This is a genomic window from Amycolatopsis sp. NPDC114478 (genome assembly GCF_055633805.1).
Genome location: NZ_JBVKDO010000004.1, coordinates 51955 through 105065, shown reverse-complemented (window position 1 = coordinate 105065; position 53111 = coordinate 51955). Strand labels below are relative to the sequence as shown.

Annotated in this window: 68 protein-coding genes and 2 riboswitches (1 of these 70 running past the window's edge); of the genes, 44 read left to right on the top strand and 24 right to left on the bottom strand. The window is 71.2% G+C overall.

Translation table 11 applies throughout. From position 1 onward, the window contains the following. Nucleotides 1-479: 479 nt before the first annotated feature. Nucleotides 480-1298: an SGNH/GDSL hydrolase family protein gene (locus ACZ7OH_RS13110; RefSeq protein ID WP_470281012.1), complete on the bottom strand. Its 819-nt coding sequence runs from the start codon at nucleotides 1296-1298 to the stop codon at nucleotides 480-482. Nucleotides 1299-1579: 281 nt separating this feature from the next. Here ACZ7OH_RS13110 and ACZ7OH_RS13105 point away from each other — a divergent pair, with 281 nt between their 5' ends. Further along, on the top strand, nucleotides 1580-2215 hold the full coding sequence (locus tag ACZ7OH_RS13105; RefSeq protein WP_470281440.1) for a DUF3159 domain-containing protein: 636 nt from the start codon (nucleotides 1580-1582) through the stop codon (nucleotides 2213-2215). Nucleotides 2216-2260: 45 nt separating this feature from the next. Here the strand turns inward: ACZ7OH_RS13105 and ACZ7OH_RS13100 are convergent, their stop codons facing one another. After that, complete coding sequence (locus ACZ7OH_RS13100; protein ID WP_470281011.1) at nucleotides 2261-3280, bottom strand: N-acetylglucosamine kinase; 1020 nt, start codon at nucleotides 3278-3280, stop codon at nucleotides 2261-2263. Beyond that, nucleotides 3277-4323, bottom strand: coding sequence for an SIS domain-containing protein (locus ACZ7OH_RS13095; protein WP_470281010.1), 1047 nt, complete (start codon nucleotides 4321-4323; stop codon nucleotides 3277-3279). The genes ACZ7OH_RS13100 and ACZ7OH_RS13095 overlap by 4 nt, the downstream gene beginning before the upstream one ends. A gap of 148 nt (nucleotides 4324-4471) precedes the next feature. On the opposite strand from ACZ7OH_RS13095, the gene ACZ7OH_RS13090 reads away from it, so the two are divergent. Both ACZ7OH_RS13090 and ACZ7OH_RS13085 read left to right on the top strand, forming a co-directional pair. Next, the gene (locus tag ACZ7OH_RS13090) at nucleotides 4472-5227 is read left to right on the top strand and encodes a GntR family transcriptional regulator (protein ID WP_086678867.1); all 756 of its coding nucleotides are present in this window, start codon (nucleotides 4472-4474) and stop codon (nucleotides 5225-5227) included. After that, on the top strand, nucleotides 5224-6753 hold the full coding sequence (locus tag ACZ7OH_RS13085; protein WP_470281009.1) for an MFS transporter: 1530 nt from the start codon (nucleotides 5224-5226) through the stop codon (nucleotides 6751-6753). The genes ACZ7OH_RS13090 and ACZ7OH_RS13085 overlap by 4 nt, the downstream gene beginning before the upstream one ends. Here ACZ7OH_RS13085 and ACZ7OH_RS13080 read toward each other — a convergent pair. Continuing rightward, nucleotides 6750-7700: a threonine ammonia-lyase gene (locus tag ACZ7OH_RS13080; protein WP_470281008.1), complete on the bottom strand. Its 951-nt coding sequence runs from the start codon at nucleotides 7698-7700 to the stop codon at nucleotides 6750-6752. The genes ACZ7OH_RS13085 and ACZ7OH_RS13080 overlap by 4 nt on opposite strands. A gap of 147 nt (nucleotides 7701-7847) precedes the next feature. Between ACZ7OH_RS13080 and ACZ7OH_RS13075 the strand changes: the two genes are divergently transcribed. After that, nucleotides 7848-8582: a hypothetical protein gene (locus ACZ7OH_RS13075; RefSeq protein WP_470281007.1), complete on the top strand. Its 735-nt coding sequence runs from the start codon at nucleotides 7848-7850 to the stop codon at nucleotides 8580-8582. 7 nt (nucleotides 8583-8589) lie between these two features. Here the strand turns inward: ACZ7OH_RS13075 and thiE are convergent, their stop codons facing one another. Further along, a complete protein-coding gene (gene thiE, locus ACZ7OH_RS13070) occupies nucleotides 8590-9249 on the bottom strand; it encodes a thiamine phosphate synthase (RefSeq protein WP_470281006.1) in 660 nt (219 codons plus the stop codon). Nucleotides 9250-9280: 31 nt separating this feature from the next. Next, nucleotides 9281-9386, top strand: a riboswitch (TPP riboswitch). Here thiE and thiO point away from each other — a divergent pair. The 4 genes from thiO (at nucleotide 9380) to ACZ7OH_RS13050 (ending at nucleotide 11939) form a co-directional block, all read left to right on the top strand. Further along, nucleotides 9380-10453, top strand: a complete 1074-nt coding sequence (gene thiO, locus ACZ7OH_RS13065) for a glycine oxidase ThiO (RefSeq protein ID WP_470281005.1) — start codon at nucleotides 9380-9382, stop codon at nucleotides 10451-10453. (Overlaps the previous riboswitch by 7 nt.) Beyond that, nucleotides 10453-10653 carry a sulfur carrier protein ThiS gene (thiS, locus tag ACZ7OH_RS13060; RefSeq protein ID WP_400895877.1) on the top strand — a complete coding sequence of 67 codons (201 nt, stop codon included), beginning with the start codon at nucleotides 10453-10455 and terminating at the stop codon, nucleotides 10651-10653. Before thiO ends, thiS begins: the two co-directional genes overlap by 1 nt. Before the next feature lies 1 nt (nucleotide 10654). Continuing rightward, nucleotides 10655-11413 (top strand): thiazole synthase, encoded by a 759-nt coding sequence (thiG, locus tag ACZ7OH_RS13055; RefSeq protein ID WP_470281004.1) that lies wholly within the window; start codon nucleotides 10655-10657, stop codon nucleotides 11411-11413. A 97-nt stretch (nucleotides 11414-11510) separates the two neighbouring features. Then, nucleotides 11511-11939: a MarR family winged helix-turn-helix transcriptional regulator gene (locus ACZ7OH_RS13050; RefSeq protein WP_364452288.1), complete on the top strand. Its 429-nt coding sequence runs from the start codon at nucleotides 11511-11513 to the stop codon at nucleotides 11937-11939. Between the two features lie 417 nt (nucleotides 11940-12356). On the opposite strand, the gene ACZ7OH_RS13045 is transcribed toward ACZ7OH_RS13050, so the two are convergent. Both ACZ7OH_RS13045 and thiD (ACZ7OH_RS13040) read right to left on the bottom strand, forming a co-directional pair. Next, nucleotides 12357-13160, bottom strand: a complete 804-nt coding sequence (locus ACZ7OH_RS13045; RefSeq protein ID WP_470281003.1) for an ion transporter — start codon at nucleotides 13158-13160, stop codon at nucleotides 12357-12359. Between the two features lie 59 nt (nucleotides 13161-13219). Beyond that, entirely contained in the window at nucleotides 13220-14038 is an 819-nt protein-coding gene (gene thiD / locus ACZ7OH_RS13040) for a bifunctional hydroxymethylpyrimidine kinase/phosphomethylpyrimidine kinase (protein ID WP_470281002.1), read from the bottom strand. 103 nt (nucleotides 14039-14141) lie between these two features. On the opposite strand from thiD (ACZ7OH_RS13040), the gene ACZ7OH_RS13035 reads away from it, so the two are divergent. Beyond that, the gene (locus ACZ7OH_RS13035) at nucleotides 14142-15152 is read left to right on the top strand and encodes a phosphatidylinositol-specific phospholipase C domain-containing protein (protein WP_470281001.1); all 1011 of its coding nucleotides are present in this window, start codon (nucleotides 14142-14144) and stop codon (nucleotides 15150-15152) included. A gap of 125 nt (nucleotides 15153-15277) precedes the next feature. Here ACZ7OH_RS13035 and ACZ7OH_RS13030 read toward each other — a convergent pair whose 3' ends face one another. The 4 genes from ACZ7OH_RS13030 to ACZ7OH_RS13015 form a co-directional block, all read right to left on the bottom strand. After that, complete coding sequence (locus tag ACZ7OH_RS13030; RefSeq protein WP_470281000.1) at nucleotides 15278-15490, bottom strand: hypothetical protein; 213 nt, start codon at nucleotides 15488-15490, stop codon at nucleotides 15278-15280. A gap of 40 nt (nucleotides 15491-15530) precedes the next feature. After that, complete coding sequence (thiD, locus tag ACZ7OH_RS13025) at nucleotides 15531-16331, bottom strand: bifunctional hydroxymethylpyrimidine kinase/phosphomethylpyrimidine kinase (RefSeq protein ID WP_470280999.1); 801 nt, start codon at nucleotides 16329-16331, stop codon at nucleotides 15531-15533. Beyond that, nucleotides 16328-17962: a phosphomethylpyrimidine synthase ThiC gene (thiC, locus tag ACZ7OH_RS13020; RefSeq protein WP_470280998.1), complete on the bottom strand. Its 1635-nt coding sequence runs from the start codon at nucleotides 17960-17962 to the stop codon at nucleotides 16328-16330. The genes thiD (ACZ7OH_RS13025) and thiC overlap by 4 nt, the downstream gene beginning before the upstream one ends. Continuing rightward, a riboswitch (TPP riboswitch) is annotated at nucleotides 17956-18077 on the bottom strand. Its footprint overlaps the gene before it by 7 nt. Before the next feature lie 38 nt (nucleotides 18078-18115). After that, nucleotides 18116-19027, bottom strand: coding sequence for a S1C family serine protease (locus ACZ7OH_RS13015; protein WP_470280997.1), 912 nt, complete (start codon nucleotides 19025-19027; stop codon nucleotides 18116-18118). Between the two features lie 202 nt (nucleotides 19028-19229). Here ACZ7OH_RS13015 and ACZ7OH_RS13010 point away from each other — a divergent pair, with 202 nt between their 5' ends. Continuing rightward, on the top strand, nucleotides 19230-21395 hold the full coding sequence (locus ACZ7OH_RS13010; protein WP_470280996.1) for a glycoside hydrolase family 15 protein: 2166 nt from the start codon (nucleotides 19230-19232) through the stop codon (nucleotides 21393-21395). Nucleotides 21396-21447: 52 nt separating this feature from the next. On the opposite strand, the gene ACZ7OH_RS13005 is transcribed toward ACZ7OH_RS13010, so the two are convergent. Beyond that, nucleotides 21448-22026, bottom strand: a complete 579-nt coding sequence (locus ACZ7OH_RS13005) for a peptide deformylase (protein ID WP_470280995.1) — start codon at nucleotides 22024-22026, stop codon at nucleotides 21448-21450. Between the two features lie 155 nt (nucleotides 22027-22181). Between ACZ7OH_RS13005 and ACZ7OH_RS13000 the strand changes: the two genes are divergently transcribed. Then, nucleotides 22182-22490, top strand: a complete 309-nt coding sequence (locus ACZ7OH_RS13000; RefSeq protein WP_155544154.1) for a DUF3263 domain-containing protein — start codon at nucleotides 22182-22184, stop codon at nucleotides 22488-22490. Continuing rightward, nucleotides 22487-23116 (top strand): LytR C-terminal domain-containing protein, encoded by a 630-nt coding sequence (locus ACZ7OH_RS12995; RefSeq protein WP_470280994.1) that lies wholly within the window; start codon nucleotides 22487-22489, stop codon nucleotides 23114-23116. The genes ACZ7OH_RS13000 and ACZ7OH_RS12995 overlap by 4 nt, the downstream gene beginning before the upstream one ends. A 25-nt stretch (nucleotides 23117-23141) precedes the next feature. Here ACZ7OH_RS12995 and ACZ7OH_RS12990 read toward each other — a convergent pair whose 3' ends face one another. Next, on the bottom strand, nucleotides 23142-25412 hold the full coding sequence (locus ACZ7OH_RS12990) for an AAA family ATPase (RefSeq protein ID WP_470280993.1): 2271 nt from the start codon (nucleotides 25410-25412) through the stop codon (nucleotides 23142-23144). A gap of 5 nt (nucleotides 25413-25417) precedes the next feature. Next, nucleotides 25418-25684, bottom strand: a complete 267-nt coding sequence (locus ACZ7OH_RS12985) for a hypothetical protein (protein ID WP_470280992.1) — start codon at nucleotides 25682-25684, stop codon at nucleotides 25418-25420. A 39-nt stretch (nucleotides 25685-25723) separates the two neighbouring features. On the opposite strand from ACZ7OH_RS12985, the gene ACZ7OH_RS12980 reads away from it, so the two are divergent. Beyond that, the gene (locus tag ACZ7OH_RS12980; RefSeq protein ID WP_470280991.1) at nucleotides 25724-26293 is read left to right on the top strand and encodes a TetR/AcrR family transcriptional regulator C-terminal domain-containing protein; all 570 of its coding nucleotides are present in this window, start codon (nucleotides 25724-25726) and stop codon (nucleotides 26291-26293) included. Here ACZ7OH_RS12980 and pssA read toward each other — a convergent pair. Both pssA and ACZ7OH_RS12970 read right to left on the bottom strand, forming a co-directional pair. Then, complete coding sequence (pssA, locus tag ACZ7OH_RS12975) at nucleotides 26261-27217, bottom strand: CDP-diacylglycerol--serine O-phosphatidyltransferase (protein ID WP_470280990.1); 957 nt, start codon at nucleotides 27215-27217, stop codon at nucleotides 26261-26263. The two genes, ACZ7OH_RS12980 and pssA, sit on opposite strands and share 33 nt — an antisense overlap. 3 nt (nucleotides 27218-27220) lie before the next feature. Next, nucleotides 27221-27946 (bottom strand): phosphatidylserine decarboxylase, encoded by a 726-nt coding sequence (locus ACZ7OH_RS12970; protein WP_400895832.1) that lies wholly within the window; start codon nucleotides 27944-27946, stop codon nucleotides 27221-27223. Nucleotides 27947-28205: 259 nt separating this feature from the next. Here ACZ7OH_RS12970 and ACZ7OH_RS12965 point away from each other — a divergent pair, with 259 nt between their 5' ends. After that, nucleotides 28206-28424, top strand: coding sequence for a hypothetical protein (locus ACZ7OH_RS12965; protein WP_470280989.1), 219 nt, complete (start codon nucleotides 28206-28208; stop codon nucleotides 28422-28424). Between the two features lie 40 nt (nucleotides 28425-28464). On the opposite strand, the gene ACZ7OH_RS12960 is transcribed toward ACZ7OH_RS12965, so the two are convergent. Continuing rightward, nucleotides 28465-28749 carry a GlsB/YeaQ/YmgE family stress response membrane protein gene (locus ACZ7OH_RS12960; protein WP_470280988.1) on the bottom strand — a complete coding sequence of 95 codons (285 nt, stop codon included), beginning with the start codon at nucleotides 28747-28749 and terminating at the stop codon, nucleotides 28465-28467. A 72-nt stretch (nucleotides 28750-28821) separates the two neighbouring features. Between ACZ7OH_RS12960 and ACZ7OH_RS12955 the strand changes: the two genes are divergently transcribed. Beyond that, a complete protein-coding gene (locus ACZ7OH_RS12955) occupies nucleotides 28822-29382 on the top strand; it encodes an ArsR/SmtB family transcription factor (RefSeq protein ID WP_470280987.1) in 561 nt (186 codons plus the stop codon). Then, nucleotides 29379-30632: an MFS transporter gene (locus ACZ7OH_RS12950; RefSeq protein WP_470280986.1), complete on the top strand. Its 1254-nt coding sequence runs from the start codon at nucleotides 29379-29381 to the stop codon at nucleotides 30630-30632. The genes ACZ7OH_RS12955 and ACZ7OH_RS12950 overlap by 4 nt, the downstream gene beginning before the upstream one ends. Here the strand turns inward: ACZ7OH_RS12950 and moeA are convergent. Continuing rightward, entirely contained in the window at nucleotides 30586-31779 is a 1194-nt protein-coding gene (moeA, locus tag ACZ7OH_RS12945; protein ID WP_470280985.1) for a molybdopterin molybdotransferase MoeA, read from the bottom strand. The two genes, ACZ7OH_RS12950 and moeA, sit on opposite strands and share 47 nt — an antisense overlap. A 73-nt stretch (nucleotides 31780-31852) precedes the next feature. Between moeA and ACZ7OH_RS12940 the strand changes: the two genes are divergently transcribed. The 5 genes from ACZ7OH_RS12940 to groL all read left to right on the top strand — a co-directional run bounded on the left by ACZ7OH_RS12940 (nucleotide 31853) and on the right by groL (nucleotide 36995). Further along, nucleotides 31853-32530, top strand: coding sequence for a TIGR00266 family protein (locus tag ACZ7OH_RS12940; RefSeq protein ID WP_400895818.1), 678 nt, complete (start codon nucleotides 31853-31855; stop codon nucleotides 32528-32530). Further along, nucleotides 32530-33153 (top strand): AIM24 family protein, encoded by a 624-nt coding sequence (locus ACZ7OH_RS12935; RefSeq protein WP_470280984.1) that lies wholly within the window; start codon nucleotides 32530-32532, stop codon nucleotides 33151-33153. Before ACZ7OH_RS12940 ends, ACZ7OH_RS12935 begins: the two co-directional genes overlap by 1 nt. 112 nt (nucleotides 33154-33265) lie before the next feature. Beyond that, entirely contained in the window at nucleotides 33266-33472 is a 207-nt protein-coding gene (locus ACZ7OH_RS12930) for a cold-shock protein (protein ID WP_086678989.1), read from the top strand. A gap of 66 nt (nucleotides 33473-33538) precedes the next feature. Continuing rightward, a complete protein-coding gene (locus ACZ7OH_RS12925) occupies nucleotides 33539-35002 on the top strand; it encodes a serine/threonine-protein kinase (protein ID WP_470280983.1) in 1464 nt (487 codons plus the stop codon). A 364-nt stretch (nucleotides 35003-35366) separates the two neighbouring features. Beyond that, nucleotides 35367-36995, top strand: coding sequence for a chaperonin GroEL (gene groL / locus ACZ7OH_RS12920; RefSeq protein WP_155540626.1), 1629 nt, complete (start codon nucleotides 35367-35369; stop codon nucleotides 36993-36995). Nucleotides 36996-37047: 52 nt separating this feature from the next. On the opposite strand, the gene ACZ7OH_RS12915 is transcribed toward groL, so the two are convergent. Together ACZ7OH_RS12915 and ACZ7OH_RS12910 are read right to left on the bottom strand one after the other, a co-directional pair. Continuing rightward, nucleotides 37048-37365: a hypothetical protein gene (locus ACZ7OH_RS12915; RefSeq protein ID WP_470280982.1), complete on the bottom strand. Its 318-nt coding sequence runs from the start codon at nucleotides 37363-37365 to the stop codon at nucleotides 37048-37050. 208 nt (nucleotides 37366-37573) lie between these two features. Beyond that, nucleotides 37574-37792: a PspC domain-containing protein gene (locus ACZ7OH_RS12910; RefSeq protein ID WP_470280981.1), complete on the bottom strand. Its 219-nt coding sequence runs from the start codon at nucleotides 37790-37792 to the stop codon at nucleotides 37574-37576. A 560-nt stretch (nucleotides 37793-38352) separates the two neighbouring features. Between ACZ7OH_RS12910 and ACZ7OH_RS12905 the strand changes: the two genes are divergently transcribed. After that, nucleotides 38353-39126, top strand: a complete 774-nt coding sequence (locus tag ACZ7OH_RS12905) for a nucleotidyltransferase domain-containing protein (RefSeq protein ID WP_470280980.1) — start codon at nucleotides 38353-38355, stop codon at nucleotides 39124-39126. 28 nt (nucleotides 39127-39154) lie between these two features. On the opposite strand, the gene ACZ7OH_RS12900 is transcribed toward ACZ7OH_RS12905, so the two are convergent. Further along, nucleotides 39155-40084, bottom strand: a complete 930-nt coding sequence (locus ACZ7OH_RS12900) for an o-succinylbenzoate synthase (protein ID WP_470280979.1) — start codon at nucleotides 40082-40084, stop codon at nucleotides 39155-39157. A gap of 72 nt (nucleotides 40085-40156) precedes the next feature. Between ACZ7OH_RS12900 and ACZ7OH_RS12895 the strand changes: the two genes are divergently transcribed. Beyond that, nucleotides 40157-41128 (top strand): AfsR/SARP family transcriptional regulator, encoded by a 972-nt coding sequence (locus ACZ7OH_RS12895; protein ID WP_470280978.1) that lies wholly within the window; start codon nucleotides 40157-40159, stop codon nucleotides 41126-41128. Between the two features lie 493 nt (nucleotides 41129-41621). On the opposite strand, the gene ACZ7OH_RS12890 is transcribed toward ACZ7OH_RS12895, so the two are convergent. Next, complete coding sequence (locus ACZ7OH_RS12890) at nucleotides 41622-41774, bottom strand: hypothetical protein (protein WP_470280977.1); 153 nt, start codon at nucleotides 41772-41774, stop codon at nucleotides 41622-41624. Here ACZ7OH_RS12890 and ACZ7OH_RS12885 point away from each other — a divergent pair. The 18 genes from ACZ7OH_RS12885 (at nucleotide 41769) to ACZ7OH_RS12800 (ending at nucleotide 50217) form a co-directional block, all read left to right on the top strand. Continuing rightward, nucleotides 41769-41981: a hypothetical protein gene (locus ACZ7OH_RS12885; RefSeq protein ID WP_470280976.1), complete on the top strand. Its 213-nt coding sequence runs from the start codon at nucleotides 41769-41771 to the stop codon at nucleotides 41979-41981. The genes ACZ7OH_RS12890 and ACZ7OH_RS12885 overlap by 6 nt on opposite strands. Continuing rightward, nucleotides 41978-42169 carry a hypothetical protein gene (locus ACZ7OH_RS12880; protein WP_470280975.1) on the top strand — a complete coding sequence of 64 codons (192 nt, stop codon included), beginning with the start codon at nucleotides 41978-41980 and terminating at the stop codon, nucleotides 42167-42169. Before ACZ7OH_RS12885 ends, ACZ7OH_RS12880 begins: the two co-directional genes overlap by 4 nt. Next, nucleotides 42170-42664, top strand: a complete 495-nt coding sequence (locus ACZ7OH_RS12875) for a hypothetical protein (protein ID WP_470280974.1) — start codon at nucleotides 42170-42172, stop codon at nucleotides 42662-42664. Continuing rightward, nucleotides 42661-43248: a hypothetical protein gene (locus ACZ7OH_RS12870; protein ID WP_470280973.1), complete on the top strand. Its 588-nt coding sequence runs from the start codon at nucleotides 42661-42663 to the stop codon at nucleotides 43246-43248. The genes ACZ7OH_RS12875 and ACZ7OH_RS12870 overlap by 4 nt, the downstream gene beginning before the upstream one ends. 512 nt (nucleotides 43249-43760) lie before the next feature. Next, a complete protein-coding gene (locus ACZ7OH_RS12865) occupies nucleotides 43761-44012 on the top strand; it encodes a helix-turn-helix domain-containing protein (protein ID WP_158264154.1) in 252 nt (83 codons plus the stop codon). Continuing rightward, nucleotides 44009-44254 (top strand): hypothetical protein, encoded by a 246-nt coding sequence (locus tag ACZ7OH_RS12860; protein WP_470280972.1) that lies wholly within the window; start codon nucleotides 44009-44011, stop codon nucleotides 44252-44254. Before ACZ7OH_RS12865 ends, ACZ7OH_RS12860 begins: the two co-directional genes overlap by 4 nt. Nucleotides 44255-44641: 387 nt before the next feature. Next, complete coding sequence (locus ACZ7OH_RS12855) at nucleotides 44642-44998, top strand: hypothetical protein (protein ID WP_470280971.1); 357 nt, start codon at nucleotides 44642-44644, stop codon at nucleotides 44996-44998. After that, nucleotides 44998-45174 (top strand): hypothetical protein, encoded by a 177-nt coding sequence (locus ACZ7OH_RS12850; protein ID WP_470280970.1) that lies wholly within the window; start codon nucleotides 44998-45000, stop codon nucleotides 45172-45174. Before ACZ7OH_RS12855 ends, ACZ7OH_RS12850 begins: the two co-directional genes overlap by 1 nt. Beyond that, the gene (locus tag ACZ7OH_RS12845; RefSeq protein ID WP_470280969.1) at nucleotides 45171-45563 is read left to right on the top strand and encodes a C2H2-type zinc finger protein; all 393 of its coding nucleotides are present in this window, start codon (nucleotides 45171-45173) and stop codon (nucleotides 45561-45563) included. The genes ACZ7OH_RS12850 and ACZ7OH_RS12845 overlap by 4 nt, the downstream gene beginning before the upstream one ends. Further along, the gene (locus ACZ7OH_RS12840; protein WP_470280968.1) at nucleotides 45560-45952 is read left to right on the top strand and encodes a hypothetical protein; all 393 of its coding nucleotides are present in this window, start codon (nucleotides 45560-45562) and stop codon (nucleotides 45950-45952) included. Before ACZ7OH_RS12845 ends, ACZ7OH_RS12840 begins: the two co-directional genes overlap by 4 nt. Next, on the top strand, nucleotides 45949-46728 hold the full coding sequence (locus ACZ7OH_RS12835) for a hypothetical protein (RefSeq protein ID WP_470280967.1): 780 nt from the start codon (nucleotides 45949-45951) through the stop codon (nucleotides 46726-46728). The genes ACZ7OH_RS12840 and ACZ7OH_RS12835 overlap by 4 nt, the downstream gene beginning before the upstream one ends. Before the next feature lie 86 nt (nucleotides 46729-46814). Next, complete coding sequence (locus tag ACZ7OH_RS12830) at nucleotides 46815-47861, top strand: hypothetical protein (RefSeq protein ID WP_470280966.1); 1047 nt, start codon at nucleotides 46815-46817, stop codon at nucleotides 47859-47861. A gap of 138 nt (nucleotides 47862-47999) precedes the next feature. After that, nucleotides 48000-48746 (top strand): hypothetical protein, encoded by a 747-nt coding sequence (locus ACZ7OH_RS12825; protein WP_470280965.1) that lies wholly within the window; start codon nucleotides 48000-48002, stop codon nucleotides 48744-48746. Beyond that, a complete protein-coding gene (locus ACZ7OH_RS12820; RefSeq protein WP_470280964.1) occupies nucleotides 48743-49018 on the top strand; it encodes a hypothetical protein in 276 nt (91 codons plus the stop codon). Before ACZ7OH_RS12825 ends, ACZ7OH_RS12820 begins: the two co-directional genes overlap by 4 nt. Further along, entirely contained in the window at nucleotides 49015-49314 is a 300-nt protein-coding gene (locus tag ACZ7OH_RS12815) for a hypothetical protein (protein WP_470280963.1), read from the top strand. Before ACZ7OH_RS12820 ends, ACZ7OH_RS12815 begins: the two co-directional genes overlap by 4 nt. Then, a complete protein-coding gene (locus tag ACZ7OH_RS12810) occupies nucleotides 49311-49511 on the top strand; it encodes a hypothetical protein (RefSeq protein ID WP_470280962.1) in 201 nt (66 codons plus the stop codon). Before ACZ7OH_RS12815 ends, ACZ7OH_RS12810 begins: the two co-directional genes overlap by 4 nt. Then, nucleotides 49508-49711: a hypothetical protein gene (locus tag ACZ7OH_RS12805; RefSeq protein ID WP_470280961.1), complete on the top strand. Its 204-nt coding sequence runs from the start codon at nucleotides 49508-49510 to the stop codon at nucleotides 49709-49711. The genes ACZ7OH_RS12810 and ACZ7OH_RS12805 overlap by 4 nt, the downstream gene beginning before the upstream one ends. Next, a complete protein-coding gene (locus ACZ7OH_RS12800) occupies nucleotides 49708-50217 on the top strand; it encodes a hypothetical protein (protein ID WP_470280960.1) in 510 nt (169 codons plus the stop codon). Before ACZ7OH_RS12805 ends, ACZ7OH_RS12800 begins: the two co-directional genes overlap by 4 nt. A 1-nt stretch (nucleotide 50218) precedes the next feature. Here ACZ7OH_RS12800 and ACZ7OH_RS12795 read toward each other — a convergent pair whose 3' ends face one another. Beyond that, on the bottom strand, nucleotides 50219-50389 hold the full coding sequence (locus tag ACZ7OH_RS12795; RefSeq protein ID WP_470280959.1) for a hypothetical protein: 171 nt from the start codon (nucleotides 50387-50389) through the stop codon (nucleotides 50219-50221). A gap of 114 nt (nucleotides 50390-50503) precedes the next feature. Between ACZ7OH_RS12795 and ACZ7OH_RS12790 the strand changes: the two genes are divergently transcribed. Genes ACZ7OH_RS12790 through ACZ7OH_RS12780 form a run of 3 tightly spaced genes read left to right on the top strand, consistent with a single transcriptional unit; the run spans nucleotide 50504 to nucleotide 51815 of the window. Then, the gene (locus ACZ7OH_RS12790; protein WP_470280958.1) at nucleotides 50504-51232 is read left to right on the top strand and encodes a hypothetical protein; all 729 of its coding nucleotides are present in this window, start codon (nucleotides 50504-50506) and stop codon (nucleotides 51230-51232) included. Then, nucleotides 51229-51429, top strand: a complete 201-nt coding sequence (locus ACZ7OH_RS12785) for a hypothetical protein (protein WP_470280957.1) — start codon at nucleotides 51229-51231, stop codon at nucleotides 51427-51429. Before ACZ7OH_RS12790 ends, ACZ7OH_RS12785 begins: the two co-directional genes overlap by 4 nt. After that, on the top strand, nucleotides 51426-51815 hold the full coding sequence (locus tag ACZ7OH_RS12780; RefSeq protein ID WP_470280956.1) for a helix-turn-helix domain-containing protein: 390 nt from the start codon (nucleotides 51426-51428) through the stop codon (nucleotides 51813-51815). The genes ACZ7OH_RS12785 and ACZ7OH_RS12780 overlap by 4 nt, the downstream gene beginning before the upstream one ends. A 653-nt stretch (nucleotides 51816-52468) precedes the next feature. Here the strand turns inward: ACZ7OH_RS12780 and ACZ7OH_RS12775 are convergent. Beyond that, nucleotides 52469-53111: the 3' portion of a hypothetical protein gene (locus ACZ7OH_RS12775; RefSeq protein ID WP_470280955.1), read on the bottom strand. Its footprint extends 77 nt past the window's final position; 643 of the gene's 720 nt are visible here — the last part of the coding sequence; the start codon falls outside the window, past its right edge — the gene reads right to left on this strand; it ends in the stop codon at nucleotides 52469-52471.

The window sequence follows — 53111 nt, the reverse complement described above, 5'->3', positions numbered from 1 at the left end:
ACGCCCCCCTGGGGAGTGGCGGGGGATGTCTGTGGGTCTCGGGGGTGGGTCGGCCGCTGCGCAGTGAGTCGGCGCGGCGTTCAGGAAGTGCGGCCGCGCGGCTGGCTTCGGCTTGGCGGTCAAGACACGCGAGGAAGCCGCCCGCGTACCCGGCCATGCCCTCGCCGAGCGCTCACGCTGCTGGCCACCCCACTCCGCCGGCCACGACGCTGCTGGCCACCCACTCCGCCGGCCGCCACGCCACGGCCAACCTGCGCCGCTGGCCAACCCATTACCGGCCAACCTGCGCCGTCGGCCAATCTGCGCCGTCGGCCAATCTGCGCCGTCGGCCAATCTGCGCCGTCGGCCAATCTGCGCCGTCGGCCAATCTGCGCCGCCGGTCAATCTGCGCCGCCGACCAACCTGCGCCGCCGACCAACCCGCGCCGCCGGCCAACCCGCCACCGGCCGCCCCGCGCCGCTCGGCTGGAAAAGAACTCCTCAGCTGGCCTGCTGCCGCGGCTGGGCGCTGTCCGGCACCTCGAGCACCTCCAACGGCAGCAACGGCGCCAGCTGCGGCCGCTTCGGGGACAACCCGTCCCCCATCGACTGACCGCGCAACTGCCGCCGGATCCACGGCAGCAAGTGCACCTTCGTCCACGTCAAATCCGACCGCCGGGAGTCGATCCAGCGCGATGGCGTCGCCTCCAACGGCCACGGCTCGCGCCAGTCGCCCTCGACCGGGATCCCCAGGACCTCTGCCGACTTCAACGCGATCCGGCGGTGCGCTTCCGGCGAGAAGTGCAGCCGGTCGTCGCTCCACGCCCTTCGGTCGTGCAGGGGTGCCATCGCCCACAGGTCGACCATGCGGGCTCCGTGGCGTTCGGCGATCGCCCACAGGTGGGTGTTGTAGATCGCCACCTTGCCGCGCAGGACCGACATCACCGACAGGACCTTCGTGTCCGGGCCGTTGAAGATCAGCACCGGGATGCCCGCCGAGCGCAGCTTCGCCACGCCCTCCTCCAAGCGGGCCGCCACCGCGTCCACGTCCGCCCCCGGGACGATGATGTCGTTGCCGCCCGCGCACAGCGTGACCAGGTCGGGCTTCAGCTCCAGCGCGATCGGGAGCTGCTCGTCCAGGATCTCGTCGATCATCTTGCCGCGCAGGGCGAGGTTCGCGTACTGGAAGCCGGACCGCCCCGCCGCCAGGATCTCCGCGAGCCGGTCGGCCCAGCCGCGGAACGAACCGTCCGGCAGCCCGTCGTTGAGCCCTTCGGTGAAGCTGTCCCCGATCGCCACATAGCTGTCGAATCCGTACACGGTGGGTCCCCTTCCCGTCCTGCAACCGACACCCCGGCATGTAGTTGTACACCACAACTAACCATCCGGGGTCCGCCCCGCGTTCAGCCTGCGGTAACAGTGTCTTATCTTGTCGGCCTTCTCCGCTCCCCTATTACGCAGTCTTCACCTTCCGCATGCCGTGAGACAGCACACTCGAAGGCCATTACCACATCCGGTGTGGCGAAAATCTCCCTGCTTGGAGCCTCCGTGACGCGATCCGGCACGCTGGAGGGGTGTCCGCAGAACCCCGTGAGCCGCTCATGCAGATCCTCGGTGGCCGCCGCGGCGCGCTCGACGCCAGCATCCCGCCCGTCGGCTTCGTCGTCGGCTGGCTCGCGGCCGGGCAGTCCATCGCCTGGGGTGCCGGCGCCGCCATCCTGGTCGCCGTCGCGCTCGGTGCCTACCGGCTCGCGCGCGGCGGGAAGGTGCGCGCGGTGGTCGTCAGCCTGGCCGCCGTCATCGCGGCCGCACTGATCGCCCTGCACACCGGCCGCGCGCAGGACTTCTTCCTGCTGCAGCTGATGTCCAATGTGGCCAGCGCGCTGCTCTGGGCGGCCAGCATCGTGGTCCGCTGGCCGCTGCTCGGCGTCGTCGTCGGCCTGGTGCTCGGCCAGAAGACGCGCTGGCGCCGCGACCCCGTGCTGCTGAAGGCGTACTCGCGCGCCAGCTGGGTGTGGGTGTTCGGCCAGTACACGCTGCGCGTGGTCGTCTACGGCCTGCTGTGGTGGTCCGGCCAGGTGATCGCGCTCGGCGTGGCCCGCACGGTGCTGTCGTGGCCCCTGGTCGCGCTGACCGTCGCGGTGAGCGGCTGGGTGCTCTACCGGGCTCTGCCGCCGGAGCACCCGGGGCTGCGCTTGGCCCCCGAAACCGGCCCGGACGACGTACCCCGGACATAAGGCGGCCCCCGGCGAGGGGGGAGGGTCCGGGGGCCGCTGACTACGTTACCCGGAAAACCCGGGTTCAGTCGACGTTTTGACGTGTTCCTGGCAAGGGATTTGCCCAGTCTGGGGAAATACTGGTCTAACCACCCCTTCGCCGAAAGCGTCCACGGCGGCGAGCCAGGCCGCCCCCAGCACCCCGTCGGAGCTGGTCAGCACCTCGAGCCCGGACAGACCGCGGCGGACGAGCTCCCCGATCGGGCTTTGTCCGGTGAGCACCGAACCCACGAGCACGACCGGCGTCGACTCGCCGGGCTCGCGCGCGGCGAGCGCGTTGGCGACCAGTAGTTCGGCCGCTCGGGTGACGATCGCGCGCGCGGCGGGCTCGCCCGCGTCGTGCGCCGCGCTCACCAACGGGGCGAACCGGGCGAGCCGGACCGGCGCCTCGGCGTTGGCCGCCGTGATCAACGCGCGCGACGCCGCGAGCCGGCCGGTGTCCGTCCGGACGTCCAAACCGGACGGTCCGAGCGCGGCGGCGAGCACCGCCGAGGGCAGCCCGTCGAGGGGGAGCCCGCGCCCGAGAGCCTCCAAAGTGGATCGGACGGCTTCGCGGCCGAGCCAGAACGCGGAGCCTTCGTCGCCGAGCAGCCAGCCGTAGCCGCCCGCCGTGCCGGCCAGCCGCCGCTTGCGGATCCGGCCGGCGATGGAACCGGTCCCGGCGACGAGCACGGTCCCGTCCGGCGCCGACGTCGCGGACGCGTACGCCACTTCCGCGTCGGCGACCACCCGGACGTTCGTGAGCCCGATTCGCGTCCAGGCCGCGTCGAACACCGCCGCCACGCGCACGTCGCTGAGCTTGCTGACGCCCGCCATGCCGACGACGCAGGCGCGCACGTCGCCGGGGTCGCGGGCGCCCAGCGCCGCGGTGATCGCGTCGGCGATCCGGCCCGCGGCGACCTCGGGCGCGTGCGAGTTGGGGTTGGCGCCGTCGCCGCGTCCGGTGCCCAGCACGACGCCGGTGGCGTCGACCAGTGCGGCCCTGGTCGACGTTCCGCCGGCGTCGACGCCGATCGCGAAGCTCACCTCGTCTTGGTCACCTTCAGCAGGCCGCGCGGGCTGTCCGGGTCGCCGCCGCGGGCGAGCGACAGGCCGAGCGCGATCCGCTGGATCGGCAGGATCTCCAGGATCGGCGCGAGCTCTTCGACCGTCGGCGCGACGTCGATGCGCAGCGCCGCCGGCATCTCCGAGGCGGCCGAGCCGACCGCGAGCACGTCCGCGCCGCGCTTGCCGACGGCGTCGAGGACCTCGTGCATCGCCTGCCCGCCCTGGCCGCGGCTGGTCACCGCGAGGACGGCGGTCTCGCCGTCGACCGCCGCGACCGGGCCGTGCAGCAGGTCCGCGCCGCTGTACGCGCGGGCGGCGAGGTAGCTGGTCTCGGCCAGCTTGAGCGAACCTTCGAGCGCCGTGGCGTAGGAGTAGCCGCGGCCGGTGGTGAGGACCCGGTCCACGAAGCGGTACCGGTCGACCGCGCGCTGGACACCCTCGGCGGCGCCGTCCAGGGTCTGCTGGGCCAGCTCGCCGATCTTCTCGGCGTCGGCCGCCTTGCCGCCGCGGACGGCGTCGATGAGCAGGTAGAGCGCCATCAGCGTCGCCGAGTACGTCTTGGTCGCGGCGACGGCCTTCTCGAGGCCGGCGCCGATGTCGACGCCGAGCTCGGACGCCGCGCGCAGCGGCGAGTCCGGCGTGTTGGTGACGGACACGGTCAGCGCGCCCTGGCGCCGCGCCGACTCGGTGACCTCGATCAGGTCGGGCGAACCACCGCTCTGGCTGACCGTGACGAACAGCACGTCCCGCAAGTCGGGCCGCGCGCCGTAGAGGGTCGCCGTGGACGGGGAGACAAGACCAGCCGGAAGGCCGAGAAGTACCTCGATCAGGTACTTCGCATACAACGCTGCGTGGTCGCTCGATCCACGCGCGGCGAGCAAAGCGAAGCGCGGAGGCCTCTGTGAGATCTTTTCCGCCACCTCCGCGATTTCCGCCTGACGCTCCACCAGTCCCGCCAGTACCTCCGGCTGCTGGGCGATCTCCGCGGCCATGTGCTCGCCGGGCCGTTGTTCGGTCATCATTTTCCTCTCCACCTCCGGCATTATGTACCGGACTCAGGCGGCGTCGGTCAGGTCTAGACCAATGTTAGTGGGGCGGCGCGTTTGGGGAAAAGGGTACGTTTCTTACGGGGACGTGGCGTGCGATGAGGGAAGACATAGGGAGTCGGGCATGTTGGAGACCACCACCACGGGCGAGGCGAGCGCCGTCGCCGGGATGCGCGGGCAGCGCGAGCCCAAGTACTGGGCGCTGAAACAGCACCTCCTCGACCTCCTGGACGTGCTGCCGCCCGGGTCGCCGATCCCGACCGAACGCGCGCTCGCCGGGGAGTTCACGGTCTCCCGCACCACCGTGCGCCAGGCGCTGGCCGACCTCACCGCCGAAGGCCGGCTGCACCGCGTGCAGGGCAAAGGCACCTTCGCGGCCGAGCCGAAGCTGGCCCAGCGGCTGCAGTTGTCGTCCTACACCGAGGACATGCGCCGGCAGGGCCTGAAGCCGTCGTCGAAGCTGCTCGAACTCGAGGAGCTGCCGGCTGAGGGCGACCTCGCGAAACTGCTCGGAATCCGTACTGGTGCGAAAATTCTTCGCCTTCGACGGCTTCGACTGGCGGACTCGCAGCCGATGGCGCTGGAGACCTCGCACCTGCCCGCCGGCCGATTCCGCGGGCTGCGCAAGCACGTCTCGGCGGGCGGTTCGTTGTACGCCGTTCTACGCGAGCACTACGGCGTCGAACTGGAACGCGCCGAGGAATCGATCGAGACGTCGCTCGCCGGTCCGGAAGAGGCGGAGATGCTCGGCGCCGACGTCGGCATGCCGGTGCTGCGGCTGACCCGGCACTCGTTCGCCACGGACGGCAAGCCCGTCGAGTACGCCCGCTCGGTCTACCGCGGCGACCGGTACAAGTTCGTCACGACGCTGATGCCGTGACCGCCACGGAAGACACCGGGATCCGCTGGGGGACGCACGCCGCCCGGGGCGTGCTCGCCACCACCATCCTCGGTTCGGGCATGGCGATGCTCGACGGCACCATCGTCAACGTCGCCCTGCCCCGCATCGGTGTCGAGCTGAACGCCTCCGTCGCGGGGCTGCAGTGGATCCTCGACGGCTACCTGCTGGCGCTCGCCGCGCTCATCCTGGTCGCCGGCTCCCTCGGCGACCGGTACGGCCGGCGCCGCATGTACCTGATCGGCGTCGTCTGGTTCGGCGTCGCCTCCGGGCTGTGTGCCGCCGCCGTGTCCACCGAGATGCTGGTCGCGATGCGGATCCTGCAGGGCATCGGCGGCGCGCTGCTGACGCCCGGGTCGCTCGCGATCCTCCAGTCCTCCTTCGCGCACGACGCGCGCGCCCGCGCGATCGGCGCCTGGTCCGGCCTCGGCGGCATCGCCGCGGCCGCCGGGCCGCTACTCGGCGGCTTCCTCGTCCAGGTGTGGTCGTGGCGGCTCGCGTTCCTGATCAACGTCCCGATCGCGCTGGTCGTCGTGCTGATGGCCCGCAAGTTCGTCCCCGAGTCCCGCGACCCGGAGGCGACCGGGCACCCCGACTTCGGCGCCGCGGCGCTGGGCGCGATCGGCCTGGCCGGCGTCACCGGCGCGCTGGTGGAAGCGCCCGGCCGCGGCATCGGCGACCCGATCGTGCTGGTCGCGGGCCTGCTGGGGATCGCGGGACTGACCGCGTTCGTCGTCGTCCAGCACCGCGCGCGCGAGCCGCTGGTGCCGCCGTCGCTGTTCCGCGACCGGACGTTCACCCTGGCCAACGCGCTGACCTTCGCCATGTACGCGGCGCTCGGCGGCGTGATGATGCTGCTGGTCATGCAGCTGCAGGTGTCGCTGCACTACTCGCCGACGGCGTCCGGCCTGGCCGGGCTGCCGCTGACGGTGATCATGCTGCTGCTGTCCGGCCGGTCGGGGGCGCTGGCCCAGCGCATCGGGCCGCGGACGCAGCTGGTGGTCGGCCCGATCGTCGTCGGCGCCGGGATGCTGCTGATGCTGCGCATCGCACCCGGCGCGTCCTACCTCGGCGCGGTGCTGCCCGCGGTGGTCGTGTTCGGCCTCGGCCTGGCGACGGTCGTGGCCCCGGTGACCGCGACGGTGCTCGCGGCGGCGCCGGACCGCTACGCCGGTGTCGCGTCCGGCGTCAACAACGCGATCGCGCGGTCGGGCGGCCTCCTGGCGGTCGCGGTCCTGCCGGCGGCGGCCGGCCTGACGGGCGAGGCGTACGCGGACCCGGTGGCGCTCACCGCGGGCTGGCGGATGGCGCTGGTCATCTGCGCGGCGCTGGCGGTCGTGGGGGGCCTGATCGCGCTGGGCATCCACAACGGCGTCCTGGCGCCGCCGTCGACGCCGGCCGCCGGGAAACCGGACGACGAGTCCCCCCACCTGGGCGAGTGCTACCACTGCGGCGTCGAGGGGCCGCCGACGCACGTCCGCGGCGGGGCCCCGGTCGCCGGTTCCTAGCCCGCGAGGATCTCCGCGAGCAGCGCCGGGTCGGCGTTGCCGCCGGAGACGATCGCGACCGTCTTCCCGGCCGGCAGCTCGGCCGCGTGGAACAGGTACGCCGCCGTAGCCACCGCGCCGCTGGGCTCGGCCACCAGCCGGGCCTTGCGGGCGAGGGTGCGCACGGCCTCGCGGATCTCGTCCTCGGAGACCGTGACCATGGCGTCGACGACCGCCCGCAGGTGCGCGAACGTCAGCTCGGACGGCTGCGCGCGCAGGCCGTCGGCGATCGTGCGGGCGCGGTCGGCCTGCGGCCAGTCGACCCGGCGGCCCAGGCGGTGTCCCTCGGTCGCGTCGCCGGCCAGCGCCGGCTCGACGCCGATGACCGTCGCGTGCGGGGCGCGCGCCTTGATCGCGGTGCCGACGCCGGCGGCCAGCCCGCCGCCGCTGACCGGCACCAGCACGACGTCGACCTCGGGGAGGTCTTCGGCGATCTCGAGGCCCACCGTGCCCTGCCCGGCGATGACGGCCGCGTCGTCGAAGGGCGGGACGAGGGTCAGCCCGCGTTCGGCGGCCAGTTCGTGCGCTTTCCCCTCGTGCTCGCCGATCGGCACCTCGACCACGTCGGCGCCGTACCCGCGGGTGGCCTCGACCTTGATCCGCGGCGCGATGTCCGGCACGACGATCACCGCGGGCACGCCGAACCGCTGCGCGGCGTACGCGACCGCTTGCGCGTGGTTGCCGCTGGAGTAGGCGATGACACCCCGGGTACGCCGTTCTTCGTCGAGGGTGGCGATCGCGTTGAACGCGCCGCGCACCTTGAACGCGCCGACCGGCTGGAGGTTTTCGGGTTTGAGCCACAGGGTTTCGCGGGGATCCCACGTTTGGAGCAACAGGGGCGTTCGCACGGCGACATCCCGGACGCGCTTCGCCGCGGCCTCGATGTCGGAGATCGTCACCAGTTCCATGTGCCGAGTATGTCAAGAAAGTGTTCGACGTGGAGTGTCTATTGTGGACAGTCGGAGTGGTGCTCCTCACGCTCCGGCAACGCGGGGAGTTCCTCGCGCGCCTTACACGTTGAGAACGGGGAGAAGACTTTCTAGCGGATCGGGATCATGAGCAAGGAGAACGCAGCGGCTTCCGAGGTGGACACGGCGAAGGAAGAAAAGTCCGGCCTGCGGATCGCGCAGGTGATGGCGGCGGCGCTCGCGGCGGTGACCGCGGCGCTGCTGGGATCGACCCTGGGCGTGGCGGGCACGGTCGTCGGCGCGGGCGTGGCGAGCGTGGTGTCGACGGTCGGCAGCGAGCTGTACCTGCGCTCGCTGCAGCGCACCCGCGAGGCGGCGCTCAAGGCGCGGCAGCTGGCGACGTCGGGGATCCGGCGGCGGGAAGCCGTCGAAATCCCCATCACCGACCAGCCCACGGTGCAACTGGCCAAACCGGAGCCTTCGGACCTGTCGTCGCGGCTGCGGAAGCTGCGCTGGCCGTTGATCATCGGCACCAGCGTGGCGGCGTTCGCGGTGGCGATCCTGGCGATAGTCGGGTTCGAGTCGGCGACGGGCACCCAGATCGGCGGCGGCACGGGCACGGGCATCGGCAAGATCTTCGGCAACGGCGGCGGTGGCCACACGGACACCACGCCGTCGACGGCGCCGTCGACCTCGAGGGACACCCAGGTGTCCCCGACGGACACCACCACGACGCCGTCGGACACGTCAACGGCCCCGACGACCTCGTCGGAGACGCCGACGACCACGCCGAGCACGACGACGCAGCAGCCGTCGACGTCAGCCCCGGCGACGACGGCCCCGCCGACCAGCAAGGGCGCGGTGACCACCCCGACCCCGTAGCCGGCCTTCAGGCCAGCCGGGCGCGCAACTCCCGTGCCGCGGCTTCCGGGTCCTCGGCCTCCGTGATCGCGCGGACGACCACGATCCGTGAGGCTCCGGCCTCCAGCACCGAGGGGAGCCGGTCGCCGTCGATGCCGCCGATCGCGAACCACGGGCGGTCCGGGGTCCAGCCCGCCACCGACCGCACCAGGTCCAGGCCCGGCGCGGGCCGGCCCGGCTTCGTCGGCGTCGGCCAGCACGGGCCCGTGCAGAAGTAGTCCACGCCCGGCTCCGCGGCCGCCGCGAGGGCCTGGTCCAGCGAGTGCGTCGACCGGCCGATCACCACGTCGTCGCCGAGGATCCGGCGGGCCAACGGCACCGGTATGTCGTCTTGACCCAGGTGCAGCACGTCCGCGCCGACCGCCAGCGCCACGTCGGCCCGGTCGTTCACCGACAGCAACGCTCCGTGCCGCGCGCAGGCCTCGGCCAGCACCTCCAGCGCCGCGATCTCGCCGGCGGCTTCCAACGCGCCGGTCTTGTCGCGCAGCTGGATGATGTCGACGCCGCCGGCCAGCGCCGCGTCGGCGAAGGAAGCCAGGTCGCCGCGGGACGTGCGGGCGTCCGTGCAGAGGTACAGGCGCGCCGCGTCGAGGCGGGCGCGGATCTTGTCACCGGAAAGGGCGGGCATAGCGGCGACCGTACCTCGCCAGCTAGGGTGGACTGGTCCGCACGGGAGCCCGAGGGACGGGCTGAGAGGGAGCTGCCGCTCCGACCGTGGAACCTGATCCGGGTCATGCCGGCGCAGGGAGCGTGATTCCATGACGAACCTGGCAGTGGTGGGCGGCGGCGTGATCGGCCTGTCCACGGCGTGGCGCGCGGCCGCGAACGGCCACGAGGTCACCCTCTACGACCCCGAACCCGTCCGCGGCGGCGCGTCCTGGCTGGCCGGCGGCATGCTCGCCCCGGTCACGGAGGCCTGGCCGGGCGAGGAAGACGTCCTGCGCCTCGGCGAAGAATCGCTGAAGCGCTGGCCCGGCTTCGCGAGCGACCTGGCGCACGAAGGTCTCGACCCCGGCCTGGCCGAACACGGCACGCTCGTCGTCGCCTTCGACAGCGCCGACGCCGGCTACCTGGACATCCTGGCCAGCCACCTGCACCGCATCGGCCGCGCGGCCGACCGGCTCACCGGCCGGGAGACCAAGCGCCTCGAACCGGGGGTCGGCTCTGTCCGAAGTGGACTCCACGTGCCCGGCGACCTGGCCGTGGACAACCGGAAACTCCTCCAAGCCCTGTACGCCGCCGGCCAGAAGCGAGAAGTCCGGTTCGTCCGCGAACGCGTGGAACGGATCCCGGACGCCGAAGCCGTCGTGCTCGCCGCCGGCGCCTGGACCGGGCGGCTGCACCCGCAGCTGGCTGACGCCGTCCGCCCGCTCAAGGGCGAGATCCTCCGGCTCCGGCCCCGCCGCGGCTGCCTGCCGCCGCCGACTCGGACGGTCCGGGCCGTCGTCGAGGGGAAGCCGATCTACCTCGTCCCGCGCGGCGACCAGGAGCTCGTCCTCGGCGCGACGCAGTACGAAGCGGGCTTCGACCAGGCCGTCACCGCGCGCGGCGTGCGCGAGCTGATCGAAGGCGCCGAACGCGTCTTCCCCGCGATCACCGAGTACGAGCTGGCCGAGACCGCCGCGGGCCTGCGGGCCGGCAGCCGGGACGTGCTGCCGTACGTCGGCGTCCTGGACGACGGCGTCTTCGCCGCCACCGGGCACCACCGCAACGGCCTGCTGATGGCCCCCGTGACCGCGGACGCGGTGGTCGCCTGGCTCGGGGGTGAGAAGCCGCCCGAAGGCGTCGAAGCGGCTTCACCCGCCCGCCTGCACCAGAAGGAGCACGTGTGATGGAGATCAAGCTCAACGGGAAGTGGACGGAGTTCCCGGACGGCGCCACCGTCGCCGACGTCCTCGACGCGGCGGGCGGGCAGCGGCCCGGCATCGCCGTCGCGGTCGACGGCGTCGTCGTCCGCCGCGGCGACTGGGCGGCCACCACCGTGCCCAAGGGCGCGGGCGTCGACGTGCTCACCGCGGTCCAGGGAGGCTGAAGTGGACGAAGAACCGCTGGTCATCGGCACCGCCAAGCTGACGTCCCGGCTGATCATCGGCACCGGCGGCGCGGCCAACCTCGCCGTGCTGGAACGGGCGCTGGTCGCGTCCGGCACCGAGCTGACCACCGTCGCCATGCGCCGCGCCGACGCCGAAGGCGGCTCAGGCGTCCTCGAACTCCTGAGAAGGCTTGGGATCGAGCTGCTACCGAACACAGCCGGCTGCCGCACGGCCGCCGAAGCCGTGCTCACCGCGCAGCTCGCGCGGGAGGCGCTCGGTACCGATCTGATCAAGCTCGAGGTGCACGCCGACGACCGGACGCTGCTGCCGGACCCGTTCGAGACCCTCGACGCCGCCGAGCGGCTGGCCGCCGACGGGTTCACGGTGTTCGCCTACACGAACGACGACCCGGTGCTCGCGCTGCGGCTGGAGGAGGCGGGCTGCGCCGCCGTCATGCCGCTGGGCGCGCCGATCGGTACCGGCCTCGGCATCCGGAATCCGCACAACATCGAGCTGATCGTTTCGCGGGCGGGCGTGCCGGTGATCCTGGACGCCGGAATCGGCACGGCGTCGGACGCGACGCTGGCGATGGAGCTCGGCTGCGACGCCGTCCTGCTGTCGACGGCCGTCACCCGGGCGGCGGACCCGGAGCGGATGGCCGCCGCCATGCGCTCGGCTGTCGTCGCCGGTCACCTGGCCAGGAGCGCGGGGCGCGTGCCGCAGCGCTTCTGGGCGAAGGCGTCGAGTCCACCCCGGTGAACCCGGGTGGCTTCACGCCGAGCGCGCAGGGCGAGCCCGTAAGGTGGACGGCACTTTCCGGCGCATCCGCGGCGGGGCAGGGCAGAAGGAGCCAGCCGTGACGAGCACATCGGTCCAGGACGTCTCGGGCAGGTTGTACCTGGCCGTCGGCAGGCTGTCCCGGTCGCTGCGGCAGGCCGGCGTGCCCGGCCCCGGCCACGGCGCCATCTCGGCCCTCGCGACGCTGGTGATCTCCGGGCAGCTGCGCTTGGGCGACCTCGCCGCGAAGGAGGGCGTCGCCGCAGCGACGATGTCGCGGATCATCGCGTCCCTGGTCGAGGCGGGGTACGTCAGCCGCGAGTCCGACCCGGTCGACCGCCGGGCGTGGCTGGCGAAGGCGACCGAAGAGGGCGAGCGGCTGGTGTCCGGCGTCCGGTCGACGCGGGTGCAGGAGCTGAACCGCCGTCTCGACCGCTTGACCCCCGAGCACCGCGAAGCCCTCACGGCGGCGCTCCCGGCGCTCGAGGCCCTGATCGCGGACGACTGAGCTAGTCCGCGAGCCGTCAGCGGTTCGCCGATGTCCCGGCCGAACTCGGTCAGTCCGTAGGAGATCAGCACCCGGACGCCCCACCGGCTGGTGACGTGGCCGACGACGTCCCGGGCGACGCAGTCGGTGTGAAACACCTCCGCCTTGTGGTGGGCCGGGTCCGTCCGCGCGCGGCGGGTCGTCGCCGCGCCCCCGCGGACATCGCCGCGGCCTGCCTGCTGGACGACCGCTACACCGGCGGCACCTACGAGCTGACCGGACCGGAGGTGATCACCCCACGCGGGCAGGCGGCCATCGAAGCCGCTCTCGGCGCTCCCAGCGCGGCTGAACCGCGCGTCAGCCCGGACGTCGAACGGGTCCTCGGCGGCCTGCGCGCTCCTTCGCCGAGTGGGTCGCGCGCAACGTCGCCGCGTTCCGCTAAGCGGCGGTCCGGCGCAGCTCGGCGAGCTCCGCGCGCAGGGCCCGGAGCTCGTCGAGGATCTCCTGGTTCGCCGCGGCCTGGGTTTCGGCCTGCTTCGCCTCTTCCTCGCGGATGTCCTGGCGCAGCTCGTCTTCCATGCCGCTGACCACCACGGCGATGAACAGGTTCAGCACCGCGAAGCTCGACACCAGGATGTAGACGACGAAGAAGATCCAGGCCATCGGCGCCTGTTCCATGATCGTCTTCGCGATGTCCGGCCACGCCTCGCCGGTCATCACCTGGAACAGCGTGAACAGCGACGTGCCGAGATCGCCGAAGTCGCCCGGGTCGATGGCGCCGAACAGCTTCGTCGCCATCACCCCGGCCACGAAGATGATCAGCGCCAGCAGGGCGGCGATCGAGGCCATGCCGGGGATCGCGGCGAGCAGGCCCGAGACGACCTTGCGCATCGACGGCACGACCGAGATCAGCCGCAGCACCCGGAGCACGCGCAACGACCGCAGGACGGCGAACGGCCCGGTCGCCGGGATCACCGCGATGCCGACGACGAGCAGGTCGAAGACGTTCCAGTTGTCGCGGAAGAAGCCGCCGCGGTAGGCGTAGAACTTCGCCAGCAGCTCGGCGACGAAGATGCCGAGCGCGACGTGGTCGAGGACGTGCAGGAGGTCGCCGTAGCCGGCCATGAGGGACGTCGACGTCTCCATGCCCAGGGCGACCGCGTTGAAGACGATCACGGCGATGATGAAGTTCTGGAAGCGGCGGTCTTCGAGGACCTTCGCCACGCGCTCGCGTCCGGTCAAGGCCGCCCCCTGCTTGGTTCAAGGATCAGTAAACGCAGGGATGGTAACCGGGCTTGTACTCAGCGCTCCTCGGGTGCCAGCCGCCAGAAGGCCGAGACCGGGCCGACCTTCGCTCCCATCGGGTAGGCGTGCTCGACCGCGTGGGAGACGAACCACTTGCCGTACCGCGCGGCCTCGACGACCGGCATGCCCTTCGCCAGCCCCGCCGTCAGCGCCGACGCCATCGTGTCGCCCGCGCCGTGCGTGTGCGGCGTCGCGTAGCGCTTGCCCGGCAGCTCCACGAACGTCGAGCCGTCGAACAGCAGGTCCACGCACTCCGGGTCGGCCTGCAGGTGGCCGCTCTTGACCAGGACGTACCGCGGGCCCATCCGGTGCAGGACCACCGCCGCCGCGTGCATGCCGTCGCGGTCGGTCACCGTCATGCCGGTGAGGAGCCGGACCTCGTCGAGGTTGGGCGTGAGCACCGTCGCGCGCGGGAGCAGCTCGTCGCGCAGGGCGTGCAGGCCCGCTTCGTCGAACAGCGGGTGGCCGTGCATCGACGCCGCGACCGGGTCGACGACGAACGGGATCTTCTCGTCGCGCCCGATCTCCGCGCGGTCGCACGCGGCCGCGACCGCGTGGATGATCTCGGCCGACGCCAGCATGCCCGTCTTGGCCGCGCCGACGCCCATGTCCGCCGCGACCGCCTCGATCTGCCCGGCCACGATGTGCGGCGGCAGGTCGGCGCGGTCGTGCACGCCGAGCGTGTTCTGGACGGTGACGGCGGTGACCGCGACCAGGCCGTGCACGCCGCACGTCAGGAACGTGCGCAGGTCCGCCTGCAGCCCGGCGGCGCCGCCGGAGTCCGACCCCGCGATGGTCAACGCCGAAGGAATCATGGTTTTCCCGACTTCTGGTCTAGGCCAATCAGCCTCTTTTGCTTCATCAACAGTCAACCACGGTGAGACATTGTGAAGGTTACTCACGTTCGAAGGAGCCTGGATGAAGCTCTTCTCGGTGGCAATCCTCACGGCGGCGCTCGCGCTCTCGGGGGCGACGGCGGCGCACGCGGACAGCCCGAAGCTTTCCCACGTCACCACGGTCGGCGTGCACAACACGTACGACCCGGCGGCCTACGACTACCTGGCCCAGGCGCTCGACGCCGGCTCGTCGCTGATCGAGCTGGACGTCTGGCCGGACTTCTTCACCCACGAGTGGAAGGTCAGCCACTCGAACCCGTTGGGGAACAACAACAACTGCGTCGCGGCCACGTCGGCGGCGCAGCTGTACACCGGCGGCAAGAACAAGAACCTCGAGTACTGCCTCGACGACATCCGGATCTGGCTGGCCGCCCACCCCGGGCACACGCCGATCACGCTCAAGCTCGAGATGAAGACGGGCTTCTCGGCCAACACCGGCATGGGCCCGGCGCTGCTCGACGCGACGTTCAAGGCGCATCTCGGCAGCGTCGCGTTCCGCCCGGCCGAGCTGCTCGGGAGCTACGCCACGCTCGACGACGCGTCCAAAGCGGACAAATGGCCGTCGGTGGACGCGTTGCGGGGCCGGGTGATCACCGAGATCATCCCGGGCACGGTCGAGGAGGGGAACCCGACCGACACGCTGCACACCGACGTGGAGTACGCGCAGTACCTGGTCGGGCTCAAGAACGCGGGCAAGCTCGGCGACGCGAACATCTTCCCGACCGTGCACGGCGCGGCCGGCGGTGACCCGCGGGACAAGTACACCGCCGACCTCAAGCCGTGGTTCGTGGTGTTCGACGGCGACGCGAACGCGTGGGTGACGCAGACCGGGCCGTGGTGGTACGACGCCAACCACTACTACCTGGTGATGACCGACGGGCAGAACGTCGCGCCGGCCATCGACGCCCACAACCCGACGGTCGAGCAGGCCAACCAGCGCGTCGCCGACCTGGCGAAGCAGCACGCGTCGGTGATCACCTCGGACTGGACCGGGTTGACGACGGTGCTGCCCCAGGTGCTCGCCCGCGGTTAGCCGGTCGGCACGAGCTCGCCGGCCGGATCCACCTTCGGCCGGCCGGCCTCGATCAGTTCGACGAGGCCGGCCGGCCCGCCGTGGACTTCATCGCCTTCCCGGACGCCGGTCGCGCCGAAACCGGCCTACGACCCGCGGTCCGGCCGGTCGCGCTCGCGCAGGACACGGGCGCGGTGGTCGAGGAGTTCCACGCACTCCTTGAGATCCGGCACTGGCGTCATACCGCACTTCTCGCGCAGGAAGTGCAGCGCGCGGATGTTGAGCCCCCGGCCGGTCAGCGCGTCGAACTCGGCTTGCACGCCGCCGGGAAGGGCCCGCCAGAACTCCTCGGTCGTCACCTGGCCAGTCTGGCAGCGGGGCCTCCGGTGTGCGCGTGATTTACCGGCTCAGCACCCAGAACGGCGAGACGGGCCCGACACCCGCGCCCAGCGGATAAGCCTCCGCCACGCACCTTTCGATGAACTTCTTCCCCGCCGCCACCGCGTCCGGCACCGAAGCGCCCTTCGCCAGCCACGACGTGATCGACGACGCCAACGTGTCGCCGCCGCCGTGGGTGTTCTCCGTCTTGTACCGCGGTCCGCTGAGGGAGATGTACTCGCGGCCGTCCGAAAGCAGGTCCACGCAGTCCGTCGTCCCCTGCATGTGGCCGCCCTTGACGAGGACCCAGCGGGAGCCGAACTCGAGCAGCGCGTCGGCCGCCGCGCGCTGGGATGCCTTGTCGGACACCGAAATGCCCGTCAGCAGGCCGACCTCGTCCAGGTTCGGCGTGATCAGCGTCGCGCGGGGGAACAGCTCCGTGCGGATCGCCTCCAGGGCGTCCTCGCGCAGCAGCGAATGGCCGGTCATCGACGCCGCCACCGGGTCGACCACCAGCGGGAAGTCGAAGCCGGTCTCGTCGAGGGTCTTCGCGACCGCGCGGATGATCTCGGCCGTCGCGAGCATGCCCGTCTTGGCCGCGTCGACGCCCATGTCCGACGCCACCGCCTTGATCTGCGCGGTGACGACGTCGGCCGGGATCTCCGTGAAACCCTGCACGCCCAACGAGTTCTGCACGGTGACCGCCGTCAGCGCCACCAGCCCGTGGACGCCGTGCGCGAAGAACGTCCGCAGGTCCGCCTGGATGCCCGCACCACCGCCGGAGTCCGATCCGGCGATGGTGAGGGCGGTCGGCGGTGTCACGGTTGCACCACGGGCAGGTACACCTGGCCGCCGGACTCGGTGAACTCCGCGGACTTCGAAGCCATGCCGGCCTCGATGGCCTCCACAGTGGACAGACCGTGCTCCTCGGCGTACTTGCGGACGTCCTGCGTGATCCGCATCGAGCAGAACTTCGGGCCGCACATCGAGCAGAAGTGCGCGGTCTTGGCCGGCTCGGCGGGCAGCGTCTCGTCGTGGAACGAGCGCGCGGTGTCCGGGTCGAGCGAGAGGTTGAACTGGTCGTTCCAGCGGAACTCGAACCGCGCCTTCGACAGCTCGTCGTCCCACTCCTGAGCGTACTTGTGCCCCTTGGCCAGGTCCGCGGCGTGGGCGGCGATCTTGTACGTGATCACGCCCGTCTTGACGTCGTCGCGGTTCGGCAGGCCGAGGTGCTCCTTCGGCGTGACGTAGCACAGCATCGCCGTGCCGTACCAGCCGATCTGGGCCGCGCCGATGGCCGACGTGATGTGGTCGTACGCGGGCGCGATGTCCGTCGCGAGTGGACCGAGGGTGTAGAACGGCGCCTCGTCGCAGAGCTTCTCCTCGAGCTCGACGTTCTCCTTGATCTTGTGCATCGGCACGTGGCCGGGGCCCTCGATCATCACCTGGACGTCGTGCGAACGCGCGATGTGCGTGAGCTCACCGAGGGTTTCCAGCTCGGCGAACTGGGCGCGGTCGTTGGCGTCGGCGATCGAGCCGGGACGCAGGCCGTCGCCGAGGGAGAACGTGACGTCGTACTGCCGCAGGATCTCGCAGAGTTCCTCGAAGTGCGTGTACAAAAAGGACTCTTGGTGGTGCGCGAGGCACCACGCGGCCATGATCGACCCGCCGCGGCTGACGATGCCGGTGACGCGCCGGGCGGTCAGCGGGATGTAGCGCAGCAGCACGCCGGCGTGCACGGTGACGTAGTCGACGCCCTGTTCGCACTGTTCGATGATCGTGTCGCGGTAGATCTCCCACGACAGCTTTTCCGGTTCGCCGTCGACCTTTTCCAGCGCCTGGTAGATCGGCACGGTGCCGACCGGGACCGGCGAGTTGCGGACGATCCACTCGCGCGTCTCGTGGATCCGCTTGCCGGTGGAGAGGTCCATGATCGTGTCGGCGCCCCAGCGGGTCGCCCACACCATCTTGTCGACCTCTTCCTCGACCGACGACCAGACGGCCGAGTTGCCCATGTTGGCGTTGATCTTCACGAGGAAGTTCTTGCCGATGATCATCGGCTCGGACTCGGGGTGCTTGCGGTTGACCGGGATCACCGCGCGGCCGCGGGCCACCTCGTCCCGCACGAACTCCGCGGAAACCCGTTCGCGGGCCGCGATGTACTCCATTTCGCGGGTGATGACGCCCTGCTTGGCCCAGCCGAGCTGGGTGTTGTGCTCGCGGCCGTCGGCCCAGCCGGCGCGCAGCCGGTGCAGTCCACTGTGGACGTCGATCGAAGCTTCCGGATCCGTGTACGGCCCCGAAGTGTCGTAGACGTCGAAGTGCTCACCGTTCGAGAGGTCGATCCGGCGCGCGGGAACCCGCAATCCGGATTCCGTCTGGTGGTAAACCTTGTGCGAACCGGTGATCGGACCCGTGGTGACGGAGACGTGCTTGTTTTCCAAAGTCGTCAACGACTTTCACTCCCTACGCCGGCATTACCCGGTCAGGTTCATGCGGTCGGTGACGCCTGCGAAACGCAAGTCACCCTCTCAGCCCGCCATGGCGCGAGCTCCCGCGTTGGTGTTGTGCCACCGACCATGCCACGCCGGAGCGCGATACTCAAGTCACCCGACCAACTCGGCCGGAGTGGCGTACACGTCGACCATGGCGCCGTTGCGCAGCACGGTGATCGGCAGTGCGGTGCCGATCACCTCCGCGAACAGCTGACGCTGGATGCCCTGGGCGTCCGAGACGCGGGTGCGGCCGACGGTCAGCACGAGGTCGCCCGCCTTGAGGCCCGCCCGGTCCGCGGGGCCGCCGGAGACGACTTCGTGCACCCGCAGCCCGGCGCTCTGCCCGGTGCGCTCGGCGATGTCGTCCGGCAGCGGCGCGGGCACGCCGACGACGCCGAGGTACGCGCGCCGCACCCGGCCTTCGACGACCAGCGTGTCGATGATCCGCCGGGTCGTCGCGTTGATCGGCACCGCGAGCCCGAGCCCGAACCCGGCCACGGCGGTGTTGATCCCGACGACGCGGCCGGCGGAGTCGGCGAGCGCGCCGCCGGAGTTGCCCGGGTTGAGGGCGGCGTCGGTCTGGATGACGTCCTCGATCACCCGCCCGGCGCGGCCGTGGCGCACCGGCAGCGCCCGGCCGAGCGCGCTGACGACGCCGGCGGTGACGGTGCCGGAGAACCCGAGCGGGCTCCCGATGGCGACGACGAGCTGCCCGACGACGAGCCGGTCGGCATCGCCGAGCTGCGCCGCCGACGGCGTCTCGCCGCGCGCCCGCAGCACGGCCAGATCGGACAGCGGGTCGGCACCGACGACGTCGACGGGCACTTCGCTGCCGTCGGCGAAGGTCGCGACGCCGCGGCGGTGGTCGGCGACGACGTGGGCGTTGGTGAGCAGGTGGCCATCGTCGGCGAAGACGACGGCCGACCCGCTCCCGCGCGCGAGCTGAACCCCGGCGACGTGCGGGGTGACGGTCTTGGCGACGGTGCTGACCGCGCGCGAGTAGGCGTCCATCGCGTCTTCCATGAGGGCACCTCGATTACACCGTTGCAGGTACTTCAAGTGTGCGCCGGGAAATCGGGGAAGTCGGTTCGCTGTTCGTGAACCGCCGACCGGACCAGTGACGGTCAGTGGTTCACCGGATCGGACCATGCGCCGGTGAAGATTCGGCGGCAGACTCCCAAAGCGCTTCTGTAACGGTGCAGAAGCGATCTTCTGTGGGGTTGATATGCGCAAACTCATGTTCGGCGCCCTCGCCGGGCTGCTGGTCACCGGCCTGATCCCGGGGATCGCGGCGGCCCAGGGCGAGGCTCCCGGCGCCCCGGGTGCCCATCCCAGCTGGCTGCCCGCGAACAAGACCGGCTTCGGCACGGCGCACGACCGGGCCGGCAACGTCTGGTTCACCCTCCAAGGTGGCCAACTGTCCGAGGTCTACTACCCGGACCTGTCGACGCCGAGCGTCCGCTCGATGAACTTCGTCGTCACGGACGGCCGGAGCTTCGCCGTCACCGACTACACCGCGAAGTCCCAGCAGGTCCGGCGGACCGACGACGACAGCCTGACCTACGAGCAGACCATCACCGACGACCAGCACCGCTGGCGCCTGCGCAAGACGTACGTCACCGACCCGGCCGCCACGACCGTGCTGGTGGACGTCGACTTCCAGTCGCTCACCGGGCGGCCGTACCAGCTCTACGCGGTCGCCGACCCGGACCTGACCAACGACGGCTCGGACGACTCCGCCGCGCGAAAGGGCGACGCCGTCACCGCGCAGGACGCGAGCAACGCCGCCGCGCTCACCGCCAAGCCCGCCTTCACGAAGACGAGTGTCGGCTACGCGGCCGCGTCCGACGGGAACACGCAGCTCACGAAGACCTTCAAGCTGAACTCCTACGACACCGCCGCCAAGGGCAACGTCGTGCTGACCGGGCAGACGAACGCCGACGGCGTCCGCAACCGGCACGTCACCCTCGCCCTCGGCATGGGCGCGAAGGCCGCCGACGCGCTCGGCAACGCGCAGGCGTCGCAGCGACGCGGCTTCCGCGACGTCGCACGCGCGTACGACCGCGGGTGGGAGCAGTACCTGCGCGGCGTCAGCAAGCCGCCGTCGTCGCTGAAGACCGACGCCGAGCGCGACCTCTACAAGGCGTCGATGCTGACGCTCGCCGCGAGCGAGGACAAGCACCACCCCGGCGCCTTCATCGCGTCGCCGAGCATGCCGTGGCGCTTCGGCAACAACGACCCGGAGTGGTCGCCGTCCGGCACCTACCACCTGGTCTGGCCGCGCGACCTCTACCAGATCGCGACCGGCCTGGCCGCCGGCGGCGACACGGCCGCCGCGAACCGCGCGGTGTCCTACATGTTCGGCACGCAGCAGCAGCCCGACGGGCACCTGCCGCAGAACAGCCGCGTCGACGGCGTGCCGTACTGGACGTCGGTCCAGCTCGACGAAACCGCTTTCCCGATCGTGCTGGCCCAGCAGCTCGGCCGCACCGACCTGTGGCCCGGCGTCAAGAAGGCCGCCGACTTCATCCTCGGCTACCGGGGCCCGAACGGGCAGGCTTCGCCGTACACCCAGCAGGAGCGCTGGGAAGAGCAGGACGGCTGGTCCCCGTCGACCATCGCGTCGGTGATCGCCGGACTGGTCTGCGCGGCGGACCTCGCCTCGCACAGCGGCGCGGCCGCCGACGCCGCCCGGTACCTCGCCGCGGCCGACAAGATGAAGGCCGACCTGCCCAAGCAGACGATCACCACGAACGGGCCGCTGTCGAAGGACCCGTACTTCGTCCGCTTGACCAAGGACGCCAACGCGAACGCGGGGACGACGTACAACCTCGGCAACTCGAGCGTGACGATGGACCAGCGCGCGGTCACCGACGCGGGCTTCCTCGACCTCGTCCGGCTCGGCGTCTACCGCGCGGACGACCCGGTGATCCGCAACAGCGTGCGCGCCACCGATAAGGAGATCGCCTTCACGACGCCGACCGGCCAGTTCTGGCACCGGTACACGAAGGACGGCTACGGCGAGCAGGCCGACGGTTCGCCGTGGGACTACACGTTCCCGGCCGGAAGCCGCACGACGTTCGGCCGGCTGTGGCCGCTGCTGGCCGGCGAGCGCGGCGAGTACGAGCTGACGCTCGGCGACCCGGCCTCGGCCGCGCGGCGGCTGCGTGACCTCGGCCGGGTGAGCAGCTCGGCGGAGACCATGCCGGAGCAGGTGTGGGACGAGAACCCGCCGTCGGGCCAGACGGGCTTCCCGACCGGGACGCCGAACACGTCGGCGACCCCGCTGGCCTGGACGCACGCCCAGTACGTCCGGCTCGCCTGGGACGTCGAGGCGGGTTCGGTGCTGGAGACGCCGAAGGTGGTCCGCTGCCACTTCCTCGGCTGCTGACCGCTCGTGAAACGGCGAAGGGCCCCTCGGCTTCGAGGGGCCCTTCGTGGTGTCAGATGACGGCGCCGTCGTCCTCGGGCGTCTTGGGCGGCAGCCACGAGTTGCCCGGGACGCCCCACTTGTTGTGCTTCAGCATCTTCTTCGCCGCGCGCGCGTGGCGGCCGACCAGGCGGTCGAGGTAGATGTACCCGTCCAGGTGGTCGGTCTCGTGCTGAAGGCAGCGCGCGAAGTAGCCGGTGCCCTCGACCTCGATCGGGTTGCCCTCGACGTCCGAGCCGGTCACCTTCGCCCACTTCGCGCGGCCCGTCGGGTACGACTCGCCGGGCGCCGAGAGACAGCCCTCCCAGTCGTCGTCCGGGTCCGGCATGGTCTCCGGGATCTCCGACGTCTCCAGCTTCGGGTTGACCACGACGCCCTTGTGCCGCACGCCTTCGTCGTCCGGGCAGTCGTAGACGAACACCCGCAGGTCGAGGCCGATCTGGTTGGCCGCGAGGCCGACGCCCTCGGCGGCGTACATCGTCTCGAACATGTCGTCGACGAGCGTGCCGAGCTGGTCGTCGAACTCGGTGATCTCCCGGGTCGGCTGGTGCAGCACGGGTTCGCCGGCGATCACGATGGGGTGGATGGTCACGGCGAGCCAGTTTAGTCGGACCCTTCTGGTAGACCTGCATCAGACCGTGACGCGCCGGGGTCGATGCCCACGTCGGCGGCCGCTTCCGTGGTTGAATGGCGCCCGCGGAAGAGCTAGGTCTGATTCGCCATGACGCCCGATTGGGAGGGACTCGGATGGACGCCGCGGAGTCGATGGCTGAGCCGCAGCCGTCGCCGCCGAAGCCCGTACCCGGCCTGACCGAACGCGAGGTCGAGATCCTCGCCTTCGAGCGCCAGTGGTGGCGGCACGCCGGGGCGAAGGAGAACGCCATCCGCGAACGCTTCGACTTGTCCGCGACGCGCTACTACCAGCTGCTCAACAAGCTGCTGGAGAAGCCGGAGGCGATCGAAGCGGACCCGATGCTGGTGAAGCGGCTGCGCAAGACCCGCGCCACCCGCCAGCGCAAGCGAGGCGCCCGGCGACTGGGGATCGAGCTGAAATGAGCGTGTTTTCGGGAATGTCCCGGCCGATGAAGGCCGCGGGCGTCGCCCTGGTCGGCGTGGCGATCATCGCCGCGGTCATCGGCGGGATCTCCGCGTTGAGCGGGGACAACGGGTCCAACGAGGCCGGGCCGAGCGGCACGGCGACGCAGCCGGGCACGTCCGGCGGGACGTCGGCGCCGCCGGCGACGTCGTCGACGGCCACCCCGCCCTCGTCCTCGACCTCGACGAACCCGTCGTCACCCACCCCGCCGCCGACGTCCTCCCCGGCGCCCGGCCAGCCCACGCAGGGGCAGCCCGGCCAGCCCGGTGACCAGCAGGCGTCCAACAAGTGGGTGACCGTCCGGGTGTTCAACAACTCGACGATCAAGGGCCTGGCGGACCGGGCGGCGGAGGACTTCCGCGGTTCCGGGTGGAACGTCAACGAGGTCAGCAACTACTCGCAGGGCGTCATCCCGACGACGACGGCGTTCTACCGCCCGGGCACCGACGAGGAAGCCGCCGCCAAGCAGCTCGCGCAGGAGTTCGGCATCAAGGCCGAGCCCCGCTTCCCGGGCATCGAGAGCGCGAGCCCCGGCGTGATAGTGATCGTGACGAAGGAATACCAGTCCGGCCACAAGGGCAGCTGATGTGAAGGGGCCGTGGCCCCTTCACTCACTCCCCGGCCTGCGTCTTCGCGTACGCCTCCAGCGTCGCGAGCTGCGCCGGGTCGAGGCTCGGGCGGACCGTCCTGCGGGCCTTTTCCAGGTGCGCCGCGGTGACCTCGCGGGCCTCCAGCGACTCGCGCATCGCCGTCAGCGCCGCCTCGCGGATCAGCGCCGCGCAGTCGGCCGCCGAGTAGCCGTCCAGAGTGGACGCCACCGCGGTGAGGTCCACATCGGACGCCAGCGGCGTGTTCTTCGAGCTGGCCACGAGGATCGCGGCGCGGGCCTCGGCGTCCGGCGGCGGCACGTAGACGCGGCGCTCCAGCCGGCCCGGCCGCAGCAGCGCCGGGTCGACCAGCTCCGGCCGGTTCGTCGCGCCCAGCACGACGACCTCGCGCATCGGCTCGACGCCGTCGAGCTCGGTCAGCAGCGCCGCGACCACGCGGTCGGCGACGCCGGAGTCCGACGACTGGCCCCGGCGCGGGGCCAGCGCGTCGATCTCGTCCAGGAAGATCAGCGACGGCGCTGCCTCGGCGGCCCGGCGGAACAGCTCCCGCACCGCGCGCTCGGACTCGCCGACCCACTTGTCCATCAGCTCGGCGCCCTTGACCGCGAAGACGTTCAGCGCGCCGGTGCCGGCCAGCGCCCGCACCAGGAACGTCTTGCCGCCGCCGGGCGGCCCGTACAGCAGCACCCCGCGCGGCGGTTCGACGCCGAGCCGCGCGAACGAGTCCGGGTACCGCAGCGGCCACAGCACGGCTTCGGTGAGCGACTGCTTGACGTCGACCATGTTGCCGACGTCGTCCAGCGTCAGGCCGCCGGTGGCCAAGTTGTCCGAAGTGGACATCGACACCGGCCGGACGGTGGCCAGCGCGTCCAGCAGGTCCTGCTGCGAAATGCGCGGCTCCTCGGCCTCGCGCTGACGCAGCGCGGCCCGCAACGCGGCGTCGCGCCGCAGGGCGATGAGGTCCGCGGCGACGAACCCCGGCGTCCGCTCGGCGAGGACGCCGCAGTCGATGCCGGTGTCGAGCGGGACGTCGCGGAGCAGGACGTTCAGCAGTTCCCGGCGCGTCTTCGCGTCCGGCAGCGCGAGGCTGAGCTCGCGGTCCAGCAGGTCGGCGGCGCGCAGCCGCGGGTCGGCGGACTCCGCGCGGGCCGTCGTCGCGACGACGGCGAAGCGTTCGCGGCGCAACGCCGTCCGCAGCTCCTCCAGCACGACGGTCGCGACCGGCGGCGGCGTGGCCGCGGGCAGCAGCGCGTCGACGTCGGTGAGCAGCAGCACCGTGGGCCCGTCGGCGGCGCGGACGGCCTCGCGCAGGCGCGCGACCGCGACGTTCGGGTCCAGCACGGCGAGGTTCGGCGCGGCCACCGGCACGACGCGGATGCCGGCCTCGTGCGCCACCGACCGCACGAGCGTCGCCTTGCCGACGCCCTCGGGGCCGGACAGCAGGACGCCGAGGTGGGCGGGCGCGCCCAGCCGGGCCAGCAGCTCCGGGCGGTGGAACGCCAGGTCGAACCACTCGTCGAGCTTGCGCGCGGCGGCTTCGGCGCCGATGAGGTCGGCCAGCGGGACGACCGGTTCGGCGGTCTCCTCGACCACGGCGACTTCGTCTTCGACGATCTCGGCGTCGATCCACTCCTCGGCCGCGGTGACGGCGGAGGTGCGGACGAGCGCGGTCGCGGTCCGGGGCGCGGCGGGCTCGGGGGCGGGCCGGGCGCCGTCGCGCCAGACGACCACTGTGGACGGTCCGACGGCGACGGTGCCCGCCGGCTCGGTCGCGGTGACGGTGAGCAGCTCGTTGGTCCAGGTCGCGCCGATCGCCCGCGACAGCTGGCCGCGCAGGCCGGCCGGGTCGGACCCCGGCTGCGGCGCGAGGTCCTGCGGCAGCAGGGAAACGGCGTCCCCGACGGTGAGCACCTTGCCGATGAGGGCGAGCCGCAGCATGTGCGGGCTGACCGAGACGCTGGCCAGCCGCGACCCGGCGACGGTGACCGTCTTCGCCGCGGAGACGTCCGCGGGCGCGACCACGACCTCGGCCCCCTCGGTGACGCCGAGGTTCGACATGGTGACGTCGTCGGTGAGGACGATCCCGGGCACGTCGGCCTCATCGGCCGGCGCGGCCAGGGCGGCGCTGACCCGGGCCCCGGTGAGGTGCACGGCGTCCCAGGCCCGCAGGCCGAGCGCGTCGAGGACTTCGGGGTGCAACCGGACGACGCCGCGCCGGGTGTCCAGCGCGGACGGCGTGTGCCGGACGGTCAGCGTGATCTGCGGGTGGCTCACGCCGTTCACCCTAGCGATGCGGAGCGGTCCCAGGCGTCGAAGTAGGTGATGTCCTCCACCGCCGCGCGCGCCGCCGGGCGGAAGCCGGGCTGGGTCGTGTAGGCGACGGCGAGCAGGCTGGCCAGCACGGGCACGCGGTGGAGGTTGCGGACGAGGTGCCGGGCGGAGGCGAGGGCGCGTGCTTCGACGAGGTGGCCGTACTTCGCCCAGGACGCCTCGGCGGTCTCGCGGTTGTAGGCGGCGATCGCGGCTTTGGTGTCTGCGTCGCGCACGAGCAGCCAGCGGAACCGGGCGGCCAAGCGGCGCTGTCGATGCGCAAGGTCGCGGCCGAGGCCGGTGTCGAGGCGATGTCGCTGTACAACCACGTCGAGAACAAGGGCGATCTGCTCGACGGGCTCACCGCCCGGGTCTTCGAAGAGGTGCCGCTGCCGGATCCCGCGTCGCCGTGGGACGCCCGGCTGCGGTCGCTGGCCGCGGAGCTGCACGCGAGCTTCACGCGGCACCCGGTGGTGGTCCGCGCCCTGGCGGCGCAGGACGCGAACCCGCGCTCGGCGGGGGCGCTGAAGGTCATCGACGCGCTGCTGCACGCCTTGCTCGACGCCGGCCTGGACGAAGAAGCCGCGGCCCGGAGCTACCGGTCGCTGCTGGGGATGCTGTTCGGCTCGGTGCTCACCGGCACGGCCGGGACCGGCGACGGGAAGCCCGAACGCGCGGAGCCGGTGGTCGCGTACTTCCGGCGGATGGTGACGGCCGAGGAGCTACCGAGCCTGCGCCGCGTGCTGCCCGCGTTGGAGACCGGCGACTGCGTGCAGGACTTCGGCTACCAGCTGGACCTGCTGATCGGCGGGCTACTTGCGGCGCAGGCCGATCTGGCGCCATGAGCGGCGGCGCGGCCCCTGGCCGTTCTGCGAGGCGCCGCGCGGGGTGCGGACCGTCTCGCCGGTCCGGGGCAGGCGGACCGCCCGCATCGCCGCTCCCGCTACCCGGCGGCGCAGCGGGGGACGCAACCCCAGCCGGCGCGGGGAGCGGGCCCGGCGGATCGCGCGGCGCTCGCGCGGCGGGACCGTCCACGCCTCCGGGTGCGCCGCCAGCCAGCGGTGCCGGTAGACCGAGTACGGGATGTGCGCCAGGTACAGGATCATCGCCGCGATCAGCGCGACCAGCGGGAACTGGATGATCGCCGCGGCCAGCAGGGCGACGCCGATCAGCAGCGGCGCGATCGCCTTGGCCGGTGCCTTGACCGTCTTCAGCGACAACGTCGGGATGCGGCTGATCAGCAGCGCCGCGATCGCGATCGTCCACGCCCACACGACGTACTGCGAGGACCACCAGCCGGAACCCCACTGCAGGTACGCCACCAGCGGCAGCATCGCCAGCAGGCCACCGGCCGGCGCCGGGACGCCGACGAAGAACTCGCTCGCGTACGGCGGCTGCTCGGTGTCGTCCAGCAGCGTGTTGAAGCGCGCCAGCCGCAGGATCATGCAGACGGCGAAGATCAGCGACGCCACCCAGCCGATCCGGTCCGCGCCCGTCTGCCACACGTAGATGACCAGCGCCGGCGCGACGCCGAACGAAATGCCGTCGGACAGCGAGTCCAGCTCCGCGCCCATCTTCGACGTCGCGTCGAGGAGGCGGGCGATCCGGCCGTCCAGGCTGTCGAGCACCGCCGCGATGCCGATCGAGGCGATCGCCATCGCGTAGTTCTTCGTCAGCGCGAACTGCACGGCCGACAGCCCCGCGCACAGCGCGAGCACGGTGATGGCGTTGGGCAGCAGCCGGACGCCCGGGGTGGTCACGCGGACCATCGATCAGCCTTTCGCAGGCGCGGCAGGGAGTTCGGCGATCACGGTCTCGCCGCCGATCGTGCGCTGGCCCTTGCTGACCAGCACCGTCGAGCCCGGCGGAAGGTAGAGGTCGACCCGCGAGCCGAAGCGGATGATGCCGTACGTCGCGGCGGCGCCGACCTTGTCGCCCTCGCGGATCTCGCAGAGGATGCGGCGCGCGACCAGCCCGGCGATCTGCACGACGACGAGCTCGTGGCCGTCTTCGGTGCGCATCAGCACGGAGTTGCGTTCGTTGTCGTCGCTGGCCTTGTCCAGGTCGGCGGAGAGGAACTTGCCGGGCCGGTAGGCGACGCGCTCGATCACGCCGTTCGCCGGCACGCGCTGGACGTGCACGTCGAACACCGAGAGGAACACCGACACGCGCATCCGCGGCTCGGCCGGCAGGCCCAGCTCGGCGGGCGGGACGGCTTCCTCGATCAGCGACACGAGCCCGTCGGCCGACGCGAGCGCGACGCCGTCACGCGGCGGCGGGACCCGCTTCGGCTCGCGGAAGAACGCGGCCATCGCCACGGTCGTGAGCGCGCCGAGGACGCCCAGGCGCTTGGAGAACCGGCGGGCGAGCAGCGTCGCGGCGACCCCGCCCGCCACGAACGGGCGGCCGGCCGGGTGCATCGGCGGCAGCGTCTCGCGGGCGAGCTGGACGGCGTGCGCGACGGGATTGCCGGCGGGCTCCGGCCGGGTGCCGCTCATGGTCGGGTCCCCTGGTTTCGTGTCGGAAGAACGGTCGGCGCCGGGGTCCGGCGGCCGCGTACGGGCGCCACCACGCTACCGCTGCCCCAGGTGGGACTCGCCGCGTGCCCCTGGTCGGCTCCCTCGCGAGGGTGTCCCCGCAGCGGGTGGGAGGGACCACATCCCGGTAACGCTTGGTCGAATTCAGCGACAACTCTCAGTAGTTGACGCCGTTCGGGGCGCTGCCGCGCGCACCTGCCAAAGCCTTTGTGAGGGGACGATGACCGATCACCTCGATCCAGCCGACGCCCGCCTCGACGAGCTGCTGTGCGCGTGGCGAGCGGAGATCGACGAGGTACCGCTGCCGTCCCTGGTGGACCCGCTGCGCGCCGTCGACGTGGTGATCGAGGCGAAGAAGGGAAACCGGGGCCGGGTGCATCCGCCCCCCGACGGCGCACGCACCCGGCCACCGGGAGACGCGCGTGAGGAAGCAGTTTAGCGGCCGATCGCCGGTTGATCACCGTTCGTCCGGCAAATAGTTACGAACGGTCACTCGGGCGGCGGCCGACACCGGTCACGAGCCGCAGGATCGCCAGCAGCACGACGGCGCCGAGGATGGCCACGCCGAAGCTCGGGAAGTCGAAGTCGAACGTCTTCGCCTGGCCGGTGGCGAGCCGGTAGAGCAGGCCGCCCAGTGCCGCGCCGACCACGCCGACGAGCACGCTGACCAGGCAGCCCTGCCGGCGCCGGTCCCGGCCGCCGACGACCAGGTTGGCGGCCCAGCCGACGATCGCCCCGAAGATCACCCATGCGACGAAACCCATGGCGGGAGCTTACGCGAGCAGACGCACAAGAGTCATTGCACAAGAGCTGTTGTACAACTACTCTTGTGCGTCATGAGTGACGAGGTCCGGGACATCCGGGATTCGAAGGTGCTGGCGGCGGTGTCGCACCCGCTGCGGCGGCGGTTGATGGAACTGCTCCACCTCGACGGCCCGGCCACGGCGTCGATGCTGGCGGCCAAGACCGACCAGGCGGTCGGCAACATCAGTCACCACATGAAGGTGCTGGCCGCGGCCAAGTTGGTCGAGGAGGCCCCCGAACTGGCCCGTGACCAGCGCGAACGCTGGTGGAAGCGCAGTGTCAAAACCCTCCGGTGGGCGTCCGCGGACTTCCCCGACGACCCGATCGCGGAGGCGGCCGAGGTGCTGACCCTCGACCACCAGACGGCGATCGCGCGCGAGTGGATCGCCACCCGGGAGACCTACCCGCCGCAGTGGCGTGGCGTCGCGTTCAGCACGGACACCTGGATGCGCCTGTCCGCCGCCGACCTGGAAGAACTGAACGAACGCATCCTCCTGCTGCTGGCCGAGTTCGAGAACCGCGCCGAACCCGGTGACGGCGTCGAACGCCACGCCGTCTTCTTCGCCGCGCGGGCTTCGCTGGGCAAGCCGTGAAGGGGCTCTGGGGGAACAGGGACTTCCGGCTGCTCTGGACCGGCGAGACCACGAGCATGCTCGGCAGCATGGTCGCGAGCACGGCGTTGCCGCTGGTCGCGGTGGTCACGCTGCGGGCGAGCACCTTCGAAGTCGCGCTGCTGACCGCGGTCGCCTGGCTGCCGTGGCTGGTCGTCGGCCTGCCCGCCGGCGCCTGGGTCGACCGGCTGCCGAAGCGCCCGGTCATGCTGCTCTGCAACACGGTGTCGATGGCGGTGTTCGGCAGCGTCCCGCTCGCCGCCGTCTTCGGCGCGCTGTCCATGCCGCTCCTGCTGGCCGCCGCCCTGCTCGGCGGGGTCGCGAAGGTGTTCTTCACCCTCGCTTACCGGGCCTACCTGCCTGTCCTGCTCGACAAGGACGACCTGCTGGAAGCCAACGCGAAGCTGCACGGCAGCGAGTCGGCGACCCAGGTCGGCGGCCCGGGCCTGGCCGGTCTGCTGGCGCATGCGTTCGGCCCGGTCAGCGGCATCCTCGCCGACGCGGTCAGCTTCGGTGTCTCCGTGTTGTGCGTGCGGGCGATCCCGGTGCGCGAGACCGTGGCGCCGGCGGCGCGGACGCCGTTGCGCAGCCAGATCGCCGAAGGACTGCGGTTCGTCATGGGCGACCGGTACCTGCGGTCCTTAATGGTGTTCAGCGCGGTGTCGAACCTCGCGCTGACCGGCTACAGCTCCATCCAGATCGTCTTCCTGTCCCGCACGCTCGGTGCCGCGCCGGGCCTGGTCGGCCTGGTGCTCGCGCTCGCCGCGGCCGGCGGGATCCTCGGCGCCGCCCTGGCCGGACGGCTCGGGGCGCGCTTCGGCACCGCCCGCGCGTTCCTGCTGTGCGAGGTGGCCGCGGCGCCGATGATGGTGCTCGGGCCGCTGAGCGGACCGGGGTGGCGGCTGTCGCTGTTCGTCCTGGGCGTGTTCGGCGTGTGCGCGGGCGTCGTGGCCTCGAACGTGCTCACGACGACGTTCCGGCAGGCGTACTGCCCGCCGGAGCTGTTCAGCCGGATCACCTCGAGCGCCTCGCTCGCCGCCTACGGCACGATCCCGCTGGCCGGCATCCTCGGCGGCGTGCTCGGCGAAGTGATCGGCGTCCGCGAGACGCTCTGGGTGGCGTCCGTGGTGCTGGTCGCCGCGCTCCCGGTCCTCGCGCCCTTCCGGAAGCTGCGCGAGTTCCCGGTCAGAGCAGCAGGACGTCCACCTCGTCGCCAACCGCTGCCGACGTGACGTCTTCCGGCAGCACGATCAGGCAGTTGGCCTGCGTGAACGCGGCCAGCAGGTGCGAACCCGGCCCGCCGCGCGGCCCGACGACCCCGGTGACCTCGCGGTCGGACGGCGTGAACACGCCCCGGCGGTACTGACGGCGGCCGCCGGGCGAGGACATCGCCTCGGTCAGCCGGGCCCGCGCGCGCCGGCGCGAGACGTCCGTGTGGCCCATGGCCGTCAGCAGCGCCGGGCGCAGGAACGCCTCGAACGACACGAGCACGCTGACGGGGTTGCCGGGCAGCGTCACGACCGGCACGCCCTGCCAGCGCCCGCAGCCCTGCGGCCCGCCCGGCTGCATCGCGATCTTCGCGAACTCGACGCCCTGGCCGGACAACGCGTCCTTCACCACTTCATAGGCGCCCGCGCTGACGCCGCCGGAGGTGACCAGCAGGTCGGCGTCGGCGAGCTTCGGCTCGATGACCTTGCGGAACTCCTCGACGTCGTCGACGACGCTGCGGACCACCTCGACCTCGCAGCCGAGGCCGCGGATCGCCGCCGCGAGCATCACGCTGTTGGACTCGTAGATCTGGCCGTGCCGCAACGGCGCGGGCGCGTCGATCAGCTCGGTGCCGGTGGAGGCGACCAGCACCCGCAGCGGCCGGTGCACCCGCACCTCGGCGAGCCCGACCGCGGCCGCCAGGCCGAGCTGGGAATGACCGAGGACGGTCCCGGCGTGCAGCGCGACGCTGTCGGCGACGACGTCTTCGCCGGTCCGCCGGATGTGCGCGCCCTCCTGGGCGGCGGCGGAGATGGTCACGGTTTCGGTGCCACCGTCGGTGTCCTCGACCATCACGACGGCGTCCGCGCCGGGCGGCAGCGGGGCGCCGGTCATGATCCGGTGCGCGGTGCCCGGTTCGAGCGGCTGGACGTCGACCCGGCCCGCCGGGATGTCATCGGCCACCGGCAGGGTCACCGGCGCGGTGGTGACGTCGGCGGCGCGGACCGCGTAGCCGTCCATCGCGGAGTTGTCGAAGGGCGGGAGGGAGACGCCGGCCCGGACGTCCTCGGCGAGCACGAGGCCGGCCGCGGCGGCGAGGGGCAGGGCGGTCGCGGGGGAGGTGCCCAGGAGCGCGGCCACCTTGTCGCGGTAGTCGTCGACGGAGATCACCGGACCATCCTCCCCGCCTTTCCCAGGCGTGCAAGACTCTGCCCCGTCGAGAGCACGCAGCAGGGGAGCACGCATGCAGGTCGGAGTCCGTCAACAGCCCTCGTTCGCCGTGGCCCGGCTGATGCTGGCGCCGGGGGAGCCGTGCCAGGTCGAGTCCGGCGCCATGATGGCCACCAGCTACGGCGTGCAGGTCCAGTCGCAGGCACAGGGCGGGATCATGAAGGGCCTCGGGCGCGCGTTCCTCTCCGGCGAGTCCTTCTTCATCTCCACCTTCACCGCGCCGCAGAACGGCGGCTGGGTCGACGTCGCGGCCAACCTGCCCGGCGACATCCAGGTGATCACCCTCGACGGCCGCACCGGCTGGGCCGTCACCCGCGGCTGCTGGCTCGCGTCGTCGCACGGCGTGCAGACGGAAACCAAGTGGGGCGGCATGAAGAACCTGATGGGCGGCGAGGGCGGGTTCCTGACCCATGCCACCGGCCAGGGCCAGCTGCTCGTCGCCTGCTACGGCGCCGTCGAGACGATCACGCTGCAGCAAGGCGAGATGGTGACGATCGACACCGGGCACGTCGTCGCGTACGCCGACACCGTGCAGTACCAGATCCGGAAGGTCGCGACGGGCATCATCCAGTCCATGAAGAGCGGCGAAGGGCTCGTCTTCGACTTCGTCGGTCCCGGCCAGATCATGACGCAGACGCGCAACCCGTCCGCGCTGGTCAGCTGGATCGTCTCGCACGTCCCGTCCCGCTGATGCGCGTCCAGACCCGGCACACGCCGGGCTTCGGCGTCGCCCGCGTCCTGCTCGACCCGGGCGAGTCGGTGCAGGCCGCGCCGGACACGTTGCTCGCCAGCCGGTTCGGCGTCACCGAGGCGCCGGCGGGCCGCGGCGGCGTCCGCGCGGGCAAGGCCACGGCGACCGTCTACACCGCTCCCGCCGACGGCGGCTGGCTCGACTTCGCGCCGCTGCGCCCCGGCGACGTCTACCCGCTCGACCTCGGCGGCGGCACGGGCTGGTCGGTGCACCGCGACGCCGTGCTGGTCCGGCCGTCGTCGGTCCGGCACGACGCGGGCTGGGCGCCGCTGCAGCAGCTCTTCGGCGCCGACTCCGGGTTCCTCGAGCACTACAGCGGAACCGGGCCGCTCGTGCTGGCCGCGCCCGGCCCGGTGGACGCGTTCGAACTCGGCCATGGCGAGCTGGTCACCGTCCGGCCGGACTACCTGCTGGCCTACCCGGACACCGTCCAGTGCCGGCTGCGGGCGCTCGATCCCGGCGGGCCGCAGTCGCTGCGCACGGGCGAGGGGCTCGCGGTCGACTTCGCGGGGCCCGGGACGGTGCTCGTGCAAGCGCGGAACAGACGCCTTTCTTCGGTGTGATCTTCAAACGAATTGCCCATTGCCGAGGGCAATAATTCCGGTAGCGTGATTGGCACTTCCGCCGCTGGCATCCGCTCGGGCCAGCGGATCCTTTGTGCTGAGGGAGGGCGCCGTGGCTGTCGGCACCGTCAAATGGTTCAACTCGGAAAAGGGCTACGGGTTCATCGAATCCACCGAAGGTCCGGACGTGTTCGTCCACTATTCGGCCATCCAGGCCGAAGGATTCCGCACTTTGGACGAAGGCGACCGCGTCGAGTTCGAAGTCCAGTCCGGGCGTGACGGGCGCAGCCAGGCCGCCGACGTGCGCAAGGTCTCCTGAGGACCTTCATCACCCGATTGGCGAACCCCCGGCAGCCCGTGAACCTGGGACGTTAGGCTGCCGGGCGTGACAGGCGATGTGTCGGGGGACCTCACCGGTCGCCGGCTGGGCAACTACCGCATCGACGGGGTGCTCGGCAAAGGCGGCATGAGCGTGACCTACAAGGCCACGGACGTGCGTCTCGGCCGCAAGGTGGCGCTGAAGGTCATCGGTGACCACCTCGGGGCCGACGCCGAGTTCCGCGAGCGGTTCGTCGACGAGGCGCGCAACACGTCCGCGATCGACCACGCCAACGTCGTGCCCCTGTACGACTTCGGCGAGCTCGACGGCATGCTCTACATCGCCATGCGCATGGTCGACGGCGGCGATCTCGCCGGGTTGATCTCGGGCGGCCCGATCGCCCCGGCGCGCGCGTTGACGATGCTCGACCAGGTCGCGGACGCCCTCGACACGCTGCACAACCGTGGTCTGGTCCACCTCGACGTCAAGCCGGCCAACGTGCTCGTGACCAAGAAGGAGACTTCGCGCGAGCACGTGTACGTCGCCGACTTCGGGCTGACGCGCCGCGGCGCGACGGGGCACCGCACGCGCGGCGGCGACTTCCTCGGCTCCCCGACGTACGCGGCGCCCGAGCACCTGCGCGGCGAGCCGCTGGACGGGCGCACCGACCAGTACGCGCTGACGTGCGTCCTCTACGCGTGCCTCACCGGCAGCCCGCCGTTCAAGGGCGACGTCCCGACGGTGATCAAGGGCCACCTCAACGGCGAGCCGCCGTCGATCTCCCGGGTGGTCGCGCTGCCGCCGGCGATCGACGAGGTGGTCCGCCGCGGCATGGCCAAGAACCCGGCCGACCGCTACCCCAGCTGCGTCGAGATGGTCGCGGCCGCCCGCCGCGCGCTCGGCGCCCAGGCGGCGTCGGACACCCCACCGGGCCCACCCGGGTCCAATTCGGGTGGAATCCCCGCGCCGCAGCGCCATGGTCAGGTACAACAGGGACCGCACCAGAACAGCGCGCCGCAGGGAGAGGGGACCCCCGTGCACCCGTACGGAGGACAGCAGCAGCCCGGCTACGGCCAGGGCCCCGGTCCCGGTGGCCCGCCGCCCCAGGGGATGCCTCCGCAGGGAATGCCGCCGCAGGGGCCGCCGCCCGGGTACGGCTACCCGCAGCAGGGCCCGCCCCCCGGTTACGGCTACCCGCAGCAGCCGGGGATGCCGCCCCAGGGCATGCCCCCGCAGGGCTACGGCCAGGACCCGATGCGGCTGCGTCCCCCGATGCCCGCGGGCGGCGCGGGCGCGTTCCACCAGCCGAAGAGCAGCGGCGGCAAGAAGTGGATCTTCATCGCCCTTGGCGTGTTGGTCCTGGCCGGGCTGGTCGTGGGCGCGATCTTCCTGTTCAGCGACGGCGGTGGTGGCGGTGGCGGCACGACGACGGCCCCGAACATCCCGGTCGGACCGGGTGGCTCGCAGGGCAACCCGAGTTCGTCGCTGAACGCGCCCCCGACCTCGATCCCCATCAAGCCGAGCTCCTGAGGGCTCGCGGCGAGCGCGGTGGCCCCGGCGATGGTCGCGAGGATCACCGCCGGAACGCCGAGTGAGGCCCGGGTAGTCTCGACGGTGATCTCCGTTGCCGAACCGGCCCGGACCGGGCCGCGGTCGGGCTCGCGAGATCGTGCGGCGCTGAGCAGGTCTTCTTGCACTCTCCACCCGAGAGTGCTAAACACGGTGTTGGCACTCGACGCCGTCGAGTGCCAAAGGTCGGGACGGTGAGGCTGACCCCCACCCGGGTGCAGTCGTCCGTCGCGGGCACCGAGCCTGGCCGAGGAAGAGTCCTGCTGCCGCCGCTGCAAGAAACACAGCGCGGCGGTGGCGCCCAATACCGGAGGACCACACCGCAATGGCCAAACTGATCGCGTTCGACGAGGACGCCCGCCGCGGTCTTGAGCGCGGCTTGAACATCCTCGCCGAAGCCGTCAAGGTGACCCTCGGCCCGCGGGGCCGGAACGTCGTGCTCGAGAAGAAGTGGGGCGCGCCGACCATCACCAACGACGGTGTCTCCATCGCCAAGGAGATCGAGCTCGAGGACCCGTGGGAGAAGATCGGGGCCGAGCTCGTCAAAGAGGTCGCCAAGAAGACCGACGACGTCGCGGGTGACGGCACCACCACCGCCACCGTGCTCGCGCAGGCCCTCGTCAAGGAAGGCCTCCGCAACGTCGCCGCCGGCGCCGACCCCATCAGCCTGAAGCGCGGCATCGAGGCGGCCGTCGAGGCCATCACCGAGCAGCTGCACAAGGCCGCCGTCCAGATCGAGACCAAGGAGCAGATCGCTGCTACCGCCTCGATCTCGGCCGCTGACCGCACCATCGGCGAGCTGATCGCCGAGGCGCTGGACAAGGTCGGCAAGGAAGGCGTCGTCACCGTCGAGGAGAGCAACACCTTCGGCCTCGAGCTCGAGCTCACCGAGGGCATGCGCTTCGACAAGGGCTACATCTCCGGTTACTTCGTGACCGACCCGGAGCGTCAGGAAGCCGAGCTCGAGGACCCGTACATCCTCCTCTTCGGCTCCAAGATCTCCACCGTCAAGGACGTCCTGCCGCTGCTGGAGAAGGTCATCCAGTCCGGCAAGCCGCTGCTGATCATCGCCGAGGACGTCGAGGGCGAGGCCCTGGCCACCCTCATCGTCAACAAGATGCGCGGCACCTTCAAGTCCGTCGCCGTCAAGGCCCCGGGCTTCGGTGACCGCCGCAAGGCGATCCTGCAGGACATCGCGATCCTGACCGGTGGCCAGGTCATCTCCGAGGACGTCGGCCTCAAGCTGGAGAACGCGGACCTGTCCCTGCTGGGCAAGGCCCGCAAGGCCGTCATCACCAAGGACGAGACGACCATCGTCGAGGGTGCGGGCGACGCTGACCAGATCCAGGGTCGCGTCAACCAGATCCGCGCCGAGATCGACAACTCGGACTCGGACTACGACCGCGAGAAGCTGCAGGAGCGGCTCGCGAAGCTGGCCGGCGGCGTGGCCGTCATCAAGGCCGGCGCCGCGACCGAGGTCGAGCTCAAGGAGCGCAAGCACCGCATCGAGGACGCGGTGCGCAACGCCAAGGCCGCCGTGGAAGAGGGCATCGTCGCCGGTGGTGGCGTGGCCCTGATCCAGGCCGCCGAGGCCGCGTTCGCGGGCCTGAAGCTCGAGGGCGACGAGGCCACTGGCGCCAACATCGTCAAGGTGGCCGTCGAGGCCCCGCTCAAGCAGATCGCGATCAACGCCGGCCTCGAAGGCGGCGTCGTGGTGGAGAAGGTCAAGGGCCTGCCGCAGGGGCACGGCCTCAACGCCGCCACGGGTGTCTACGAGGACCTGCTCGCCGCCGGCGTGCCGGACCCGACGAAGGTCACCCGGTCCGCGCTGCAGAACGCCGCGTCCATCGCGGCGCTGTTCCTGACCACCGAGGCCGTCGTGGCGGACAAGCCGGAGAAGGCTTCGGCCGCTCCCGCCGACCCGTCCGGTGGCATGGGTGGCATGGACTTCTGAGTCCGGCTTCTTGATCGGAAAGCCCGGTCCGCTTCGGCGGGCCGGGCTTTTCTCATGGCTTCGTGAAGAACCACACGGCGAACGCGCCCGCGACCACGACGCCGAGCGCGAGCACGAAGAGACCCCCGAGCCAGGCCGTGCTCGTTTCTTCGGCTTCCATCGCGAGGACGACCGCGCCGATGCCGGTGAGCAGCACCCAGATCGCGAGCGCGGCGGCGCTGTAGAGCACGACCTTCGTTGCGGACCGGCCGCCGGGGTCGTCGAGCGCGAGGAACGCGGCGTAGGCGGTCAGCCCCAGCCCGGCGATCAGGTAAAGCCCACCCAGAATCCCGACGACGATCTTCGCCGCCGTTCTGCTGCCTTGATCCACGACCGCGAACCCTAACCCCTCGTACGGGGTTCACGTCGGGCTTTTGGGCTGGTCGGAGTAGGGATCTACGCCGAACGGCCCGGACGCTCCCCTGGGCGTCCGGGCCGTTGGCTCGCCGCGTCCCCCGACGGCGGCGTCCCCCGTTTTCAGTGCCACCCCGGCATCCGGCGGGCACCGGCTCCCCCTGCGAGCCGGCGCCCGCCCGGCGTCAGGAGTCCTCTTCCGGCGTCAGGATCGCGGCGGCGACGTAGATGGGAATGGCGATGCCGACGGAGAGGAAGACGGCGGCGACCATGCCGATGCGCAGGACGCTGGCGTCGATGCCGAGGTAGGTGGCCCAGCCACCGCAGACACCGGTGAGCATCTTGTCGCTCGTGCTGCGGCGGAGCTTCTTGGTGGTTTCCGGGGTGTACACGCTGTTGGTCATGGCTCAATGGTGTCTGCGGGCGGGGTGCCGCCACATCGGGAACGGCCCGGACCCCGACCCTGAACTTGACCTCGGGGACACGCTCGGGGGCGATGTTGGGTTTGCTCGCCGCGAGTCGTCCTCAGGACGGCCGAAGTGGCGGATCGGGCGGTGCCGGGCACGGCAGTTCACCCAGGCCAGCGGAGAGGCGGTCTGCTTCCGTCACCCGCACGCACCCCGGCAACGCAGCTTGAACCGACCCCGAATGACCCTCGACTGGGACCCGCCGAACGCATTCCGCAGTTACTCGGCTCCACCGACCAGCAGTGTTGCGATGACGGCTGGAAACAGCCGAGCGACGGGGGACGTTTGATCCCCGCGGCAGTGGGTTTTCCCGGCAGCTGGCAGGCGTGCGACACGGTCAGCGCCCCGGCCACTCGCCGCGTGGATGAGCGGCCGCAGTCGCGGACCGACCGAGGCCGGACCTGCTCGACCGCCACGGCTTCGGCAAGGGGGTCCGGCGCGCGGCCGGCGGAAAACCACGTGCTCCCGGTCCGGGGTGCCCGGTACAACTTCGGACCATGAAGCACGACACCCCGGAGTTCGCCGCCATCGCCGAGCGGGGCACGATCCTGCGCTGCCAGGTCGGGTCCGGGCTGCACGGCACCGCCGTCGACGGTCAGGACGACCGCGACGAAATGGGCCTGTGCGTGGAGCCCGCCGAGTACGTCAGCGGGCTGCGGCGGTTCGAGCAGTACGTCTTCCGCACCCAGCCCGAAGGCGTCCGGTCCGGGCCCGGCGATCTCGACCTCATCGTCTACTCGCTGCGCAAGTGGATGCGGCTCGCCCTCACCGGGAACCCGACCGTCCTGCTGCCGCTCTTCGTGCCCGACCACGAGATCGTGCGGATCACCGAGCTCGGCCACGAGCTGCGCGCGAACGCGGCGAAGGTCGTGTCGCGGCAGGCGGGCCTGCGGTTCGCCGGCTACCTGCGGACCCAGCGGCAGCGGATGCTCGACGGCGCCATCAAGGTCAACCGGCCGGAGCTCATCGAGAAGTACGGCTTCGACACCAAGTACGCCATGCACATGGTGCGCCTCGGCGTGCAGGGCGTCGAGCTGCTCGAGACCGGCCGGATGACGCTGCCGATCGCCGAACCCTGGCTGACCTGGCTGCGCGATCTGCGACGGGGGAAGCACACGCAGGACGAAGCCCTCGCGGCCGCCGCCGAGCTGGAAGACCGGCTCGAGCGGCTGGTCCGGGGTGCTTCACCCCTGCCGGAGGAGCCGGACCGCGACTGGGCCGACCGCTGGCTCGTGCGGGCCTACGGCTCGGCCTGGCAAGCGGCGGCGTGACGTCGTGAGTGGGAAACCGGTTTCCCACTCACGACAACCCGCGCACCCGCTCGAGCCGAGCCCGCCACGCCGCCTCGACCTCGGGCGACGCCGGGTACGCGTCCGTCGGTTCCGGAGCCTGCCGCGGCACCGGCAGGTAACCGTCCACAGGGGACAGTGGTGACGCGCAGACGTCCCCCTCCAGCAACGAAATCGTCCCCAAGCCGCACGCGAAATCCAGCGAAGGCAACGCGCCGGCCAGCGCCAGACCCGCCGCTATGCCGACGCTCGTCTCCACCGCCGACGACACCACGCACGGCAGTCCGCACGCCTCGGCGACCTCCAACGCCCGTCGCACGCCGCCCAACGGGGACACCTTCAGCACCGCGATGTCCGCCGCTCCCGCGACCGCCACCTTCAGCGGGTCCTCCGCGCGGCGGATCGACTCGTCGGCCGCGATGCGGACCGATACCCGGCGGCGGACCGCCGCCAAGTCGTCGATCGTCGGGCACGGCTGCTCCGCGTACTCCAGCCCGCCCGCCGCCTTGTCGAGCTCGGTGATCGCGTGGACCGCCGTGTCGACGTCCCACGCCATGTTCGCGTCGACGCGGACCGCGCCGGACGGGCCGAGCGCGTCGCGGACCGCCGCCACCCGGTCGCAGTCGTCGGCCAGGGACGAGCGCGGGTCCGCGACCTTCACCTTGGCCGTGCGGCAGCCGGACGCCCGGACCAGTTCGTACGCCTTTTCCGCGTCGACGACCGGCACCGTCGTGTTCACCTCGACCCGGTCGCGGACCGGCGCCGGCCAGCCGGACTCGCTCGCTTCCAGCGCCGCGTGCAGCCACGGCACGCTCTCGGCGTCCGAATAGTCGGCGAACGGGCAGAACTCGCCCCAGCCCGCCGGGCCGGGCAGCAGGACGCCTTCCCGGACGGTGATGCCGCGGAAGCGGTTGCGCAGGGGGATCGCGTAGACCTTCATCACCGCCGATCATGCCATCCCGACTTCTGCCGAACGGCTGCCGAACAGCGCGTTACCGGCCAGAATGTTCCCGTGGTCCTCGACTTCCGCGTGCTGGGTCCGGCCGAGGTCACGGCCGACGGCCACCCGGTACCGCTCGGGGGCAGTCGGCCGTTGATCGTGCTGGCCGGGCTTTTGCTGCGCGCGAACCGGGTCGTGCCGGTCGACGAACTGGGCCGCTGGCTCTGGAACGACGACCGCCGCCGCTCCAAGGGCGCGCTCCAGACGTACGTGCTGCGCCTGCGCCGCGCCCTCGGCGACCAGGTCGCGATCCGCACCGAGAGCGGCGGCTACCTGATCGAGCTCGACGACGACCTCCTCGACCTCTCCCGGTTCCGCACCCTCGCCACCCGGGGCAAGGCCGCGGTGGACCGCGGCGAAAGCCGTCAGGCGGCCGCGCACTTCGCCGACGCGCTCGCGCAGTGGCGCGGCCCGGCGCTGCTGAACGTCGAGTCGGACGCGCTGCACCGCGACGAGGTCGGCCAGCTCGCCGAAGAACGGCTGCGCGTGCGCGAGCAGTGGGCCGACGCCCTGCTCGACGTCGGCGAGTACAGCACCGTCGTCCCCGAACTGACCCGGCTGACCAGGGAAAACCCGCTGCGGGAGCGCTTGCACGAGCAGCTGATGGTCGCGCTGTACCGGTCGGGCCGCCAGGCGGAGGCGCTCGACGTCCACCGCCGGATCAGCGGCGTGCTGGCCGAGGAGCTCGGCCTCGACCCCGGGCCCGCGCTGCAGCGCACCCGCCAGGCGATCCTGACCGGGACCGACGACGGGCACACCGCCCCGGCGCGCTACCGGCTGGGCGCCGAGCCGCAGGTGCCGCACCAGCTGCCCGCCGACCTGCCGACGTTCTCCGGGCGCGAGTGCGACCTCAAGGCGTTGCACGCGCTGCTGCCGGAAGCGGCCGAGGCCGACAAGTCGACGCCGATCGCGTCGGTCGAGGGCATGGGCGGCATCGGCAAGCCCGTACCCGAAAAACCGCACACATTCACCCGGTTGGGCTAGGCGTACGGGTTTTCGCACGTCAACGATCCGGACTGGCCCGGGTTCAGAGCTTCCTTGTCTGCACGGGCTGGCCGAACACCAGGTGGTCGTGTCGCTCGCAGAGCAGCCGCACCTTATGACGCCGACCGGGGAGCTTCTCACCGCTGACTGCTGGGAGACCGCACTGCCAGCACGCTCCACCGCTCGCGGGCACTCGCTGGACTCCGACCTCGCGAACATGCTCATCGCTCATGCCGTGATGGTCGGTCTGCGCCGCGCCTTATGCAGTCCGCGTCACCCAGAGGGTCGACCGCATTTCGGTTCCGAGCCTTTAGCTTGGGAATTCTGCTCTTGATCGTCAAAGTACCTCGTTTGTGCAGGTAGAAGCCGTTTTTGCCACTTTCCAGGTAGGGTCCATGGCGCCTGCCAGGGGGTTCCCTGGCGTTGACCCGGACAGAGTTGAAAGGGGCCAAACGTGGCTCAAACCGATCACGTGGTTCAAGCGCGCCCAGAATCAGGACCAGCGGTCGTCGGCGACGACGTCGAGGGGCGCGTACGCGATCACCGCGCGGAACGCGCGCACGTCTTCTTGGACGCCGGTCCGCAGACGGTCCTCGGCAAGGCCCGTGAGGCGCGCCGTGCGGACTCTACGCCGGAGCCGATGCACCCGTACCGAGTCGAACTCACGCTGGAAGACCCCACCGTGACGGTGGTCGCCATCGTGGACGCCACCGACCGGGACTCGGCCGTGCGCGACGGAAGCCTGCGGGCGGCGCAGTTCATCGGCGGAGGGCACTGGATCACGCACTTCGCCGTGCGGCCGCTGGACGAGGCCGAGGACCTGCCGACGCCCAGGCAGGAGGACCAGGCGTGAGAAGCGGCGAGATGCAATTCGGCGAGAAGGTCGTCACGGCCGAGCAACTGGCGAGGTGGGACGTGACCGTCCTTTCGGGCTGGACGGTCACCAGACGACCAGACCGGATCGACGGCGACATGAACTACCTCGGGCACGAGCTGCCGATCCTGCTGCACGACAAGACCGCGCGGCGGAGGGAGTCGTAGATGGTGGCCTTGCACAGCAATGTGACGGTGGACAACCACGCGGAAGTTCTCGCCCTTGCCGAAGCTGCACTGAAGACGGCCGAGGCCGAACGTGACCAGAAGAAGGCGGTGTTCGAGGGGCGCACCGCGCCGCGCTCGGAGTTCGAAACCGATCCGGCCACCGTGTCCGGCATCCGGCGGCGCACCACGCCGACACAAGCCAAGCGTGCAGACGCGAAGTTCGGCAAGGATATGGAGTCATATAAGGCGTACCAGGCCGCCGAAACTCGGTACCGGGGATGCCTGGGCCGAGTCGAGATGCTGCGTGCGTCGGCGCCGGTGCCCTACACCGAGGAGGAACTGCGCTCGGCGACCGACGTGCGCACGGGAGATGGTTGGTTCAAGCTGCTCAAGGTCAACCGCGTCACCGTGGCCGTCGATGCGGGATTCCCGTGGTCTCATCCCGTCAAGCGGGAACGGGTGCTGGAAGTCCGCCGACGGGAGGCCGCCCGGTGACCGAGGAACAGGACCCCGTGTTCGAGGCCGGCCGCGAGGCGTACCGGGCGGGGCTGCCGAATGCGCCCGCGCTCAGCGAGGTCGTGATGGACACGATCGGGGATATGCCGGTCGGCACCGGCGCGGCCGCGATCATGGGCCGGTTCCAGGACGGGTGGCGTGACGCCTACCTGGCCGCGAACGGCGTCGTCCACTTCGGCTCGCCGTCGAACTCCGGCCGTCCGGCCTGCATGAGCAGGTCGGCGACCCCGGAGTTGACCGACGATCCCCGGGCGGTGATGTGCGAGGCGTGCCACGACACTGAGGACTGGCTGTCGTACTCGGAGATGGCCGACTTCGCCGACAGCCTGCCGGAGCCCGAACCGGACGCTGACCGCTTCGAGATCTTGCGGGAGATCAGGGACAAGTTCGTCGCCCGCAAGGTCGACGGCGTGCCCGTCGACCCGCAGACCGCGAACGCGATCCTCACCGTCTACGACTCGGACGCGGCCAAGGCCAAACCCGAGTTCCGGACGAAGTTCGCGGCGTTGCCGGTGCTGGAGATGGCCACGGTGGCGTGGCGACTGGTGTCCCGCCGACGGTAGCGGTGAGCACCCGGCAGGTCCGCCATCGGGAATCCCGCATCGCAGTTTCGAATCCGGAATAGGTGCATAGAGCGCGCCCGTTTGCACCTCCTTCGGGAGGTCAAGCGGGCGCGCTTTTGCCATTTTGACATTTTGTATCTTTGGCATAATCGCCTGCGTATGGCATAGCGGCTTAAGGTTAAAGACTGGTGTAACTACCGGCGTCAAGACCGGTGTAACCGCTGGCGTCAACGACGTTTCCCCACCGGTGTAACCGCTGGTGAAAGCAATGTTGATCACCGAGACGGAGTATCTCGACTCGCGGAAGTACTCCGTTCGTGTCTGCGGGCAGGCGTTAACCTAAAGTGGACGGCGTCACATTGTTGCGACAGGTTGACGAACTGCGATCCGCGTGATTACGGTGGCATCGCAGTCCCCGAGAAAACGTGATCCTCGCGCACCACGCAGACGCCCACCCCTGCCGACCGCTGCGCCACGAGTGAGATGAAGGGCCACTCCGTATGACGGTCTCCGTGCGTGTGCGCGACCTGCCGGCGTTGGCCGAGCAGGTGCAGGCAGCGGGCAGCCAGCGATGGCTGGCCAGGCAGATCGGGATCAGCCCGACCGCGATCAACCTCCTGATGCAGGGCAAGCGGACGACAGTCCGAGTGGACACCGCCGCCGGGATCGAAGACGCCCTTGGCGTGTCCCGGGGCAGTCTGTTCGTCTTCACCGACCTCGACCTCGTAGGCCCGTACGCCCGCGACGGGGCGGACGCCGCATGAGCGCCGTCCTGGATCGCGAGTGGACACAGCGGTATCTCGCCGAGCACGGGATCCGGCCGACCGGCGAGCACTTGGCGTGCATCGAAGCCGCGCTGGCGGCCGCGCCGCCGTTGCCTGATGACGCTGTCGCTCGCATGACGGCCGTGATCCGGCCGCTCCCGAAACCACCGCCCGTCGGGACCCCGAGCACGCGGACCCGCGCCGGACGTCCGCGTCCCCGGCGAGCGGAACGCGCGGTCTGAGGCCCGACCGCGCCGGTGCGCCCGCCCGCGTCTGGACGCCCCCAGCTCCGGCGGGCGGGCGCACCACTCCACCTTCCTGCTGAAAGGCGCCCAATTATGGCTGAATGCCCCGCGCACGCCGAAACCGTGCGGGCCGTCCTGATCGAGGGACCACTGTGGCTCGTGTGGCGGCTCGCCTCCTGGCTCGAGACCGCCTGGCACGGCTTGGCCGGCGGCCTCGCCCCTGGAGCCCGACCCCGCCACCGGCGTCGCCCCGGACACGGCAAGCCCGCCGAGAACCCCGACGAGCCGCAGGAACCCGACCCCGACCGGGCTCCTCCCTCCGCCGGGTAGGTCGCCTCGGTCCCCACCGGCTGCCACGATCCCCGCGCCGTCTCGGAGAAACCAGTGAACCCCGATCAACCCCGCCGCGAGCCGCAACCGCGGTCTCCGGCCCCGGACGAAGCGCGCAACGTCAGCCTCGACTCGCACACCGAACTGCTGGCCCGCTGGCGTCGCGCCAGCTCCGCCGCAGGCCGCGCACGCGCCGAACTGGACCGCGTTGAAGCCGAACTCCTTGCCCTGCTCGGCGAGGCCGAGATCGGCACCGTCGATGGCCTGCCGGCCGTGGTGCGCGAGATCGAAGAACGGCCCGGTGTCGACATTCCCCGGCTGCGCCGCGAGCACCCCGAGCTGTGGGCGACCTACCAGGTCACCCGCCGCCGCCCGCACCTGAAGTTCCCCCGCAAGCGAAGGACCACCTGATGCACAGCCTGCGCATCGTCGCCCTGCTCCTGCTGTTCCGCCTGTTCCTCCTAGACCTCGGCAACGCCCACGACGGCTGGAGCTGGATCGCCGTCGTCGCCGACCTCGTGCTTGGCCTGATCATCTGGGGCGAGCGGGAACCGGCGCACCGGACCGAACAGGACGTCCGCCGATGACCGCCACCGAAGTCAACGGCGTTGCAGTCGTCTCCGACGAACCCCGCGAAGCCCCGTTCCGCGACAACGGCGGCAACACGATCTACCAGCCGCAGACCCGCGTGCTCACCCTCGCGAACGGGACGGTCGTCTACGGCTGCCAGCACTGCGACTACACCTCGCCGAACCCGAACTCGATCCGCCCACACCTGGGCAAGCACACCGGACGCACCCGCAAGAGCGCCGCCCCGAGCGCCAAGGACTCGCTGAACCTGCCGCTGGCCGAGCTGATGGCTCGGCTGGACACGCTGATCGCCGTCACCGAGGACCGCGACGCGTGGCGCACCCGCGCGCTGAAGGCGGAGAAGAAGCTCCGGCAGGCCCGCAACGCCCTGGTGGTGATCAAGTGAGCCCCGACGCCTCGGTCAAGCTCTCGGCCGCGCTTCCCGCCGGGGACCGCAACGGCCTGACGGCGATCGCCTCATCCCTGGTCGAGCAGCCCGGCGAGACCCACGCCGCCGTGGTACTGCTGCGGGCACGCGAGATCCGCACCAACGCCCGGACCGGTTCAGCCGTGGCCACCGCCGAGTTCGTCGCCATCGAGCCGTGCCCCGCCTCGTCGACTGACGCCGCGACCCTGCATCGCCTGCTGCGCGTGCACTACGGCCGCCGCACCGGGAACGTCGAACTGCCTCTCGACCAGGACGCCGAGGATGATGTCGCCGAGGAGCGGGACCCGGCGGAGCTGTGGCCGCACCCCGGCCCCGAGTTCGACCAAGACGTGGACGACCCGTGGTGAGCGAGTACACCCCGCCGATCCGCCGGAAGAACCACGGCAAGGGCCACTCCTACGTCGACGCCCACGGCCTGAAGGTCCCCGGCGTCACGACGATCCTGTCCGACGGCGTCCCGAAGCCCGCGCTGATGAACTGGGCGGCGCGCACGACCGCGGAATACGCGATTGACCACTGGGACGCCCTCGCCGAGCTGCCGACCTCGGCCCGGCTGAAAGAGCTGAACGGGGCGCGCTTCGCCGACCGTGACGCCGCCGCGCGGCGCGGAACCGAAGTCCACGGCCTCGCCGAACGACTGGTCGCCGGGCAGGAAGTCGAGGTACCCGAGGCGCTGGCCGGGCACGTCGATGCGTATGTAGACCTGCTCGACCGGTTCCGGCTGGAACCGGTGCTGGTCGAGTTCGTGGTGGTGTCGCACTCCTACGGCTGGGCCGGGACCTGTGACCTGGTCGCGGACTTCCCAACCCTGGGCACGCGGCTGCTCTGCGACATCAAGACCTCCCGCTCCGGGGTGTTCGGCGAAACCGCCTGGCAGCTCGCCGGATACCGCTACGCCGACAACTACGTCGACGAGGCCGGCCACGAGCAGCCCATGATCGAGGTCGACGGTTGCGCCGTGATCCACGTGCGCGCCGACGGCGCCGACCTCTACCCGATGACCGCCGGGCCGGACCAGCTGCGCGAGTTCCGCTACATCCAGCAGGTCGCCCGCGCTTGCGGGAACGCCCGCGACTACGTCGGGGAGGTGATCGTCCCGCCGCCCCTGCCGCTGGCCGGGTGACCGGACCGCCGCCACCAGCACCTCGCGCACCACGCAGAAGCCCACCTCCTGCCGGTCGCTGCGCACCACAGCAGACCGAGGACCAGATGACCGAGCTTCAGCGCTACGACCCACCGAACCAGGTTTCCCAGCCACCGCAGGAACTTCCGCCCCCGACCACGCTGGACCAGTGGGTCCTCGTCGTGCGCGACGTGTCCCGCCTGGCGTCCCAGATCGCCGACACCCCGTTCGTGCCGGACGGGATGCGCGGCAACCCGGCCGCCGTCACCGCCGCGATCCTCACCGGCCGCGAAATGGGCCTCGGCCCGATGACCAGCCTCCAGCACATCCACGTCGTGAAGGGCAAGCCCGGCAAGTCCGCCGAGATCATGCGCGCGATGGTCCTCGCGGCCGGGCACCACATCCGCGACGTCGAGGTCACCGACACCCGCACGGTCCTCGAAGGCCGCCGCCGCGACGAAGAGACCTGGACCCGCGTGCAGTTCACCGCAGACCAGGCCAAGCGAGCACGCATCGACCTCGGCGGCTACCCCGAGGACAAGCTGTACGCGCGCGCCACCACGAGGCTGTGCCGCCGCAAGTTCGCCGACGTCGTGGGCGGCATCGCCCTGACCGTCGACGAGCTGGAAGACGGCGAAATCTCCGACACCCCCGGGGCCGCCCAGACCGGTTCACCAGCCCCCGGTCCGCCCGAGTCGGCCCCAGGCCCGAAACGCACCGCACAGCGCCGTACTGGGCCGAAAAAGGCCGCCCCCAAGGCCGCCCCCGCCACGGCCGAACCACCGCCGGCGGAAGCCTCAACCGATCCCGGCCCAGCCGCGCCGCCACCGTCGCTGCCCGGCGACGACGAGCACGACACCGACGCCGCCGACACCGAACCGGGTACGGCGGACACCGCAGAGCCAGCCACCGGCGACCAGCTGGAGAAGCTGCACGCTCAGCTCGGCGACCTCGACGTCTCCGACCGCGGCGACAAGCTCGCCACCGTCGGCCTGCTCGTACAACGGACGCTCACCTCATCCCTCGACCTGACGAAACTGGAGGCATCACAGGCGATCGACATCCTGGCCCGGGTCATCGACAGCGACGACCCGAAGGCGACGCTGGACGCGGTTCTCGGCGAACTGGGCTGACCCGCCATGCCGTGGTTCAAGGTGGACGACAAGTTTCACTCGCACAACAAGATTCGCAAGGTACTCGCGGATGAACCCGCCGCTCTGGCCCTGTGGGTAGTCGCTGGCTCGTGGTCGTCGGACAACACCACTGACGGTGTGATCCCAGACCACCAGCTCCCGTGGCTGTTCCCGGTGGGGGCAGACGAGCTGGCCCGGAAGCTGGTGGCCGCGCGTCTCTGGAGGCGAGTGCGCGGAGGCTACGAGTTCCACGAATGGCACGCCGACGCCGACGGAACGAAACGCAACCCCAGCCGCGAAGAAGTGGAGACCGAGCGGCGCAAGAAGGCCGAAGCCGGGCGTAAAGGTGGCCTGGCCAGCGGAAAGACCCGAAGCAACCAGCAAGCACGTGCTTCAGCATCAGCTTCAGCAGACGGTGAAGCACCCGCTAAAGGAGTCGTTGAACTCCCGACCCGACCCGACCGGGAGGTCTTACAGACCTCCCCGGGAGGGCGGGGCAGCGCGCGGGCGCGCGAGCCGCGCCGCACCCCGCCTTCCCCGTCGTGGCCGTCCACTCCAGCTCGCGCCTCCCCGCCGCCCGTCGCGCGGTGCGTCGAGCACGAGCACGACGACAACCCGCCCCGGTGCGGGGCGTGCGAACGCGCCCGCAAGGCCGCCGAGCAGGACGCCTACGAGACGCGCGTCGACGCCCGGCACGCCGAGCTGCGCGCCAAGACCGGCGACCGCCGCCGCGCGGTCGAGAACTGCGTGCTGTGCGACGAGGACGGCTACCAAGGCTCGGCGCTGTGCAACCACGACCCCGGTGCCGAAGCACGTGCTTCGCGCGGACGACGGCTCGTCGCCGAGGTCATGGGCTGGTCCAGCGACGAGAACGGCTCGCCGTGAACGCCGCTGACCTCGCGCCGTGGCGCGCACGGTGCCCGGCCTGCGGTGCGCCCGTGCTGTGGGCCGAGACCACCGCGGGCAAGGCGCTGCCGGTCAACCCGCAGCCCGCGCCTGAGCGCGGGAACGTCGCCCTGTCCGTCCACAGCGGACAGCTGCTCGCCGGGGTGCTGCGCCGCAACCAAGCCGCCGGTGCCCGCGACCACGGCCGCCCGCTCTACACCGCCCACGCCCCCGACTGCGTGCCGCCCCGGCACGGAAGGACACGACGATGACCACCGCCCACCCCGATCTGCCCTGCCCCCACGAGGGATTCGACGTCCTGGTCGCGGTCACCCGGCTCACCGCTCACGACGGCGGCCCCGTCACGGGGTTCTCGGCGTCCATCACGGCCGCCTGCGCCCAGTGCGGCGAGAAGTTCCGGTGGATCGGCGTCCCCGCCGGCCTCTTGCCGGACCGGCCGTGCTGCTCGGTTGACGAGACCGAGCTGCGTGCGCCGCTGCGCCCCGCCAGCTCCGACCCGGATTTCGGCCTGGGCGTCCCTGGATTCGCGATCCGGGCGGCACGGTGAATGGCCCGGAGCACTACGCCCGCGCCGAAGAGTGCTTCGCCGAATCCGACCGGTACGGCCCGTCCCACGAAGACGCCGGGCTCTGGCTCGACCTTGGCATCGGCCACGCCCTGCTCGCCATCGCCGCCGCATTGACTCCGCCGGCGGAACCCACCCCGGCCGAGAAGGCCGCCTTCACCGAATGGGGTCCAGCATGACCGTCATGCCCGCCGGGCACGGCCCCGTCGCCCCGCACCGCAACACCGAGCTGGACGACGAAATCGAGCAGATCCTGCGGACCCGCGTCGACGGGTTCGCCGCGCTGGAGCTGCGCAACCACATCTGCGATGCCATCGCCGCACGCGGCTTCGACGTCTACGCGCACCCGCTGCCGCACCACCGGAGCGTGCGGCCGTGACCGCCCTCGACCGGCAGACCCGCGCCGAGATCGGCCGCGCCAGCAACCGGCGCGGCAAGACCGCCGAACAGGCCGTGGCGCGCTGGCTGCGCGAGCACGGCTGGCCCGACGCGCAGCGCACCGTCCGAACCGGCTGGCGCGTCGGAGACAGCCAGTACCGCGACCGGGGTGACATCGACGGCACACCCCGGATCGCCTGGCAGGTCAAGACCTCGGCCGGGGACTTCACCGACAACCAGGTCGGCAAGGTGCTCGCCGCCACCGCGGACCAGGCCGTCGCCAGCGGCGCCGACTACGGCATCGCCGTCGAGCGCCGAGCTGGGAAGAGCGACCCCGGGCACTGGCATGCCTGGCTAACGGCGGGCGACCTGCACGGAATCATCGAGGCCGCGCGGGATCCCAAGGTTCTCGCCGTCGCCGAACCTCGCCTCGAGGTGCCTGTCCGGCTGCTGTTGTGCGACCTCGCGCCGCTGCTGCACGCCGCCGGATACGCGGGCCAGCCGTGACTCAGCTCGCCATCGGCTCGCGTCGCGCCCGCAGCTCCCGCGCCACCGCGTCCACCTCGGCCGGATCGAACTCCGGCAGCTCCACCGACAGCACGTCGGCGCGCCAGGCACGCAGAAGCTGCTCAAGGCGCAGCCGCGCCCGCTGGTTCCGCCGCAGGTCCACGGCGCTCACCTCCTCAACCTCTCCACAAAACCGTCGCGACACGCCGACTTCCCGTTACACCCCGCAGCCACCGCCGGGGACGTCCGTGACCAGCCACACAGGCCGATGACCAGGAGAAACACCATGCCTGATCTGCACCGCTGCTACCGCGGCCCCCGCTGCGCGCAGCGCGAACCCGATCCCGACTACCCGCAGATCACCCGGGGCGCGCCGATCAACGCCGCCGAGGGCCTGTGCGATGCCTGCACCCGCCACCTGCGCCAGGCCATCGCCGACATGCCCCGGGACTACCTGGACCTCGAAACCGCGCTCGCCGGGACTCGTGACGGTCTCCGCCAGCTCGTCTCCGGAACCCGGGAACTGCCGGTTCCGATTTCGCTGAGCATCGAAACCGTGCAAGCGGCGCTGCTGCACGAAGCCCAGTGCTGGGCCGAATCGGTGGCCGACGTCCTGCGCGTCGACTGGGACACCCAGGCCGCGCGCGACAGCCGGCCGGGGCCCGTCCTGGAACGGGCCGCGCGGCTGCTGGAGAACTCGATCAGCGTGCTGTTGGCCCTGCGCGGCGTCGTCCACACGGGCTGGATCCTCGACGAGTGGACCTGCTTCGACCGCGACGGGCTCGACGGCGCGGTGATCCTGCTCGATCTCAGCCACCGCGTCCGCGCCATCACCGGGCAACTGCGCCTGGTCCACAACCTGCCCGAGCCCTGCCCGCGCTGCGAACACCGCGCCCTGCAGCGCGCTGACGGCGACGACGTCATCCGGTGCGGGTCCTGTGGCCAGCGCTGCACCTGGGAGGAGTACGAGCAGTCCTGCACCCTGCTCGGCGCACGACGGGAGACGGTGGCGTGACCGACCTGTACGGACTGGCCGTGCACTGCCTCGCCGAGAACGCGCTACGTCGCTACGCCCAGGAGCACCAGGCCGACCACCTGACCTGGGCCGACTTCGCCGATGAGGCGCGCGAGGATCTGGCCGCAATGGCTGGTGAAGGGCTGCTCAACGTCTACCTGGCCCGCCAGATCCACGACCACCAGGCAGCATCGTGAAGCGGGCCGACCTGTGGCCGTGGCCCGGAGACAGCCCGCTCGACCGCGCCCGCCGAGTCGCCCGCACCTACCGCGAGGCCCTGTTGCGCGCTGACGCCGAGGCGTGCGCCGAGCTCGACGGCCGCTGCCGCGAGCTCGGTCAGGGGTGGGTCACACCGCGCCCGATGAACTTCGGACACGACGACCTGCTCACCATGGAGGAAGTCGCCGACCTGTGCGACGTCCAGCCCGACACCGTCCGCCAATGGCGCCGCCGTGGACTGCCCACAGTGGACACCGTGGACGGGCTTCGGTACCGGGTCGCCGATGTGCTGGCCTACCACGCCGAGCGCCGCCAGAACCGCGCCAGCTCGACTGAAAACCTTGATATGACAGGAAATTCGTGACAGGGCCGGGTGGCGCGGGCGGGCGTGACTGTACTACCGTGCACAGCAAGCACCTCTATGCCCAGAATCCGGGCGGGGTGCATGGGGACGCGGTACTCGAACGACACGGGCGAGGACCGCACGCAGTGGCGAGGGCTTCACCAGAAGCCCGGTACGCCGATCCGATCGACAGCCGAGGCCCTGCCCGTAGTTCGCCCACGGGCGGGCTGTGCAGCCCTTGCCGCTGACCAAGCCCAAGGACCACGGCCGTGCCCACCAGCTCGCCCCGCGTCTGCCCGACCTGCCGAGAGACCATCCCGCCCGGTCCCTGCCCGCACTGCCGGCGCGAGCAACGTCGCGACAGCGACCAGCGCCGGGGCACCGCCGCCCAGCGCGGCTACCGCCACGACTGGCAGCTCAACCGCGCCGAGTACCTGCGCGAGCACCGGCTATGTACGCTGTGTAGCCGACCAGCCACAGTGGCCGACCACTACCCGGAGACCCGCCGGTCTCTCGTGGACCGCGGAGTCGCCGACCCCGACGCCTGGCACCGGCTCCGGCCGCTGTGCAAGCCCTGTCACGATCGCCACACCGCGGCTACCGCTCCGGGAGGTTGGTACCGCCGCAGAAATACGGTGCATCGCGACTAGGCTGCCTTTGGTGGCGATAATGGGCTATATGACTTGTGGCGGCTTTCGTTCGAGCCTGCCGCTGGCGCGACGCAGCCAGTCGAGTTCACCATCGGAGAAGGTAGAAGCCATCCGAATTTCAGTTCGCAATTTTCTTTTAAGTCTTTCTATGCGATTAAGAGAGTGGCCGCCATTTAATCTCTCGTACTCTTCCAATGCTTGGTAATATCCAGGCATCGTGCGAGGCGTCTCGCCCGCCGTGGCCCACACTAGGGGGAAGTCGGCGCCGGTGGCTTTGGTGGCATACTCCGAGACGACTACTTCAAGCCATTCTGCAGCTAGGCGGTGGCGACTCGCTTTTTCGGTTGGCGGTATGGCGTTCAATTCGATTACCTGCACAAAGTCACGCAACAGAAATATGAGTTTAACGTTATAGAAAGGCAGTCCGCTTCCGTTGTGGAAATGCGGAGTAGGTGATGCGGTATTCTCGCCTTCAAGCCAGAACGCGAATTTCGATGCGCGCTCGCGTTGCCGCATCTCTTCTAGTCGATCTGCCTGCTCATGAAATTGTTGATCGGACTTTCTCCATCCTATATAGGCTATCGCAACGGCGACGACGGCAGCGACTACTGCTCCGACGCCTCCGACCCATTGACCCCATGCGGCCCACCAGTCGGCCTGCTTGTCC

Bases quoted from the DNA above. Each gene is read 5' to 3' on its own strand.
- pssA (WP_470280990.1), bottom strand. From the start codon at position 27,217: ATGGTCCGCGTGACCACCCCGGGCGTCCGGCTGCTGCCCAACGCCATC.
- ACZ7OH_RS13090 (WP_086678867.1), top strand. From the start codon at position 4,472: ATGTTGGAGACCACCACCACGGGCGAGGCGAGCGCCGTCGCCGGGATG.
- ACZ7OH_RS12790 (WP_470280958.1), top strand. From the start codon at position 50,504: ATGCCTGATCTGCACCGCTGCTACCGCGGCCCCCGCTGCGCGCAGCGC.
- ACZ7OH_RS12980 (WP_470280991.1), top strand. From the start codon at position 25,724: ATGCGCAAGGTCGCGGCCGAGGCCGGTGTCGAGGCGATGTCGCTGTAC.
- ACZ7OH_RS13095 (WP_470281010.1), bottom strand. From the start codon at position 4,323: ATGATGACCGAACAACGGCCCGGCGAGCACATGGCCGCGGAGATCGCC.
- ACZ7OH_RS12970 (WP_400895832.1), bottom strand. From the start codon at position 27,946: ATGAGCGGCACCCGGCCGGAGCCCGCCGGCAATCCCGTCGCGCACGCC.
- ACZ7OH_RS12935 (WP_470280984.1), top strand. From the start codon at position 32,530: ATGCGCGTCCAGACCCGGCACACGCCGGGCTTCGGCGTCGCCCGCGTC.
- ACZ7OH_RS12805 (WP_470280961.1), top strand. From the start codon at position 49,508: ATGACCGTCATGCCCGCCGGGCACGGCCCCGTCGCCCCGCACCGCAAC.
- ACZ7OH_RS12905 (WP_470280980.1), top strand. From the start codon at position 38,353: ATGAAGCACGACACCCCGGAGTTCGCCGCCATCGCCGAGCGGGGCACG.
- ACZ7OH_RS13080 (WP_470281008.1), bottom strand. From the start codon at position 7,700: ATGGAACTGGTGACGATCTCCGACATCGAGGCCGCGGCGAAGCGCGTC.
- ACZ7OH_RS12900 (WP_470280979.1), bottom strand. From the start codon at position 40,084: ATGAAGGTCTACGCGATCCCCCTGCGCAACCGCTTCCGCGGCATCACC.
- ACZ7OH_RS13035 (WP_470281001.1), top strand. From the start codon at position 14,142: ATGAAGCTCTTCTCGGTGGCAATCCTCACGGCGGCGCTCGCGCTCTCG.
- ACZ7OH_RS12965 (WP_470280989.1), top strand. From the start codon at position 28,206: ATGACCGATCACCTCGATCCAGCCGACGCCCGCCTCGACGAGCTGCTG.
- ACZ7OH_RS13000 (WP_155544154.1), top strand. From the start codon at position 22,182: ATGGACGCCGCGGAGTCGATGGCTGAGCCGCAGCCGTCGCCGCCGAAG.
- ACZ7OH_RS12860 (WP_470280972.1), top strand. From the start codon at position 44,009: ATGAGCGCCGTCCTGGATCGCGAGTGGACACAGCGGTATCTCGCCGAG.
- thiE (WP_470281006.1), bottom strand. From the start codon at position 9,249: ATGCCCGCCCTTTCCGGTGACAAGATCCGCGCCCGCCTCGACGCGGCG.
- ACZ7OH_RS12845 (WP_470280969.1), top strand. From the start codon at position 45,171: ATGACCGCCACCGAAGTCAACGGCGTTGCAGTCGTCTCCGACGAACCC.
- ACZ7OH_RS12955 (WP_470280987.1), top strand. From the start codon at position 28,822: ATGAGTGACGAGGTCCGGGACATCCGGGATTCGAAGGTGCTGGCGGCG.
- groL (WP_155540626.1), top strand. From the start codon at position 35,367: ATGGCCAAACTGATCGCGTTCGACGAGGACGCCCGCCGCGGTCTTGAG.
- ACZ7OH_RS12815 (WP_470280963.1), top strand. From the start codon at position 49,015: ATGACCACCGCCCACCCCGATCTGCCCTGCCCCCACGAGGGATTCGAC.
- ACZ7OH_RS12850 (WP_470280970.1), top strand. From the start codon at position 44,998: ATGCACAGCCTGCGCATCGTCGCCCTGCTCCTGCTGTTCCGCCTGTTC.
- ACZ7OH_RS12910 (WP_470280981.1), bottom strand. From the start codon at position 37,792: ATGACCAACAGCGTGTACACCCCGGAAACCACCAAGAAGCTCCGCCGC.
- ACZ7OH_RS13010 (WP_470280996.1), top strand. From the start codon at position 19,230: ATGCGCAAACTCATGTTCGGCGCCCTCGCCGGGCTGCTGGTCACCGGC.
- ACZ7OH_RS13105 (WP_470281440.1), top strand. From the start codon at position 1,580: ATGCAGATCCTCGGTGGCCGCCGCGGCGCGCTCGACGCCAGCATCCCG.
- ACZ7OH_RS12940 (WP_400895818.1), top strand. From the start codon at position 31,853: ATGCAGGTCGGAGTCCGTCAACAGCCCTCGTTCGCCGTGGCCCGGCTG.
- ACZ7OH_RS13015 (WP_470280997.1), bottom strand. From the start codon at position 19,027: ATGGAAGACGCGATGGACGCCTACTCGCGCGCGGTCAGCACCGTCGCC.
- ACZ7OH_RS12995 (WP_470280994.1), top strand. From the start codon at position 22,487: ATGAGCGTGTTTTCGGGAATGTCCCGGCCGATGAAGGCCGCGGGCGTC.
- thiO (WP_470281005.1), top strand. From the start codon at position 9,380: ATGACGAACCTGGCAGTGGTGGGCGGCGGCGTGATCGGCCTGTCCACG.
- ACZ7OH_RS12875 (WP_470280974.1), top strand. From the start codon at position 42,170: ATGGTGGCCTTGCACAGCAATGTGACGGTGGACAACCACGCGGAAGTT.
- thiS (WP_400895877.1), top strand. From the start codon at position 10,453: ATGGAGATCAAGCTCAACGGGAAGTGGACGGAGTTCCCGGACGGCGCC.
- ACZ7OH_RS13075 (WP_470281007.1), top strand. From the start codon at position 7,848: ATGAGCAAGGAGAACGCAGCGGCTTCCGAGGTGGACACGGCGAAGGAA.
- thiD (WP_470281002.1), bottom strand. From the start codon at position 14,038: ATGATTCCTTCGGCGTTGACCATCGCGGGGTCGGACTCCGGCGGCGCC.
- ACZ7OH_RS12960 (WP_470280988.1), bottom strand. From the start codon at position 28,749: ATGGGTTTCGTCGCATGGGTGATCTTCGGGGCGATCGTCGGCTGGGCC.
- ACZ7OH_RS12830 (WP_470280966.1), top strand. From the start codon at position 46,815: ATGACCGAGCTTCAGCGCTACGACCCACCGAACCAGGTTTCCCAGCCA.
- ACZ7OH_RS12885 (WP_470280976.1), top strand. From the start codon at position 41,769: ATGCACCCGTACCGAGTCGAACTCACGCTGGAAGACCCCACCGTGACG.